The sequence below is a fragment of the Spirillospora sp. NPDC049024 genome (assembly GCF_040649235.1).
Classification (GTDB): Bacteria; Actinomycetota; Actinomycetes; order Streptosporangiales; family Streptosporangiaceae; genus Spirillospora.
Genome location: NZ_JBEZFD010000041.1, coordinates 1 through 43,606 on the forward strand (window position 1 = coordinate 1; position 43,606 = coordinate 43,606).

Sequence of the window (43,606 nt, forward strand, 5' to 3'; positions counted from 1 at the left end):
TGGTGGGAGGTCCCGTTGTGAGGTGTGCCCTTTGTGGAGGTGCGGCGGGTGCGGGAGTGGGTCGGCGCTGCCTGTCGCCGGTGAGCGGCCCTGCCTGTCGCCGGTGAGCGGCCCTGCCCGCTCGGCCCTGACGGTTGGTGGGAGGTCCCGTTGTGAGGTGTGCCCTTTGTGGAGGTGCGGCGGGTGCGGGAGTGGGTCGGCGCTGCCTGTCGCCGGTGAGCGGCCCTGCCCGCTCGGCCCTGACGGTTCGGGGGAGGCGCCCGTATGAGGTGCGCCATCTTTGGAGGCGTGGCGGGCCGGGGAGTAGGAGGCGCTACCTATCGCGGTGAGCAGCTTCACCTTCTCCGGCCGTGACTCGATCTTGTTTCGGTCAGAGGCGAGCGGCTGCCGGGTGGCCTTTGCGGGTGATCTGGGCATGGGGGACGGCAGCGTTGTTCGGAACATCCGTCCCGCGCCGTCCACCACTTGCCGTGTGCAGGTGTGGGGGTGCTAGCCGCGCCGGGGGATCGAGCGGCGCCGGGGAGGCGGCTTACGGGTGTCCTTCTGCCGGGCCAAGGTCTTCAGGAGGCGGTCGCGGGCTTCGGTGCGGGACATCGCCGGGAGGCGGGAGGGGAGGGCGGACGCCACCGCGGGAGGGGCCTGGACCGCGCCTTCGTCGTCGATCGTCGCCTGGTCGCCTGTCCACGGGCCGAGCAGGACCGCGAACACGGCGCCCGGGTGGCGCTTGAGGAGCGCCGCGATCCTGTCGGCCTCCTGGGCGCAGTCGGCGACCAGAAGGAGACGGCGCGCGTGCGTGACGCCGCTCCTTTCGCGGATGGCGAGTTCGGTCTCCAGATAGGCGAGTGCCGCGTCGAGGTTCCCCGGGATGAAGAGCCCGGCCGTGTCGTCGTCGAGGAGCTCGTCCTCGGACAGCCCGAAGAGGCTGATGGCGTCGGGTCGCGGGACGACGACGAGCGAGTCGTCGGCGTGCTCGTCGAGCGCCGTCAGCGCCAGCACCCGCGCGGTGGAGCCGGCGCCCGGGCCCGCAAGGCCCGTGGCCGCCGTGCCGAACGGGTCGAGCAGGGGGCGGTAGGTGACGCTCACCGCCTGCGGGTCCGGGATGTTGGGCGCTGGAAGGGGGGACACACCTGGATTGGCGGTGGTGTAGATGCGGTGCCGGAACGGATAGCACATCGCCGCGGCGGCGGGGAGCAGGAGACCGAGAAGCAGGACCGGCTGCAGCGAGGAGGGCCGTGAATCGACCTCGTCGGCCTGCTCGCGGGCCGTCACCGGTACCGGTGCCGGCACCGGCGACGGCGCTGGGGGAGGCACCGGTACCGGAGGAGGTGCCGGAGGACGGCGCACCTTGGCGCTCTTGGGTGGGCGGGGAGGCGGGGGCGCGCTTCTCGGACCGCCGGTCGCGGCCGGGCGGGGCGCTGGCTTCTCGGGTGGGCGCGGCGGGGGTGCCCTGTGCTCCTTCTTGGGCTTTCTGCTGTCGTATCGGTCGAGCCAGTGAGGAAAATCCCGACCGTGTCCCGGCCGTCCCCGGGGCTTGTCCGGCATCGACAGCCATGGCCCCTTGCACTTGTGCGAGGCGAACCGATCACCGATGCCTATGGCGTGACGACAGATCGGCGGTCTGGGCCCGTGCGGCTCAGGGTCGGTTACGGCGGCCGCTTCGGAGGGGGCCGCCGCGCCGATACTGATGGCGCCGGCCATGGCGGTGCACCCCAGGAACCCGCAGGTGCAGCGGAGCCATTCGCTGAAGGCGACGGCGAGTTTGGGATGTGCCAGGAAACGGTTCATCTTCGCCCCGGGGGATCGCGTCGGTCACCGTGTGAATGCCGATCGTAGCTACTTCGGCTACGGAGCGTTGCACATTGCCCACAGTCGGCTCCGTCGATCCCGCGCCGCCGTCGCCGTGACGGCCACGACTGATATGGACGTCATATCCCAGCTCATCCCGAAATGTCGGTGCCTGCCCCTCGCTGGGGCGGCCGGACCGCCGGAGGGTCGAATTCCCGCGGATTTCTTAGGGATACGCGACGGGGGAAGCGTTGATGAGACATCCGCGGGCGATGGCACTTGCATGATCAGCACATGATCGACCTCCGTGAGGAGTTCCCCGGCTGGCATGCCGGGGTGACGGCGCGGTGGCAAAACTGTCACTCGCTGTCACTGCGCCCCGACGCACAAAATCGCCCACGCGCCCGGTGCTCCTGACGCGAATCGGAAAGCCCCATTCGGCATGTCCCGGGCGAACAGGGATTGGGCAAGTCATCCGGTCACGTGGCCCCTCGGTGGGCGGGGACGTGCGAGCAGCCAGACCTGCATTGGCGTGGCTACGAAAGTCGTCGATACGGCCGAATCGGGTGAAGGTGGATATTTCTATCACACCTGCGTGCTCTCATTGAACCACCTCATGAGGAGGGTGCGGACTGTCGATCTCCTGGTCGGAAACGGCCGGTCCGGACCGTGCGATAGGGGGTGCGCTTGGGGCTGAAGGTGCAGGCGGTCGACGTCGATCAGCAGCGGAGAGTCGATTATGGGGCGCTCGGCGACAGTGCAGAAAGCGGGAGGTTTGCGACCTTGGCTCCCAATCGGCACAAGCAGCGTTCTTCGGTCAGGAGTGCCGTCCTCAACAGTCGAGGATATGGATTCGAGCAAGCAGTCAAGGCCTGATGTTCGCCCACGCGGGAAGCGGCCGGTTTCTCCGATAAAGGCGCTGGCCTTTGAGGAGGGGAGGAGCCTGCACCGTGGCGGGTGGTGCGGAGCGTGATTCCTGCCTTCGCAGTCGATGCAGTGAACACGATGTTTCTCGGTGTTCATCTCATGGAGCCGGACTAGAGCGACAAACCAGATCCGCGCCAAACTTGTGACGTGCCGAGTCCTGTTAGTCGAGGGCGAGGTAATGCGGACCAAGGCGCGAAGCGCTCAGGGACGTGCTCGTAGCGGCGGCGTGGACGGCGGCAGCCGTCCAACATGGCATCGCCCGTTCCGTCCCCTCAACGCTGCATCCCGCCCGTAGGGCCTCGGCCTTAAGCGAAGGTGACACGGAGAGTGATGCCAGGCCGAACGGTGAGGTTCCGACAAGCGACAGCTCTGCCACATCCCGGTTCCGGCGGCGGTGCGGGAGGCCTGCGGGCGCGCCGTCCGCTCCGCCGCATCCCGGTTTCGGCGGCGGTGCGGGAGGCCTGTGAGCGCGCCGTCCGCGTGCTCGGTCGAGGGCCGGACTGGGCGGTCAGTGGCCGCAGGACGGGCAAGGGGCGCGGATGCGACGGCGCCGCCGCCTCGCCAGGCGCCCGGCGATCTCGGCGTTGGACAGGCCGGCGCCGAGCAGCCGGCGAAGATCTTTCCGGTCCTTGCGTCGCGCGGCGGCATCGGCAGGTTGTGGGTCGTGGTTGGAGCAGCCCGCGCGGTGCTTTTCTCGCCATCATCGTCTGCTAGCGGCGTCCGGTCCGCTTAGGGCGCGCTCGATGGCGGGGGTCATCGTGTGGAACCAGCGCAGCTCGTTGGCCAGGAACTCCAGGGACCCGGCGGCATCGGCCGCGGAGAGCGGCCACGTGGCGATTTGCTCCACCCTGGTCAGGACGCTCCGTTGCAGGGCGGAGACCAAGGCGGCTGGGCGATAGGGCAAGCCGTAGGCGTCTACGAACAAGCGCAGCCGGGCCGGCAGGTCGGGGATCGGGTCGAATCCGGCCTCGCGCAGGCGACGGTCGGGTGCCAGCGGCACGAAGGCCCACGCGGCCGCGGCCAACTCGTCCACGGGATCGACCGGTCCTGCGCTGTCGAAGTCGATGAACGCCGCGGGCAGACCGTTGCGGTAGACCGTGTTCCAGGGGCCGAGGTCGCCATGGGAGATGATCTGGCCAGGGCGGGGTGGGCAGGGATGAAAGCGGTAGGTGGTACGACGCGGACGGAATCCGCGCGATGCCTCGTGCAGGTCGCGGATGAGCCGCCCGGCGCAGATGAGTGCCTGGTCGCTGCGAGCGTGCGCGGGTAGCCGGTGCCCGCGGCCCGGCTGCCAGGCGGGATCGACGGCCACCTCTCCGCCCAGATAGGTCAGTACCTCGCGGTCTCCCTCGACGCCGAGCACGCGGGGAGCACCTGCAAAGCCCACAACCTCCAAGTAACGGAGGTACTCGTGGACTGCCTCTGACCAGGGACCCAGCGGGCGTATCACTCGCTCGCCGCGACGCACGACACCCTGCGCCATCCGGCCACCGACGAGCGGCTCGTCCTCGTCATCCCTCACGTCGCCAGCATCCCAGCCCTCAATGGCGCCGCCCAGGCAATGCCCGCGGCCACTTTCCCCACGAGCAGCCGCGCTCAAGGGCGCTACCTCGCGGTCATGAGCCTGGCCGCCGAAGGCGCCGCTCGCAAACGCTGGATGCAGCGGTGGAAGGCGGCCCCCAACGCCTTCGAGAGCACCTTCGAAGTCGCCCGGCCGCCGCCCGCAACTAGATCGTGTTTCAAAGTCCCGGCCCACTTCGCTCGCCTGGCGGCCCACTTCGCTCGCCTGGCGGCCCACTTCGCTCGCCTGGCGGCTCGCTACGTGACCGGGCCTGGGCGAACGCGGCATCGCTTCGCGATCTGCCCGGTTCCGCTCGCCTCCGGCTTCGCTCCACCGGCCAGGTCACGCGTTCGCGCGCGTGGCCGAGGGCCACTTCGAGACAGGCCCCAGCCCCCTGCGAGATCGAGTGTCACCGTTAGCTGGACGGGCCCGGCCGGCGCTGTCCGCAACTAGAACCCGCAAGATCGAGTTACGTCAGCTTGCTGGGGCAGTGGCGTTGATCGTCGTCTGCAGCCAAGATCAACCAGGCTGTGGCAGGGGGCGCTCCGGCTGCACCTGCCGCTTCTCGGGCTGGTTCATCTAGCGGCGTGAGTCCCGATCACAGCGGCCGGTGAGAGCGGCTTAAGAGAGGTCTGCACCGCTTCGAGTTGGTTTGCCGTTACCTGGACAGGCTCGAGAGACCTGGTCGTCGAGTCGGTTTGTGGTCGGTGGCTGGTGCTGTTCTAGGGCAGGGGCTGATCGGGGCTGGTTGACGGGCGGGTTGGTTGGGCTACCGGGTGGGGGCGGCCTGGGGGGTTTGGGGCGGGGGCGTTCAGGCGGCTGTGGGGAGGGCGGGGGCTTGTTGGGAGTCGTGCATGCCCATGGGGAGGGTGTCGCCCCAGAGCCAGTCGTTGACCGTGCCTTCGAAGTGGGTGGGCGGGCCCACGGCGATGAGGCGGGAGGTCAGGGGGGAAAGGTGGACCTGGAAGGGCGAGGGCGCGGTCAGGGGGACGCGGCGGGTGGTGCCCCAGAAGTCGTTGAAGTCGGTCTGGGTCAGGTCGAGGGCGTCGGGGATCGTGCGGTCGCCGACGGCCGGGCCGGTGGCCAGCCATGACCAGTGGTCGGTCAGGAGGCGGCGGGCGGTGGTGCGCAGGACGTTGAGGGCGGCGAGGTCGTGCGGGCAGGCGACGTCGGTGATCTGGAGTTCGGGGAGGCCGAAGCGCCGCAGGCCGCGGGTGCGCAGCCGGACGCAGGCGCAGCCGTTGACGCCTTCGGGGTCCCTGCCCGGGTCGGCGGCCGTGCAGCGGCCGTTGGCGCGGAACGGCGGCAGGACGTCGCCCAGCCATCGGTCGGCCAGCACGAAACGTGTCCGCTCCTGGGGGGACGGCGTCAGGACGTGGCCCGTGACCAGGTCGGCGATGATTCCGCCGGTGGCCTCGGCGATGGCGTACGCGGCGGCGCGGGCCACCTGGACCGCCCTGGGCTGGTCGGTGATCGGGGCGAACGCGGTGACGGCGGCGAACTGCTCGGCGTCGTTGAAGGCTCGCGCGAGTCGCCGATCGTCCGGGCGGGACGGCCTGATGTGCCACGGGTCCCAGCGAAGACCGGGGAGGGCCTCGCGGGCGACCTGGAGTTGGGGTGTGCCGAGGCGCCCCGCGATGTGGGACTGGTAGGGGCCCTCCGCGCTCCTCAGAAGGGTCGCCGGGTCGCCGGGGATGCTCGTGGCGGCCACGGCGAACCTCGAGGTCGTGGTCGACGGGACCGGGAATGTGATCGTGGCCATGGGACTCCTCCTCGCCTGTCGGGACCTGGCCAGCATGCGCGACCGTCCCGCCGAGAAGCTGTAGAACGCCGTTCTGTGGATAACTCGGCATCGGTGGGTCCTGGAGCCCGGGGAAACGCCGGTGCGGTCGGGGCTTGGGGGCGCTCAGGCCAGGGAGACGCCAGCGAGAGGTGAAGCAACGGGGGCTTCGGAGGCGCATGGTTCCGGTCTTGGGGCTCCTGGAGGGGGTGATCCGGTGGAACGACCGAGCGAGGACGGTATCGGACACGTCTGTCTAGTTCCGACACGCCGTTCACCACGGAAAAGACCAGCTTCGGCCGAATTCGTGGTGATTCGCGCGGCATCGACGGAGCAATCGGGGGGAATGTGTACGTTGGGGAGATCAACACTGCTGTGAGCTGCGGGGACGGGCCCCGCCGCCCAGCCTTGGAATCAGGAGGTCCCCGTGGCTCGAACACTGTCGAGGGGCACCCGTGTCACCGGTGCCGAACGCACCAGGCTCGCCGCCGAGCTCGCTCCGCGGTACGCCGCCGGCGAGAGCATCCGCGATCTGGCCGCCGAGACCGGCCGGTCGTACGGATTCATCTACAACGTCCTGAAGGAGGCGGGCGTGCCGCTCCGTGGCCGGGGCGGCAACACCCGGCGCAAGAAGGACTGACCCGCTCCCGAGCACAGCGAGACAAGGAAGAAGCGAGCACATGGCCGGACGTCCCCCTCGCCCCCCGGGGGGACCCCGCGCGCTACGGACCTCGGAAGGCTCCGGTGACCTCGGAGCGCCCGTCCAGGCTGGCGAGGTCGGCGGCCGCCCGTCCGGCGAGCCAGCCCTCATAGTTGGAGACCGAACCCGCCCGCCCCTTGGCGAGGTTCGGGAACATCGTGTCGACGGCCTGGTCGACGGCCTGGTCGCGCGCCGCCAGCACGGGAAGCAGATCCTTCCCGCCGGCGTCCGCGGCCGCCCTGTCCGCCGCTCCTCGCAGCCGCTCCCCGATGCGAACGGCGTAGGCGTTGAGGAACGCATGGCGGAACGAACGCGTCCGTGACCGTCCCCGCGCGTCGCGCCTGGGACCCGCGTGCACCATGGCGGACGTGGCCTGCACCAGCAGGGACGTGAACAAGATCTCCACCGCGGCCAGATCGGCCGGGAACCCGAGGACGGTGGAGAGCCCCAGCTCCCGGTGCCACACCGCACGGCAGTGGTTGGCCTCGGCCACCACCGTCAGCAGGACCGCCTTGGGCGCCTCGTAAGGACTGTCGACCGCGATGCGCCGTCCGTCTGGACCGCTCAGGTCGCCTGTCTCCGCCGCGAGCAGCGCATGGTCGATGCTGTGCCGCGCCATCAACTCCTGGGCGCGCGCGCTGAGCGCCTCCGCCTCCTCAGGGAACTCGGTCGACTCGGCCTTGGCCAGAAGAGCCCGGACCCGACCGAGGATCCGCTGATCGACCTCTTCCGGCCTCCGGCGCCTCCGCTGACCGGATTCGCCGCCGGCCCTCGGCGTCCCCCTATGGGCCTTCCCCTCATCGGACGCGCCCGTGGCAGTTCCGTCCGACCCGGCTCCTGGCCCTCCCGTACTGGACGGCCCTGACTTGGACCTGCCTGCGCCCGTCCTATTGCCCCCGGATGCTCTTCCGGTGGGCGGGCTCGTATCCGAAGTGCTCGTGGGAGGCGGGGTGATGGGGGGAAGCTTTGGGAGGGTTTCCAGGAGGTGGATGACTTCCAGGGCGCACGTGACGTAATCCGCGCGTTCAATGCCTTCGCGGTGGCACCAGTGGGTCGAATGGGAGCCGTCCGGCCACCACACGTCGGCTCCAAGCGCCGCCAGTTGCTCCTCCCACCGCTCGTCGACGACACCGGTGGGGTAGGTGCGCCTCTCGTCGGCGATGACGTCCGTGCAGAGCCGCGCGTGCTGGGCCGTTTGCCGACGTGTCGTGAAGCGCACCAGGTCGGCGGGCTGCCACCCGCGCCGCCAGGCGGTGCTGACGCCGTGCAGCAGCCGGTCGGTGAGGCAGCGGTCGGCGGCGCCCGTCCAGTCCGGGCCGGCGGGGCCGCCGGTCAGTTCGGCCACGAGCCGCCGAAATGCGGCGCGGTCGCCGCGGGCGAGCGATCGCACCGCCTCCTCGGCGGCGAGGGCGGCCGAGGCATCAGTCGTCGTGCCGCACCGCCAGGTCTTCCGCAACGCCACTCCCGCCGTCCGACAGAACTCCGAAGGACGATCCTGCCATCTGGCAGCAGCGAGGCTCGGCGTCTTCCGGCCGGAATGAGCAAAGGCTCGCTCGGGGGCGCCGGGGCGCGGGGAATGGGCGCCTCTTTCCGAATCATGTTCGGTTCGGCGTGGCCGACTGTACCGAACCGGGGTTGGACAGCGGAAGGGTGGACCCTCGCCACATGCGGACATGACACTATGAGCGTGGACAACTTCGAATAGTGATCAATCCGATACCTTGGTTGATTGAAAGATCCATGAGATAGGCGCAAGCTGTCCCAGACGTCTGGAATGCCCCGCCCGTTCCTTCCGACAGACCGACCGACCGCCGACAGGACACGACTGATGTTCGAGATCTGGGAGACGAGTGAGCCCGCGCGGCTCATCAGTGATGCGGGGAGCCTGAAGGTGGCGCTCGAGAAGGTCGACACCATGTGCCGGCTCAGGCACGACCAGGCCGCGGCGCATGTGGGCGAGGCAGGCGAGGGCTACCACTTCGAGATAAGGGACCACGCCGGCAAGGCCCTGGCGCGGCTGAGCTACGTCCCGGACACCTCCCGCGCGTACCAGAGCGTCGTGGTCGAGGAGATGCGCGGCCAGGACGGCGCCGGCTAGCCCCGGCCTCTCGACTCTCCGACAGCCCCCGGCCATCGCCCGGGGGCTGTCGTCTGCACGGCTCCAGGCGGGTCTCGTCACTCCTCGACGGTGACGACGGTCTCCTTGGCGTCCGGTTCCATGAAGCGCAGCAACGCTTCCCCTTCGGTCCTCAGCCCGTCGACGGCCGCCTGGGGGAGGGCCTCGAACGGACGCATCCGGAGCGTGGCCACCTTGCGCTTGTACTCCGTCTCCCAGATGCCGCGCGCGAACCCGTCCCACAGGAACACGGCGCGAACGCGCAGGTTCTTGGTCGTGAGCATGGGGCGGTGGTCGTCGGCGATGACGCGCCTGCGGTCGGCGTGTGCGAGGACGAGGCTGTCGAACTCGGGCAGGAACCGCGCGGGGGCGGGGACGTCCTCGCCGGGGCGCGGCGCGTCCGGCAGGTCGAACAGTTCCCGGCCCTTGTCGTCGGTGAAGGTCAGCAGGCTCGGGCGAAGGCGCTCCAGGGCCTCGCCTGTCGTGGACAATCCCGACCACGTCTGCGCGTCGGCGGCGGACGCCGGACCATAGGCCGCCAGGTAGTGGAGCATCAGTTCGTCGACCGCGTTCACGGCGTCCGGCCCGGAGTCCAGCCAAGAGTCGGCCAGCGCGAAGCGCGACGTGCGCGGGAAGCCCCACCTGTCCTCGGTGGGCATCATGACCAGGGGCACGCAAAGGCGGACGGCATAGCCGAGGGCGCGTTCGTTCACTTCCGGGAACAACCGCTGCAACTCGGCGCGTATCTCGTTGAACGTGAGCGGCCCCGCCTCCAGGAGGGAGCGCGCCGCAGGGACGACCTTCTCCAGGTCGAGTCCCTTGGCGCGGTCGCCCAGCACCCGCAGGCCGCCGTCCAGCATCGGTTGCATCGATGTACGGAACGCCGTGTAGTCCGCGCTCGTCACCAGATGCAGGGTGGCGCGCATCATCGTGGCGCGCACCAGCGACCGGCCTTGCAAGGCGGAGTGCAGATCGGACGCCTGGAACCCTTCGACTCGCGTCCACAGCCCCAGGAACGGCGGCTTGGGCTCCTGTGCCTGCATCCCGCAGAGCCGTCCCACCGCCTCGGCGGCGGGGATCGGCTCCCGTGCGAGCAGCATCTGCCGCGCAAGCGTGGCCCGGTTGAGGGCCCTGGTGCTGAGGGTCTCTGTCATCCGTCCAGAATGCCGTTAATGGCGCTCCGCATGCAGCGCCGAAGGCCATACGCGGGCGAGGCATCCCTAGAGATAAGTGATCCGGGGCGCCTGCGATGGATTCGCAGCGACGCGCTCGGGCCGAGATTGGACGCCCGGGCGGCAGCCTTCCGAGAACTCGTGGCGGACATCACATCCATCCGCCCCTGGGGCACATGGATCTTGCTCGGAAGCAGGAACCGTCTCCGTGTCCGAGGGGGCACGCACCGTGCTGGTCCTCCGCGGCCCTTCTGGTGCGAGTGCGGGGCCGACCGCGCCTATCTGTGCTGGTCAAGCCACTGTGGATGCCTGGAAGGCGCGGCGTCGAGTGATCGGGAACGAGCGACGGGGGCGGGGGTTACGGGGGGAATTTTCTTGAAATGCACGTGCATCAGCCCTTGCACCTGCACGCCATCCCTAGCAGGATTGCCCCGGACCCCCGCACGTGAACTCCCCGGAGATCGCGATGACCGCACACTTGAGCGACAGTGACCGACAGGCGCTGCGGCTGGCCCAGGATCTCCGCGAGGAGATGCGGGCGGCCATACCGCAGCTGCCGGCTCCGCCCTCGGTATCCCCGTTCGTCGATCAGACCGGGATGCCGAGCGTCCTGCTGAAGATGGACGCCGACACCGCACGCGCCCTCATGGCCCTGCTCGCCGAGCGCCGCAGCGCGGCCGCGGCGGAGCAGCGCCGGGCGGACGGCTCGCACGTTCCACCGCCCGTCCCGCCACCCGTGGCCCAGGCCGTCCCGGCGGCGCAGGGCCCCATCGTGGCGGCCATGCCGTACGGGGAGCCCGTCTACGCGGACGCCTCTTACGCGGAGGCGCCCTTCGTCCCGCCCCAGGCGGGCCCCGCCGTGTTCACCGGCGGAACCGGCCCGACGCCGCTCGTGCCGTCGGTCTACCCGACGCACTGACGAGGACGTTCCACCCGCGCGGCCCACGGCCGTGCGGGTCCGCGGCCGCCCAGCGCGGCCCGATCCTGTGCGGCCCGTCGTACGCAGTCTGATCAGGTGCGGTCCGATCGCGTGCGGCCGGTCCTGCGCGATCTGATCACCGCGGTCCGGTCCACCGCGGTCCGCCCTCGTGCCGTTTGGTCAAGTGCGGCCGGTCCTGCGCGGTCCGATCGCCCGCGACCTGTTCCCAGGCGGTCGATCATGCGCGGTCTGATCACTGCGGCCTGGTCCCGTACGGTCCGATCTTGTGCGGTCTGCTCACCCGCGCCCTGGTCCCGGGCGGTCGATTCACGGGCGGCCTGGGCACACGCGGCCCGGTCCTAGGCCCTCTGTACACGCGGGGTCCGGAGCGTGTGCGGCGCCCTTCGTCCTGCGGTCACGCGTGCGTCGTGAGTGGTCCGGGCTCGCGACCGCTCATCTCCGGCGCCCCCGCGTTCCAGGCTGTCCACGCGCCGGAGCGGGAGCGGACGGCCGGGCCATGCGCCCCAAGGCCATCGGCTTAAAGATCCTTTTTGCCATGGGCGCGGTGCGGCCGACTGGCCCGCAGCCCCTATGGGAAAGGCGCTCCGGGCCAGTTCCGGCTTAAAAGATCTACCTTGCCAAAGGTAAAGAAATCCCCCGTTTGGCGACAGCACGGTAATGCCGTATATAGTCATCCCCAGGTCAGGGTCAAAGAACCGTTGACCCGGCCAATCGCATAACCGCCGCCTCCCGCCCGCCAGGCGGGATCCCTTCGCCGAACGCAGCCGTACCATGCAGCGGCCGCGCACCGTGCTGGGCCAGTGAGCCCCCGGTCGGCATCCTTCCCGCTTCACCGAAGCCCGTGTCACCCGCACGTCCGAACCCGGTCGTGCGCGGCTGAGCGCGAGCGCGGTCCGCCATGCCCGTGGACCGTTCCAAGCGGGCCCTTCTCGCGGCGGCGCCTCCCGAGTCTCGAGTCTCGGAGCCGCTCACCCCTGCCCGGAGACAGGCGCGTGACCTGCGCGCCTTCCCCGTGCCGAGCGGCAGCCCTGTACCCCGAACGAAGGATCTCCATGCAGCAGCGAGCGATCAACGTCATCCTGACCGGCGTCACCGGCACCGCCCTCGCGGGCATGATGGTGGCCGGTGTCGCCGCCGCGAGCGATGACTCCGCTCCCAAGAAGCAGTTCCTGCCGGAGCAGGCCGTGGCCGCGCAGGAGCAGCAGTCCCCCAAGAGCCTCGGTGACAAGGCCGGGCCCACCGAGCTCACCCTGCCGAAGGCCCCGAAGGTCGAGGCCAAGGCCGACTCCAAGACCGAGGTGAAGGCCGACTCCAAGGCCGCGCCCAAGGCCGCCAAGCCCGCGAAGAAGGGCCCGAAGGCCCTGCTCAGCGGCAAGACGACCGCGTCCTACTTCTGGGACGACGGCTCCGGCGTGAACGGCGACACCGGCGCCCCCGCCGGCGGCAAGCCGATGCAGAAGGGCCTGTTCGCCAGCCCGAGCTGGCCCATGCACACCAAGGTCAAGGTGTCCTACAAGGGCCGCACCGTCACCGGCTTCGTCGGCGACCGCGGGCCGGGCGAGCCGTCCCACCGCGGCGTCATGCTCGACCTCGACACCTACACCTTCCGGTACCTGCTGGACGGCAAGAAGCCCGCCAGCAAGTACAACGCCGGTACCGGCGAGGGCCACCTGAAGGGCGTCAAGTGGGAGGTCCTGTCCTGGGGCAAGGGCCCCGGGAAGAAGGGCATGCCCCAGCCTTTCGGCTCATGATCTGAGGCGGCGGACCATTCGTGAAATGGCTCACAGGGTGAATGTGAGCCCGCCCACGATGGGATCGCAAGGCCTCTCCAGACCCGGCGCAGGGCTGCCGGTGCATGGAAACGGGGATTCCCCGGTATCGAGAGATCGCCGGGGAATCCCCATTTCCAGCGTGCCCGCGTTCTCACGCGCCAGTTCGCGCGACAGCGCCAGCGCCGCGGTCCGCACGGCCGGTGCGAGCCGGTCGAGGTCCAGCCGGCACGCGTTGCCGGTGATGGAGATCACGGCGATCACCTGCCGCCGGTGGTCGAGGACGGGCGCCGCCACGGCGGAGACGTCGGCCTCCGGCTCCTCCCGGTTGACGGCGTAGCCGCGGTCGGCGGTGCGGGCCGGCTCCCGCTGCCGGAGCCCCGGCATCACGATCGTGTGCGGGGCGTAATGGACGAGCCCGCCCGCGAGCACCCGCTCCGGCGGCCCGAGCGTGTGGAACAGCTCGCTCAGCAGCCGGTGCGCCGTCGGCTTCGGCAGACCGGTGCGGGGGCCTCGCCATGGACGCCGGCTTCGCCGCCCCCGCCTAGGAGGTCAGGAGCGGGATGACGGGGGCGAACGCCTCCATGACGGTGTCCGAGACCTGGTAGTAGGTGAAGCCGAAGCGGTCGCGGCGGGCCAGCATCTGCTCGGCGACGTGCTCGGGCGGGCCCACGAACTGGGACGGCATGCCGAGGACCAGCTCGGCCGACGACGTGCCCCAGCCGCGCGTGACCGCTACCTTCGCGGCGGCGCGGCGGGGGTCGGGGCCGAACGCGGGCGTCACCATCATGCTCAGCTCGACGTCGCGCTCTCCCGCCGCCTCGCGGACCCAGTCGACCTTGCGGGCGATGGTGTCCGGGAGGCGCTCTGAGACCTCGTCGGAGATCGTCCCCTCGGGCAGGGCGCGGGGGAGGATCCCGACCGTGTCGGCGTACCGGCCGGCGATGCCGAGCATGCGCCGGCTGCCCGCGCCCACGACGAGGGGCGGGCGGCGCTCCGGGCGCGGGAACACCGTCAGGCCGTCGACCGCGTAGTGCTCTCCGGCGAACGTGGTCTTCTCGCCGCTCAGCAGGCCGCGCAGGATCCGCAGCGACTCCTCCAGCCGCCCGACCCGCGTCCCGGCCCGGTCGAACGGCATCCCGGCGGCCTCGTACTCCTCGCGCAGCCAGCCCGCGCCGACGCCCAGCTCGAAACGCCCGCCCGACAGGTGGTCGAGGGTGGCGGCCTCCTTGGCGAGCATCACCGGATGCCGGAAGTCGTTGGAGAGCACCATCGTGCCCAGCCGCAGCGTGGTCGTCGCGGACGCGGCGGAGGCCAGCGCCACCATGGGCGCGAGCTGCTCGCCGAACGGCTCGGCGACGAAGTGGTCCCGCAACGTCAGAACGTCGTAGCCCAGCTCCTCAGCGCGGCGGGACGTCTCGGCCAGTTCCGCGCCCGAGCGGATCGACTCGCCCACCACGCCGAAGCGGAAGTTCCTGTGCATGTCCCAAGCCTTGCCCGTGGCAGTGCGGCTTGGCTGGCGGGAATGCGACATGAGGCTTCGACCGGCGGAACGAGGCGAGCGGCTCGGTCGCCGTCCGTGCGGCGTAAGGGCGTCACCGACTGCCCCGTTCGCACCGGTCACTTCCAGGCTGCGACGGGCCGCGCGGTTTTGCAAGCAGGGGGCCGCCTACCCGCCGACACGCTGGGACAGGACCCGCCCCGGCCAGTCGCCCACGGTGAACGCGGCGTCCGTCTCGAACCCGTTGCTCCGGTAGTACTCCACCAGCCGCCCGTCGTCGCCGCCGTAGCAGTCGACGCGCAGCAGGCCGACGCCCTTCGCCCCGGCCTCGTCCCTCGCCTTGGCGATCAGGGCGCCGCCCACCCCGTGCCCGGCGAACGCGCGGTCGGTGACCAGGAGGGTGATGTACAGCTCCGGCTCCTCGACCGGGTCGACGTAGTGCGGGGGCCCGGACGCGACCGCCATGACGCCGGCGGGCCGGCCGCCGACCTCGGCCACCCAGATCTCGTCGTCGCGGGCGATACCGGTGATCCGCTCGACGCGGCGCGGATCCTCCGACCACGGCTCGCTGCCCCACTGCCCCGTGCGGCCGTTGGCGGCGAGCCACGCCACCGCCCCGTCCAGCATCGCCAACATCACCCGCGCGTCGCCTGGCCCGCCCTTACGGATCTCCATCGCACCTCCTCGTGCGAGGGAGATCCTGGCAGTTCCCGATCACCGGCGCGAGGGGCCTCAGGAGCCGATGAAGCCGCGGGCGCGGGCGAAGAGGCCGAGCGTGATCGAGTGGAGCAGGTCGCCGGTCTCCTTGGGGGCCTTGCCCGCGAACGCGCGGGCGTGCGTGCCCTCCAGGACGATGCCGAGCTTGAAGCAGGCCAGCACCGCGTACCAGGTGATGGACGACAGGTCGCGCCCGTCGACGGCGTCGGCCCGCTCGGCGTAGACCTCGACCAGCTCCTCGGCGGTGGGCAGCCCGCCGGCCGCGCCGAGGGGACCGGCCAGGGCGGCGCTCTGGTCGGCGCGGTCCGGCCAGGTGGCCAGCAGCCAGCCGAGGTCCAGCAGCGGGTCGCCGATCGTGCACATCTCCCAGTCGACGATCGCGGCGACCTCCGGGCCGTCGAAGGAGTACATGAGGTTGGCCAGGTGGTAGTCGCCGTGCATGATCCCCGGGCGCCACGCCTTGGGGCGGTGCTCCTCCAGCCACCGGGCGACGTCGTCCAGGCCGGGGATGTCCGGTCCTGGGTAGCCGTCCAGCGCGTCGTAGGAGTCGAGTTCGGACATCCAGCGGCCCACCTGCCGCTCCAGGAAGCCCTCCGGCTTGCCGAAGTCGCCGAGGCCGACCGCCTCGTGGTCGACCGCGCCCAGCGCCGCCAGCGCCCGCGCCGCGTTCAGGCCCATCTCGCGCCGGACGGACGCGTCCCGGGCGTGGAGCTCTGGCAGCGTGACCGAGGCGTTGAAGCCATTGACGGGCGTCATCAGGTAGAAGACCGCGCCGCCCATGACGGTCTCGTCAGGGCAGGCCGCGATGAGGCGCGGCGCGGGGACGTCTGTCCCGTCGAGCGCCCCCAGCACACGGGCCTCGCGCCGCAGGACCTCGTTCGTCTTCGCGCGCAGGTGGCCCGGCCCCCGCCTGAGCACGTAGTCGCGGCCGCCGCGCCGGAACCGGACCAGCGTGTTCTGGGTGCCCCCCGTCAGCCGCTCGACGTCCTCGAACGGGCCGCCCGGCAGGCCGCGGCCTTCCATCCACCCGGCCAGGACGTCGAAGTCCACGAGGGCGCGGTCGATCTGCTCAGGCTGCACGGCGGTCCCTTTCCGACGCTTGATGTACCGGAGAGTAACAGTCATGCACTTGCATTACTTACTGAGGTACACCGATTATCGGGGGACACGACCGAGGAGGCTCGCCATGGCTTGGGACTTCGAGACCGACCCCGCCTACCAGGAACTTCTCGACTGGGCGGACGCCTTCGTCCGGGACGAGGTCGAACCCCTCGACCTGGTGCTCGGCGACCCCTACGACAAGGCCGACCCCCGCTACAAGCGGCTCGTGCGGCCCCTCCAGGACCAGGTGCGCGAGAAGGGCCTGTGGGCGTGCCACCTGGGCCCCGAACTGGGCGGCCAGGGGTACGGGCAGGTGCGGCTCGCGCTGCTGAACGAGATCCTCGGCCGCTCCCGCTGGGCGCCGTCGGTGTTCGGCTGCCAGGCGCCCGACTCCGGCAACGCCGAGATCATCGCCCATTTCGGCACGCCCGAGCAGAAGGAGCGCTACCTGCGCCCCCTCCTGGACGGCGAGATCTCCTCCTCGTACTCGATGACCGAGCCGCACGGGGGAGCCGACCCGACCCTGTTCACCACGCGCGCCGTCCGCGACGGGGACGGCTGGGTCATCGACGGCGAGAAGTGGTTCTCCTCCAACGCCCGCCACGCGACCTTCCTGATCGTGATGGCGGTGACGAACCCCGACGTGTCCGCCTACGAGGGCATGTCGATGTTCATCGTGCCCGCCGACGCACCCGGCCTGGTCACCGTGCGGAACGTGGGCGTCGGCGGCGAGCGCGAGGGCTCCCACGGCTACCTGCGCTACGAGAGCGTCCGGGTGCCGGCCGAGAACCTCCTCGGCGACGAGGGCGGCGCGTTCGCCATCGCCCAGACCCGCCTCGGCGGCGGCCGCATCCACCACGCGATGCGGACGATCGCGCAGGTCCGCAAGGCGTTCGACATGATGTGCGAGCGCGCCGTCTCCCGGCAGACCCGGTTCGGGCCGCTCGCCAAGATGCAGATGACCCAGGAGAAGATCGCCGACAGCTGGATCGAGATCGAGCAGTTCCGGCTGCTCGTGCTGCGCACCGCCTGGCTGATCGACAAGCACCGCGACTACAGGAGGGTCCGCAAGGACATCGCCGCCGTGAAGGCCGCGATGCCGAAGGTGTACCACGACGTCGTCCAGCGCGCGATGCACCTGCACGGCGCGCTCGGCGTGTCGAACGAGATGCCGTTCGCCGCCATGATGATGGGGGCGGAGGCGATGGGCATCGCCGACGGCCCCACCGAGGTCCACAAGATCACCGTGGCCCGGCAGCTGCTGCGCGACGTCGAGCCCGTGGAGGGCCTGTGGCCGTCCGGCCACCTGCCCACCCGGCGGGCGGCGGCCCGCGAGCGCTTCGCCGAGGCCCTGGAGCATGCGCTCGGCAATGAGTGACACACGGGAACGACTGCTGGACGCCGCCGAGACCCTCTACGCCGCCCGCGGCGTGGACGCCGTCAGCCTCCGCGAGATCCTCCAGGAGGCCGGCGCGCGCAACGCCACGGCCGTCCAGTACCACTTCGGGGACCGCGCCGGGATCCTGCGCGCGATCTTCGCCCGGCACGCCCCCGAGGTCGAGGCCCGCCGGCACGCCCTGCTCGACGCCTACGAAGACGGCGAGCAGGGCGTCCGCCCCCTGGCGGCGGCCCTTGTCCGCCCCATGGCGGCCCGCCTGGCCGACGCGTCGGGCCGCGCCTACCTGCAGATCTGGGCGGACGTGCTGAACCGCCCGGACCCCCTCGTCCCCGTCGCGGTCCTGGACGACCCCCGCGACAGCCTCTGCCGCTGGCGGACCCTGGTGGAACCCTTGCTGGAAGAGGACGCGGCCCGGCTGCACCGCCGCTTCACCGCCATCCTGTACGCCGCGATCGAGCTGGCCCGCCGCGCCCGCTCCGGCCCCCGCACCGACGACCGCCTGTTCACCAGCTACCTCGTCGACGTCGTCGCCGCGATCCTCGGCGCGCCGGTCTCCCCGGAGACGCGCCGCCTCGCCGCCGAACGCGACGCCGCCCGCCGCTGACCGCCGAGGTCACATTCGTCCAAGACGGCCGGATCCGCTCCCCGCAGACTGGGCATCCCAGAAAAAGGGAGGACGACATGACCAGCGAGATACGCCGCACCTTCTACCCGCTCATCCGGGCGGCCGATCCGGCGAAGGCGCTCGAATGGCTGGAGAGGGCGTTCGGCTTCGAACCCGTCGACGTCCATAAGGACGACAACGGCGCCATCGTCCACGCCGAGATGCGCTACGACACCGGCCTCATCATGTTCGGGCCCACGGGCTCCGCCAAGGCGGCCGTCTACGTCGCCATCGACGACCCCGACGCCCACCACGACCGCGCCAAGGCGGCGGGAGCGGAGATCTTCCGCGAGCTCACCGACCAGGACTACGGCTCCCGCGACTACGCGGCCCGCGACCCCGACGGCAACGAGTGGTACTTCGGCACCTACCGTCCCTGACCCGGACCCGCGGCCGGACGGCGCGCCCTCCGGCCGCCGGATCTTCCGCACCGGACCACTGGGATGATGCGTCGATGGCCTTCCTGCTGATCGACCATCTGGTCAGCGTCCACGAGCCGGCCGGTCCCGAAGAGGCCGTCGGGCTCTTCGACGAGATCGTCCGGGAGATCCTGCCGACCGGCCGCTCCGGTCAGGCATTGTGGATCCGTCCGCGAGGCGAGGGCGAGGACATCTCGCCCAGGACTTTCTCCCACCGCTACGACGGCAACGGCGAGGGGCTCCGTGTCGAGATCGACGTCGATGCCGACCGGGCCGCCCTGACCTGGCTCCCGGACGACTCCATCGCCGTCGAACTGCCGCCGGGCGACCCGCTGCGGATCATGTGGTCGCTCGACGCGCCGCTGATCACCGTGCCCGGCGGCAGGGCGAGGACGAGCGCGGCGACGGCCCGCCGCGCGGTGCTCGAGTACCTCACCACCGGCCGGCGCCCCCGCACCGGCATCGCCCGGACCCCGCCGCCCCAGCCCGCGCCCGCCGCCGAGGACGGCGCTTCACGCCCTCGTGATCATCGTGACGGCGGACCCGCCCGCGGTCCGTCACCGGACGCGGACCGCCCCTCGCGGCTGGAATATTAATTGGGGGCTTCGCGAAGAATGCGGTGTTACGGTGCGGGGGCCGGCCGCGGGACTTCGGTGCGACTTCCGGAACTTGCCTCTTAAGCGATGCTTCGCTGCTCGCGCCCCCATTCCCCGGCCGGCGCCTTCGACCGACCGGGGGAGTGATGAGCGAGACGTTCGCCGACCTCGTCGCGTGCGAGGACGTGCTGATGTTCGTGAACGCGGCGATCACCTCCACGGGGCAGCGGGAGTTCCACCACGGTTCCGGGGAGCAGCGGCTCAGCCTGGAGTTCCTGCACGAGTACATGCTAGAGAACTACCGCGACATGTACGCGGCGGTGCTCGCGCTGGACGTCAACGACCACAACGCGGCGATCATCGTCCGCAACCTGCTGGTGCGCGCGGGCGACGTGGGGGTCGAGCGGCGGCGGGAGGAGGGGCGGCTGATCGCGCGGCGGCTGGAGCGGCTGCCTCCGCAGCGGGTGTACCGGCTGTTCCGCGACCTGCGGCGGCTCGGCGTGAACAACCGGCGGACGCGCGCCATCATCCGCGACTGGATGGCCGGGCGCCGCGACCCGGCGTTCGACTCCGTGAAGTACCGGACGGCGGTGAAGGACGCGGTGCGCCACGCGCATCTGCGGCTGCAGGGCGAGCAGCCGGTGTTCCTGTTCGCGCCCTCCGGCGTCAAGGCGTTCCGGACGCCCCTCTACGAGCAGTGGCGGCGGGCGCACTACGAGCAGGCCGCGATCTACGAGCTGCCGTACACGGTCGCGGAGGGGTTCGCCGCCAAGCACGGGATCCCGCGCGACGTCTTCCTGGAGCGGATCCAGCACAAGCTGACGCGGCTGGAGCGGCTGCGCCTCCAGGAGAGCGCGCGGGAGGCGAAGGTCGAGGCCGTGCGGGCCGACCTGGGGGAGATGCCGCTGACGAGGCTCGCGTCGTACGTGCTGGCCCTCCCGCTGGACGAGAGGGCCCGGCGCCGGGCCGAGCTGTCGCAGGCCCTGCGCACCGCCGCGCGGCGCGTCGCGGGGGCCGCGCGCGGCTCGTGGGGACGGGTCACGGCCGTGCTGGACGACAGCTACTCCTCGCTCGGCTCGGGGGAGAAGCGCAGGCGTCCGCTGGCGGTCGCGCTCGCCGCGCACTACCTGCTGGAGACGCTCGCCAAGGAGTACACGCCGCTGTGGACGTCGGGACGCACCGACGAGCTCCTGGCGTACCCGTCCGGTCCGACGCCGCTCGGCCACCGGATCATCGACGCTCTGGAGACCGGGCCCGAGCGGCTCCTCATCGTCTCCGACGGCTGGGACAACGCGCCGCCGGGGCTGGCCGCGGACGTCCTGCGCGTCTGGCGCACGCGCCTCGACCCCGGCCACCGGCGCGCCCCCGGCCAGCGGGTCATGATCGTGCACCTGAACCCGGTGTACGACGCCGACGACTTCGACGTGCGGCGGCTGGCGCCGGGCGTGCCGACCGCGGGCGTCCGGGACGCCGAGGACCTGCCGACGCTGGTCGAGCTGGCCCGGTTCGCCGAGGGGCGGGTCGGCCTGCCGAAGCTGCGCGCGCACCTCGCCGACCGGACCGCACGCTTCCTCGGGGAGCCCGCATGACGTTCACGCTGGACGGGCTGGAGACGAGGCCCGCGCAGGTGTGGGGCTCGATACGGCTCGTCCCCCTCGTCCGCGACGAGCCCGTGCCCCACCTGCGGCTGCACCGGAAGGCGTTCGAGGAGCCGGTGACGGTGGTGGACGTCGGCGACGCCGCCTACGTCTCGTTCGTACCCCACGCCTTCGTCGCGACCTGGAGCGACGGCGACCAGACGCAGGCGGCCTCGTACGGGACGCGCCTCCTGGAGCGCGACACCCGGGCCGCCCCGCCGCGCATGCCCGTGCGGTTCACGCGGCGGATGGCCAGGAAGGCGGGCAAGGACCGGCTCCGCTTCCTGCCGCTGCACCTGGCCGTCGAGGGCTACCTGGCGCTGCACTTCGGCGGCCCGGAGATCGCCTGGGAGGAGTGGTCGCGCAGGGCGGTCGCGCACGGCCTGTCGCCGCGCTGCGAGGAGACCTTCCTCGGACGGAGGGTCCGCGGCCTGGAGGACGCGCTGCGCATCTTCGAGATCCATCCCGGGCAGTGCGGCGTGCTGGTGTACGTCGCCGACGCCCTCGCGAGCGCGTTCGTCGTGCCGCACCCGGACGACTACCGGGCGCTGCACCCGACGCTGGTCGAGGACCTCTTCGGCGAGCTGGTCTACATGTACGGCCTGCTGGGCGCGCCCGCCGGGGACCTGTCCGCGCCGATCGACGCCGCGGGGGTCAGGACGCTGGGCGACCTGCGCGTCGCGGCGCAGATCCGCGAGGCGGAGTGGGCGGCCTTCCACGACGAGGTCATGGCCGGCGGGCTCTTCGACGCGGACGGCTCGCGGCAGGCGGTGCAGTCGATGCACGGGTTCGAGCTGACGCGGTTCCTGCCCTCGTTCGCGCTGGGCAGGGAGAACCACATCGGCGAGGTCATCACCGGCGGGGACGGCCGCGTCGCCTACCTCAAGACGTTCCGGCTCTCGGAGGCGCAGGTCAGGCGCGGGTACCTGCTCAAGCGGCTGGCCGAGCACGACTGGCGGCTGGGCGCCGCCGCGGCCGCGCTCGGCGCCGACAGGGCGGGCCTCGCGCTGCGCCTCGAACGGGCCGGGTTCGGCCACCTGCTGCGGCAGGACGTCCTCGACCAATTCAGGGCGCAGCGCCGCGCTACCTGAGACCCGCGAACAGGTCGTCCTCCTGGGCAGGAGCCTCGATCCGGTTGTAGTGGCGGATGAACGACTCCGACGAGAACGCCGCCTTCTGCATCTCTTCGGGCATCTTCAGCAGGAAGATGTTCTCGCCCTGGCTGGCGTGCGCCAGCAGCGCGTCGCGCTTGGCCTCGAAGTGGGCGGAGACGTCCAGGGTGCTGGTGATCAGCTCGTCGGGGGTGCCGAAGTCCTCGGGCGGTTCGAAGCCGAGGTCGACGCCCGCGGCCTGGACGGCCTCGAACATCTGCTTGATGCCCGACCGCGGAATGGCCGTGTAGTAGAGCTTGTCGGGAATGCCGGTCTGCTCGGCGGCGGCGAGGGCGATCCGGTGGGCCTGGATGTGGTCGGGGTGCCCGTAGCCGCCGTTCTCGTCGTAGGTGACGACCACCTGCGGCCGGTAGCGCTCCATCAGCGCGGCGAGCCGCCCGGCGGACTGCTCCAGCGGGATGTTCGCGAACGCCGCCGGGTCGCTGTTGGTGGACCAGCCGTCCATTCCGGAGTCGCGGTAGCCCAGCAGCTCCAGGTGGCCGATGTCGAGCAGGGAGGCCGACTCGCGGAGCTCGGCGAGGCGGCGCCGGGCCACCTCCTCGGCGTCGTGGCCGGGCTCGCCCGGCTTCACGCCGCCGGAGTCGTCACCCTGCTCGCCGTTGGTGCAGGTGACCAAAACCGTGCGAATGCCCTCGGCGGCACTGCGGGCCAGCAGGCCGCCTGTGCCCAGCACCTCGTCGTCGGGGTGGGCGTGGACGGCCATGAGTGTCAGTTCTCGGGTCAATGGGGGCTCCTCAGCAGATTCGGCCGCCCACTCTACGTCCCGGGTGTGACAAACGATCAGGTCTGCGAGGTCGACTCGGCTCCCGACAGGTCGGCGACCGTCAACGGGTGCGCGGGCGCGTCGAACGGGAACACCGAGGACGCCTCAAGGCCGTCCACCATGAGCAGTTCGCCGGGGTCGAGGAGCCGCCAGCCGGGGTCGTCGTCCAGGCGCTCGCTGGCGAGGACGCAGGTGGGCGTCGGCTCCCGGTGCGCGGCCACCTTCATCCGGCCCTGCTCGCGGCCCTCGCCGAGGTGGCGCTCCTCGCCCGGCTCGGTCAGCTCGGGCGTGATCACCCACAGCTCGTGGGTGTCCGGGTAGCGCAGCGCCCACAGCCGCCCCGACTCGGCCAGCAGGATGTTCAGTGCGAAGATCGGCAACTCGGCGGCGATGCGCCGGACGGCCGCGATCAGCCCGGTCGCGGTGTCGCCGCGGCGCCGGATCTCCGCCGTGATGTAGGCGAACACGGTCTCGGAGTCGGTCTGCCCCCGGATCGGCGCCCGGTCCACGTCCGTGAGCCACGAGTCGAGGACGTCGATGCCCCGGACCACCCCGTTGTGGGCGAACAGCCGGTCGTCCATGACGAAGGGGTGGGAGTTGTGGACGTCGGGAGCGCCCGTCGACGCGTAGCGGACATGGGAGATGAAGGTGTGCGACACGACGTGCCGGGCCTCGGCGTTGAAGTCGGCGTCCCGGAACGCGGCGACGGGCGCGCGGTCGCGGACGGGCTCCTCGCCGAGCGAGAACCAGCCGAGGCCCGTCCCGTCGGGCATGCGGCGGCTCTGCGCGCGCAGGCTGTCCGGGGCGTCCAGCAGCCAGAAGGTGGCGCGGACGCGGGGTCCTCCCGTGGTCATCCCGAACAGGCGGCACATGCAGGGACGATGCCCGCATGGCGGCGGCCTAAGACCGGGCACGGTAAAAGGCCTTCGACGGGCGGCCCCGGATGCCGTACGGTCCGTATATGGGGTCGCCGGTGGTTCTCCTGGACGTCGACGGGGTGCTCAACCCGTTCGAGCGGCCGCACCGCGGCTTCCAGCGGCACGAGTGCTCCCCGAACGGGATGACGTTCAAGCTGTGGCTCTACCCGGGGCACGGCGCGGCGCTTCTCGACCTGGCCGAGTCCACAGGTGCCGAGCTGGCCTGGGCGAGCTACTGGTGCGACAACGCCAACGAGTGGATCGCCCCCCGCATCGGGCTCCCGGAACTGCCGTTCGTGCCGATCCCGCGGTTCCCCGGTATCACGGAGGGGCGCACGCTGGGCGCCTGGAAGGCCCGCCACGTGGCCGCGTGGGCGGAGGGCCGGCCGTTCGTCTGGTTCGAGGACGAGCCTGACGCCACCGAGTGCATCGCCGGGGAGCCGGACGTCGCCGACCACCTGCTCGTGGAGGTCGATCCGCTGACCGGCCTGACCGACGACCACATCGAGGTCGCCGCCGGCTGGCTGCGCGCCCGCACCGGCTGAGCGCCCCGGGCACCGAGGTTCCATACGTCCAAGACGCCCTTTCCGCGGGCCTCCTACCGTCGGAGGCGAGGAAGGGAGCCGACCATGCCGAGATCACCGCTGATGGAGCCGGCCTTCGGGTTCATGAACGCGCAGATCGTCCACGTCGCCGCCGAACTGGGGGTGGCGGACGCCTTCACCGACGACCGGCCGAGGTCGAGCGCCGAGCTGGCGGAGGCGACCGGCACCCACGCGCCGTCCCTGTACCGGCTGCTGCGCGGCCTCGCCGGCCTCGGCGCCGTGGAGCAGAAGGAGCCGGACCTGTTCGCGCTCACCGAGGAAGGGCGGCGGCTGCGCGCGGACGCCCCCGACTCGATCCGCTCGCTGATCAGGCTGTTCTGCGGCCCGGACGTGTGGCGGACGTGGGGCGACATGGCCGAGACGGTGCGCACGGGGGAGTACGCCTGGGAGCGGGTGACCGGCAGGACGCCGTTCGAGTTCTTCGCCTCGGACGCCGAGATGTCGGAGACCTTCAACCGGGCGATGGCCGAGCACACCCGCGACGTCGCGCCGGCGGTCATCGGGGCGCACGACTTCGGCCGCTACGGGACGGTCGCCGACCTCGGCGGCGGGGACGGCACGCTGCTCGCCGCGATCCTGCGCGCGCATCCCGGCCTTCACGGCGTCCTGTTCGACCTGCCCGCCGGGCTGGCCGACGCCTCCGGCCCCCTCGCCGACGTCGCGGACCGGGCCGAGATCGTGCCCGGCGACTTCTTCGAGGCCGTCCCCAAGGGCGCCGACGCCTACGTGCTCAAGAGCGTCATCCACGACTGGCCCGACGAGAAGGCCGCCGCGATCCTGCGGAACTGCCGCGCCGCGATGGGCCCGGCCGCCAGGGTGCTGCTTCTGGAACAGGTGATGCCGGAGATGGTCGCGCCGGAGTCGGCGGGCATCGTCCGCAACGACCTCAACATGCTCGTCGCGACCGGCGGCCGCGAGCGAACCGAGGCCGAGTTCCGGGAACTGCTGGACGGCGCGGGCCTCAGGGTCGTCTCGCAGACCGGACCGCTCTCGGAGACGGCCTATCACGTCATCGAGGCAGGAATCGCGGACTGACTTATGTCAGGGCCCGCTTACGGCGCCGCCGGGCGGCCGGGCAGGATGGGACCGCCGCAAGCAGCCCTGACGAAGGAGTGCCCCGTGAGTTCTCTGGACGGCCGTACGGCCCTGGTCACCGGTGGAAGCCGGGGAATCGGCCGGGCCATCGCCCTGGCCCTGGCCGCCGACGGCGCCCGGGTCGCCGTCGCCTACCGGCGCGACGACGAGGCCGCGCGCAAGACGGTCGCCGACATCGAGGCCGCCGGGGTGCGGGGCCACGCGTTCCGCGCCTCGGTCGACGACCTCGACCAGTGCCGTTCGCTGGCCGCGCGGGTGGAGGCGGAGCTGGGCGAGCTGGACATCCTCGTCCACAGCGCCGGGATCGCCAGCCGCGGCAACAGCGTCGCCGACACCGACCCCGCCGAGCTGGAGCGGGTCATGCGCGTCCACGCGTTCGGCCCGCACCACCTCAGCCAGGCGCTGATCCCGCTGATGCGGCGCGCCGAGCGCAGCGACCTGGTCTTCGTGTCGAGCGTCGCCACGGACCTGATGCCGGCGTTCGGCGGCCCCTACGCCATGGGCAAGGCGGCGATGGAGGCCCTCGCCCAGGTGATCGCCAAGGAGGAGCGCGGCAACGGCATGCACGTCAACGTCGTCGCCCCCGGCCTGGTGGACACCGAGATGGGGCGCAGGCTGGTCCGGGCCACGGCCGGCATCGAGGACATCCGGCAACAGGACGCCGCGTCCCCCTACGGGCACGTGTGCACGCCCGAAGAGGTCGCCGACGTGGTCCGGTTCCTCGTCTCGGACGCCGCGTCCTACGTCACCGGGCAGCGCGTCGTCGTGGACGGCGGGACGTTCTGACGCTCAGTGGCGCGTCCAGTCGGGCTGGACGAGGTCGGCGACCCTGACCTGCCGCCCGAGCAGCACCACCTCGCGGAACTGCCACAGCATCGCGCCGGTCGGGGCGTGGACGCGCCACTCCGGGCCCAGCCACATCTGCAGCAGGTGCCCGCCGTCCGGCTGCGGGACCCACCGCGGGGTGTCGTCGGCGGCGAGCTTGCGCAGCGTCGTGTGGTGGACCGAGTGGACCTCGTCCGGGCACGGCGCGAGCGGGCCCGGGTCGTCCAGCGCCACCACGACCGGCGTGATCGCGAAGCCGGACGCGGCGGGGAAGTCGTCGAGCCTGCCGAGGACGTCGCCCGGGCCCGCGGTCAGGCCGATCTCCTCGCGCAGCTCGCGCAGCGCCGCCTGCTCGAGGGTCTCGCCGTCCTCCAGGCGGCCGCCCGGCAGCGCCCACTGCCCCGCGTTGCGTCCCCGGTAGGCGCGCCTGATGACGATCAGCGACGGTGCGCCCTCGTGCTCGACGGCGCACAGCACGACCCCGGCGCGGCGCAGGCCGGGCGCGTCGGGGACGGTCGTGTGCTCGAACGAGCCGAGCCGTTCGGCGGCGAGGACACGGAACGCGGCGAGGTCGTCGAAGGGGTCGGGGGAGGGGACGCTCATGCGTCGATCCTGCCAGGCCCCGCCTCCGGCGCATGCGGGCCCGCCTCCGGAGCGGGCCGCCCCGCCTCTCGCGCGTACCGGCCGGGCGAGGTCCCGACGGCGGCGGTGAAGTCGCGGGTGAAGTGCGCCTGGTCGGCGTAGCCCAGCTCGGCCGCCAGCTCCGCCCAGTCGACCCCCGTCCCGGACGCCGCCCGCTCCGCGGCCTCCTGCATCCGGAACCGCCGGATCACCCACTTCGGGCCGATGCCCACGTACTCGTGGAACAGGCGCTGAAGGCTGCGCGGGCTCAGCCCGACGTCCTCGGCGAGATCGTCCACCCGCGCCAGGCCCGGCCAGGCCGCGATCCGCTCGACGACCGCGGCGGCCTTCGCGGCGGACGCGTCGGGCTCGGGGCCCCGGCCGGTCAGGAACGCCGCGAGGCGCTCGACCGCCTCGTGGTCGTCCGCGGTGGAGAAGATCTCCTCGGCGAGAGCGAGGCCCTCCTCGCCGAAGACCTCGTCCACTCCCGCGAACCGGCCCGTCAGCGTGGACACCGGCGCGTCCATGAACGGCCTGAACCCGCCCGGCCGGAAGGCGGCCCCCACCACGCGCCCCTCGCCGTGGATCTCCTCGACGAAGTCGTCGCGCACCACCCCGGCGATCCGGGCCCGTGTCGTCCCGCCGGTCAGGTAGCTGGTGAACGTCACGTGGACGGATGGGCGCGTGAGGATCCGCTGGCGGTGCGGGGGCCGTCCGCGCAGGTCCCAGCGCAGCAGCCAGAAGTTCGCGAGGAACGGGGCCAGCGCGGCGGGCGGTTCGCGCCGCTCGATCGAGAAGCGCTCCAGGCCCGTCCGGGCGTGCAGGATGCCCCGCGTCCCCCCGGGTAGGGATCGTTCCACCGGCTCAGGCTAGACGGTGTCGCGTTTCTTCAAGACGGCCGCCGCGGGCCCGTTCTAGCGTTTCCCATGTGTTCGAACGGATGAGCGAGGAAGAGACCATGGATATCCGGAGCCAGATGATGCCCGCGGCGGAGGCCGCGGCGCGGATCGTCCTGGAGACCCCGGAGGGGGAACTGGACGCGCCCACTCCCTGCCCGGACTGGGACGTGCGGGCCCTCCTCAACCATCTGATCCTGTGGAACGCGAGGGGCGAGACGGCCGCGCGCAGGCTGCCGCCCGCCGGGCCGGGGGAGGACCACGACTTCACCGCCGAGCCCGGCTGGGCCGAGCGCTTCGCCGAGCAGGCCCGAAGGACGGCCGAGGCATGGCAGGACCCGGGCGCGTGGGAGGGCAACACGAGCCTGACCGGCAGCAAGGAGGGCATGCCCGCCGGGTTCATCGCGGGGATCGTGTTCGGCGAGTGCGTCCTGCACGGGTGGGATCTCGCCGTCGCCATCGGCCGCGAGCCCTCCTTCCCCGCCCCGGTCGTGGAGGCCGCCTGGGAGCAGCTCGTCTCCACGGCCGAGATCAGCCGCAAGTACGGCGCGCTCGGCCCCGAGGTCCCCGTGCCCGAGGACGCGCCGCTCCTCGACCGCGTCATCGGGCTGTCCGGCCGCGACCCGCACTGGAAGCCCTGAACAAACCCGGCGCGAGCGGGGTCCCGCGCGCTCTACGCTGGTAGGCATGTCTTCGACCTCTTCGATCCGCGTACGTTTCGCCCCGTCACCGACCGGCATGTTCCATGTCGGCGGCGCCCGCTCGGCGCTGTTCAACTGGGCGATGGCCGCGCAGTCGGGCGGGACGCTCGTGCTGCGGATCGAGGACACCGACGCCTCCCGCAACAGTCCCGAATGGACCGAGGGCATCATCCGCGCCCTGGCGTGGCTCGGGATGGACGGCGGGCAGTACGAGGGCCCCTACTTCCAGTCCGCCAACGCCGACAAGCACGCCGAGGCGGTCCACAGGCTGAAGGAGGCCGGGCGCGCCTACTACTGCGACTGCTCCCGCGAGGCGCTGGTCGCCCGCCGCGGCGGCGACCAGCACAAGGGCTACGACGGCTTCTGCCGCGACCGCGGCCTGGAGCCCGGCCCGGGGCGGGCCCTGCGCTTCCGCACCCCGGACGAGGGCCAGACCACCGTCGTCGACCTGCTGCGCGGCAAGCCCGTCTTCGACAACGCCCTCCTCGAGGACTTCGTCATCGCCCGCGCCGACGGCTCCGTCATGTTCCTGCTGGCCAACGCGGTCGACGACATCAGCCAGGGCATCACCCACGTGGTGCGCGGCGAGGAGCACCTGTCCAACGCGCCCAAGCAGCAGCTGCTGTGGGAGGCGCTCGGCGCGGAGCCGCCCGTGTGGGCGCACGTGCCCGTCATCGTGAACGAGAAGCGGCAGAAGCTCTCCAAGCGCCGCGACAAGGTCGCCCTGGAGGACTACCGCGCCGAGGGCTACCTCGCCGAGGCCATGCGCAACTACCTGATGCTCCTCGGCTGGGCCCCCTCCGACGACCGCGAGATCGTCCCGTGGGACGTGATGGTCGAGGAGTTCCGGATCGAGGACGTCAACACCTCGCCCGCGTTCTTCGACGTCAAGAAGCTCCGCGCGATCAACGGCGAGTACATCCGGGCGCTGCCCGTCGAGAAGTTCATCGCCGAGTGCCTGCCGTTCCTGCAGGAGGCGCCGTTCGACGTGGACGTCGCGGTGTTCGCCGAGCTGGCGCCGCTCGCGCAGACCCGCGTCGCGCTGCTGTCGGAGATCGTCCAGATGATCGACTTCGCGTTCCTGGACGAGCCGCCGATCGACGAGCAGTCCTGGAACAAGGCGATGAAGGAGCCCGCCGCCGCGATCCTCGCCGCCGCCGAGGCCGCCTACCAGGACGCGCCGTGGAACGCCGCCGAGCTGAAGGACCGGCTGGAGCGGATCGGCGCCGAGCACGGGCTCAAGCTCGGCAAGACCCAGGCGCCCGTCCGCGTCGCCGTCACCGGCCGCACCGTGGGGCTTCCGCTGTTCGAGTCGCTGGAGATCCTCGGCCGCGACCGCACCCTCGCCCGCATCGCCGCCGCCCGCGCCAAGCTGGAGGCCGGCGCCTAGGCCCTTTCGGCTGGATCGAGCACCGGCAGCGGGCAGGTGGCCTGCTGCCGGGTTCCGAACCGCGGATATGTCCGCGACAGAAGGGCTCTGACGCTGCCTCTCCGCTGGAACACGCCGGCCGTGGTCCACGGAAGTGACTCATCCAGCTCACGAAGATCGAGGTGTCACTCCGCGAGGCCCTCCACGGGCTCCTGCCCGTCGACGGCCTCCCGGAGCGAGACGATCCTGCGGCTGAGCTCCTCGTACTCGTCGCGCAGCGCGGCCGGGAGGTGCTTGCCGAGCACCTCGGCCTGCTCCTCCACCGAGGCCAGGCGCTCGCCCACGGACCGGTCGGCGGAGGGCTCCTGCGGCGTCCCGGCGGGCCGCGCCTTCAGCAGGGCCGTCTGGTCCCTCAGGAGGGCGGCCTGCTCGCGCAGCAGCGCCGTCTGGTCGCGGAGCTGCTTGTTCTTGTTGTGCAGCTCCACGAACACCGAGACCTTGGCCCGCAGCACCCACGGGTCGAACGGCTTGGAGATGAAGTCGACCGCGCCCGCCGCATAGCCCCGGAAGGCGTAGTCGGGGTCGCTGTTCACCGCGGTGAGGAAGATGATCGGCAGGTCGCGGGTCTTCTTGCGGCGCTTGATGTCGCGGGCCGTCTCGAACCCGTCCATGCCCGGCATGACGACGTCCAGCAGGATGACCGCGTACTCCTCGGTGAGCAGGGCCTTCAGCGCGTCCTCGCCGGACCGCGCCCGGACCAGGTCCTGATCGAGCGAGCTGAGGATGGCCTCCAGCGCGATCAGGTTCTCCTCGCGGTCGTCCACGAGCAGGATCTTGGCCTTGTCGTCCACGCGCGTCTCTCCGATCACGGTCCCCGCCTGACGCCGCACCTCCACGGCGATCCCTGCTGCCCCGGCTCCTCTCCTCAGCGGACGATGGAGGGCTGCAGCCAGTTCCTCATGACATCAAGGAGATGGTCCACGTCCACGGGCTTCGGCACATAGTCCGACGCGCCCGAGGCGAGACTCTTCTCCCGGTCCTCCTTCATCACCTTGGCCGTGATGACGATGATCGGCAACTCGGCGAACTGCGGCATCTCCCTGATCGCGGCCGTGGTGGCGTAGCCGTCCAGGCCCGGCATCATGATGTCCATCAGCACGACCGCCACGTCGGGGTTGCGGTGCAGGACGTCGATCCCGGCCTGCCCGTCCTCGGCGTAGAGGACCTCCATGCCGTAGCCCTCAAGGACGCTGGTGAGCGCGAACACGTTCCGCACGTCGTCGTCCACGATCAGGACCTTGCGCCCCGACAGGACCGTGTCGAGGAAGTCGGTGGGGGGCTCCTGCAGCAGCCCGTTGAGCGCCTGCTCGGGCTTGCCGGGGCGCTCGGCGCCCGGCGGGCGCTGCTCCACCGGCAGCGGGCCCTCCCCGGTCGCGCCCGCGACGCCGTTCCCGGGCGCGGCGCCGGAGCCCAGGGCGGGCGCGGCCTCCGCCCCCGCGACCGCCTCGTCCGGCAGCGCCGGGCGGCGCCGGTCGTCGCGGTCGTCGTACTGGGCGGGCAGGTAGAGCGTGAACACGCTGCCGCGGCCCGGCTGGCTCTCGGCGTGGATCTCCCCGCCCAGCAGCCGCGCGATGTTGCGGCTGATCGACAGGCCGAGCCCGGTGCCGCCGTAGCGGCGGCTCGTGGTCCCGTCGGCCTGCTGGAACGGCTCGAAGATCTCCTGCAGCTTGTCGGCGCTCACCCCGATCCCGGTGTCGATCACTCGGAACGCGATCACGTCGGGGGTGTTCCACAGCGCGGGCAGCGTGAAGTCGATGTCGCCGGCCCGCTCGATCAGCAGCCGCACCTCGCCCTCGGCGGTGAACTTCACCGCGTTCGACAGCAGGTTCCGCAGCACCTGCTGCAGCCGCTGCTCGTCGGTGTTCAGCGCGGCCGGGACGTCGGGCGCGACCTCCACCCCGAAGTGCAGGCCCTTGTCGACCGACAGCGGCCGGAACGTGGCGTCCACGTAGTCGACCAGCGCCGACACCGACAGCCGCTGCGGGTGCGCCTCCATCTTCCCGGCCTCGACCTTCGCCAGGTCCAGGATGTCGTTGATCAGCTCCAGCAGGTCGGTGCCGGACTCGTGGATCGTCCGGGCGAACTCCACCTGCTTGTCGGTGAGGTTGCCGTCCTGGTTCTCCGACAGCAGCTTGGCCAGCACCAGCAGGCTGTTCAGCGGCGTGCGCAGCTCGTGCGACATGTTCGCCAGGAACTCCGACTTGTACCGCGAGGAGATCGCCAGCTGCTCGGCGCGCTCCTCCAGCGTCCGCCTGGCCTGCTCGATCTGGAAGTTCTGGATCTCGATCGCGCGGTTCTGCTGGGCCAGCAGCGCCGCCTTCTCCTCCAGCTCGGTGTTGGAGTGCCGCAGCTCGCCCTGCTGGCGCTGCAGCTCGTCCGACCGCTCCTGCAGCTCCTGCGCGAGCCGCTGCGACTCGCCGAGCAGCGCCTCGGTGCGGGTGTTGGCCCGGATCGCGTTGAGCGTGACCCCGATCGTCTCGATCAGCTGGCTGAAGAACGCCAGGTGGACGTCGGTGAACCGGCCGAACGAGGCCAGCTCGATCGCGCCGAGCACCTCGTCCTCGAACACGATCGGCAGCACGATGATGTTGACCGGGGACGCCTCGCCGAGCCCCGACCCGATCTTGACGTAGTCGGCGGGGGCGTCGGCGATCAGCAGCGGACGGCGCTCCTGGGCCGCCTGCCCGACGAGGCCCTCGCCCAGCCCGAACCGGACGGCGCCACCGCGGTGCCGCCGCGTCCCGTACCCGGCGATCAGCGCGAGCTCGGTCTCCTCGCCCCCGCTCTCGGCCAGGTAGAACGCGCCGTACTGGGCGCTCGCGGTCGGCGTCAGCTCGCGCATGATCAGGTCGGCGACCTGCTGGAGGTCCCGGTGGCCCTGCATGAGCCCGCCGATGCGCGCCAGGTTGGTCTTGAGCCAGTCCTGCTCCTCGTTGGCGCGGGTCGTCTCGCGCAGCGTCGCGACCATCAGGTTGACGTTGTCGCTCAGCTCGGCGACCTCGCCGCGCGCCTCCACGGTGATCGTCCGGGTCAGGTCGCCGGTGGCGACCGCGCTCGCGACCTCGCCGATCGCGCGGACCTGGGTGGTCAGGTTGCCGGCCAGCTCGTTGACGCTCTCGGTGAGCCGCTTCCAGGTGCCCGAGACGCCCTCGACCTCGGCCTGGCCGCCGAGGCGGCCCTCGATGCCGACCTCCCGCGCCACGCGGGTGACCTCGGACGCGAACGACGACAGCGTGTCGACCATGGTGTTCAGCGTGGTCTTCAGCTCGAGGATCTCGCCCTGGGCGTCCACGTCGATGCGCCGCGTCAGGTCGCCGTGCGCGACCGCGGTCGCGACCTGGGCGATGTTGCGGACCTGGTAGGTCAGGTTGGACGCCATGCCGTTGACGTTGTCGGTCAGGTCCTTCCACATGCCGCCCGCGCCCGGCACCCGGGCCTGGCCGCCGAGGCGTCCCTCGGTGCCGACCTCGCGGGCGACGCGGCTGACCTCGTCGGCGAACGCCGAGAGGGTGTCGACCATGGTGTTCAGGGTGGTCTTCAGCTGGAGGATCTCGCCCTGCGCGTCGACCTCGATCTTGCGGGTCAGGTCGCCCTGCGCCACCGCCGTGGTGACCTGGGCGATCCCGCGCACCTGGTTGGTGAGGTTGTTCGCCATCGAGTTGACGTTGTCGGTCAGGTCGAGCCAGACCCCGCCCGCGCCGGGCACGATCGCCTGGCCCCCGAGCCGCCCCTCGGTGCCGACCTCGCGGGCGACGCGGGTGACCTCGGACGCGAACGCCGACAGGGTGTCGACCATCGCGTTCACGGTGTCCTTGAGCTCCAGGATCTCGCCCTGCGCGTCGACCGTGATCTTCTTGCCGAGGTCGCCCTCGGCGACGGCGGTGGTGACCTGGGCGATGTTGCGGACCTGGTAGGTCAGGTTGGACGCCATGCCGTTGACGTTGTTGGTCAGGTCCTTCCACACGCCGCTCACGCCGGGGACCCGGGCCTGGCCGCCGAGGCGTCCCTCGGTGCCGACCTCGCGGGCGACGCGGGTGACCTCGTCGGCGAACGCCGAGAGGGTGTCGACCATGGTGTTCACGGTGTTCTTGAGCTGCAGGATCTCGCCCTGCGCGTCGACCGTGATCTTCTTGCCGAGGTCGCCCTCGGCGACGGCGGTGGTGACCTGGGCGATGTTGCGGACCTGGTAGGTCAGGTTGTTCGCCATCGCGTTGACGTTGTCGGTCAGGTTCTTCCAGACGCCGCTGACGCCCGGCACGTTCGCCTGGCCCCCCAGCTGCCCCTCGGTGCCGACCTCGCGGGCCACGCGGGTGACCTCGCCGGCGAACGCCGACAGCTGGTCGACCATCGTGTTAACGGTGAGCTTCAGCTCCTGCAGCTCGCCGGTCGCCTCGACCGTGACCTTGCGGGTCAGGTCGCCGCGCGCCACCGCCGTGGTGACCTCCGCGATGTCGCGGACCTGCGAGGTCAGCCGCGACGCCATCACGTTCACCGACGCGGTCACGTCCCGCCAGCGGCCGGTCATGCCGCGCGCCGGCGCCTGCCCGCCGAGCCGCCCCTCGGTGCCGACCTCGCGGGCGAACTGGGTGACCTCCCAGGTGAACTGGTCGAGCAGCTCGACCATGCCGTTGACCGACTTGGCCATGCGCAGCAGCTCCCCGCGCATCGGTCGGCCGCGAACCCGCAGCTCCACCCGCTGGCTCAGGTCCCCGGCGGCGACCGCCTCCACCACCTGGCTCATCCCGGTGGCGAGGTCGGTGAGCTTGTCGATGATCGCGTTGGCGTCCTCCACCGCGCCGGCCCACGTGCCCCGCAGCGTCCCCGGCGTCAGGCGCCCCCGCAGCTGCCCCTCCCGGCCGATCTCCTTCCGGACGCGGCTGAGCCCGGAGGCCAGCTCCATGCCGTTGTCCCGGATCTCCTCCAGGATGGCCGCGGCCTCCGCCACAGCGCCCTCACCCGACACGTCCAGCTCGGCCTTCGCTTTGCCGTCCCGCACGGCGACCAGCGCCTTCAGGAGCGGTTCGAGGTCCGCGTCGCTGTAACGCGGGGTGGTGTCGCGGTACCCGCCGCCGGGGCGGGCACGTGACGCGGTACGCGGCATGCTCTTCATCCTCCTGGCCCGCGATCGATCGGGTATCCGGATACCACGGACTCCGGCTGCTCTGGGGGCCTCATCGGCCGCACCTGTACTCTACGTCGCCGTGCGGCGGCGGGCTCCGTTCCGCGGGCTTCCGGCGGCCGGGCGGGATCGGCCGCCGGTCCGCTCTCGTAGCCTTCGTGTTACGGTCTGTCGTGTTGTGGCGGGGGGTGGTGAAGGCCCAGGCCGGACCCGCTTCCCGGGCGGGTTCAGGCCTCCCGGTGCCGGGCGGCCGACCAGTCTGCCACGATAGCCAGGCCCGGGTGGAGAAGCTTCGAACGAGGGACGACAGTTGGATCGGCAGACGGCGACGGCCACCTTCCCGTCCGCCGCGGCGGCGGTGGCGGACGCGCGCCGGTTCGTCCGCAAGGTGCTCGCCGACTGGGGCATGGACGAGGTGGCCGACGACGCCGTCCTGGCGACGAGCGAGCTCGCCACCAACGCGATCGCCTACGCGGGCACCTCGTTCGAGGTCTCCTGCCGCCTCGTGGGCCGGGACGTCGAGATCGAGGTCCGCGACCGCCATCCCACCCGGGGCATCGAGATGCCGGGCGTCACCGCCTCCAGCGGGCGCGGGCTCCCGTCGATCGCCCGCCTCGCCGCCTCCTGGGGCGTCTCCTACGACCGCCGCACCAAGGGCGTCTGGTTCCGGCTGACCCGGCCGGGCGCCGCCGAGGCCGCCGCGGCGCCCGAGGGCGCGGCCGCCGGCGGTCCGGAGGCCGGCTTCACCGCCGACATCGCCGCGAACGGCTCCGCGCAGGGCGAGCGCGCCGCCCGTGAGCGCGGCGCTCCCGGCGCGGTCGAGCCGGTGCGGGACGGAGCCGCCGCCCAGGTCCGCGAGGGCAGGCTGGCAGGCGGCGCGAGCGAGGTCCCCGTGGCCGGCGACCGGCTCCTGCGCTCCCCGGCCGCCGTGGAGGCCATGGAGGACGGCGTCGCCACCGTCCGGGAGGTCCTCGGCGCCGAGGGCGCCGCCGTCCTGCTGACCGAGCGCGACGGGCGCCTGATCATAGGGTCGGCCGCCGGCACGGCCGCGGAGATGCCGCTCGGCGAGCTGTCGGTCGCCTCCCTCACCCCCGCCGCCCGCGCCGGCTCCGCCTGGGTCGCCGCGGACGCCTCCGATCCGACCGCCGCCGCGCTGCGGGCCTCCTCGCTGGCCGCCGCCCCGCTGGAGTCGCAGGGCCGCCTGACGGGCCTCATCGTGGCCGTCTCGTCCCTGTCCGGCCGCTTCGACCAGTCCGACGGCGCCCGGCTCGGCCGGCTCGCCGACGAGATGTCGCTCTCCCTGGAGAAGGCCAGGGTGGGTGAGTTGGAACGCTCCTGGCGCGGCTGGCTCAGCTTCGTCGCCGAGGCGAGCGACCTGCTCGCCGGCACCCTCGACCAGGAGCGCACGATGGCCCTGGTCGCCCAGCTCGTCGTGCCGCGCCTGGCCACCTGGTGCGCCGTCTACACCGTCACCGAGGCCGAGCCCGACCGGCTCGCCTACGTGTGGCACGCCGACGAGGACCGCGCCGACGGCCTCCGCGAGCTGCTCGAGCACGCGGGCGCGGCCCCGCCCACCGACGCCTCCGGGCCGTGGAACGGGCTCGCCACCGCGCCCGAGGAGGTCCGGGCCGCCGTGGGCGGCACCGCCAACGACCAGGTCTACGCCTTCCCGCTGATCGCCCGCGGCCGGCGCATCGGCACCATCGTGATCGGCCGCCCGGCCGGCGACCGCTTCCCGCGCAGCGCGATCGAGCTGGCCGAGGAGCTGAGCCGCCGCGCGGCCCTCGCCGTCGACAACGCGCGCCTGTTCTCCGCCCAGACCGCCATGAGCAGCGCGCTGCAGCGCAGCCTGCTGCCGCCCGGCATCCCGGAGATCCCCGGCCTGGAGGTGGCGGTGGTCTACGAGCCGGCGGGGGAGGGCAGCGAGGTCGGCGGCGACTTCTACGACGTCTTCGAGAGCGGCCGCCGGCCCGGCGGACCGGCCCCCGCGTCCCGCTGGCGGTTCGCCATCGGCGACGTGTGCGGCACCGGCCCCGAGGCCGCCGCCGTCACCGGCCTCGCCCGGCACGCGCTGCGCATCCTCGCCGCCGAGGACATGACCGTCCCGGCCGTCCTGACCCGGCTCAACCGGCTCATCCTCGGCGAGGGCGAGCGCGGCCGGCTGCTCACCCTGCTGCACGGCGAGATCACGGCCCGGCGGCGCCGCGACGGCGTGACGATCAAACTGACGAGCGCGGGGCACCCGCCCCCGCTGGTGCTCGACCCTGAGGGCGGCGTGCGCGAGGTCGCCTCGCCCCAGCCACTGCTGGGCGTCTTCGACGGCGTGGAGTTCCACACCGACACCGTCGAGCTGCGCCGCGGAGAGGTCCTGCTCTGCGTGACCGACGGCGTCACCGAGCGGCGCTCCGGCAGCCGGCTCCTGGGCGACGGACACGGCCTGGAGAAGCTGCTGGCCGGCTGCACCGGGCTGAGCGCGGGCGCCGTGGCGGCCCGCATCCAGCGCGCGGTACGCGACTTCGGCCCGGAGCCGTCGAACGACGACGTTGCCCTCATCGTTCTGCGGGCGTCATGATGGAGACCAACAATCGGTAAGGTGGGGTGGCGTGGGGCTTGCCTTGCACACGACACGACAGGAAGGCCGTGCGACGATCGCCGCGCGCGGCTCTATAGACCTGCACTCCTCCGACGAGCTGCGCGCTCGGCTGACCGAGCTCGTGGACGCGGGCGAGCGGTCGGTCGTCGTCGACCTCGCGGCGGTCGACTTCTGTGACTCCTCCGGCCTGAACGTCCTCGTCCGCGCGTACAAGCACGCGCGCGCGCAGAACGCCACGCTCACCGTCACCGGGGCCTACGGCCGCGTCGAGAACGTGCTGCGCACCACCGGGCTCGACCGCTTCCTCATCGAGGGCCCGGCGGAGGAGGCTTCGGCCGATGGGCGGTGAAGGGACACGATGAAGAACGGCGAGCGGGCGGAGTGACCGACCCGATGACCGAGACCACGTTGCGTGCGGCGCCCCAGACCGAGGCGGTCGAGTACGCGAGGCGACTCGCGGCCCGCACGATGCGCACCTGGGCGCTGATGGACCGCGAGGAACTCGTCACGGCGATCGTGGCCGAGCTCGTGGCCAACGCCGTCCGGCACGCCGGGACGGCGCTGGAGCTGCGGCTGCTGCGCGGCAGCGGGCGCGTCCGCGTCGAGGTCCGCGACCGCGCGGCCCAGCTGCCCCGCCTGACCGTCCCCGGCCCCCTGGACGAGTCGCACCGCGGCCTGTTCATCGTCGACCGCTTCGCCGACTCCTGGGGCGCCGACCCGGTGACCGGCGGAAAGGTCGTCTGGGCCGAGGTCGGCATCTGAGACGCCGTCCCAGCCGGAACGCGCCCTCTCGCATGATCACCTGTGGGAGCGCGCCCACCGGACGTGTCCGGTGGGCGCGCCGATCAGACCGGGCGGGTGGGGCGGTCAGACGGACTTGCGATACAGCTCCGCGACCATGAAGGCCAGGTCCAGCGACTGGCCCCGGTTGAGCCGCGGATCGCAGGCCGTCTCGTAGCGCTGGTGGAGGTCGGTCTCGGCGAGCCCCTGGCCGCCGCCGACGCACTCGGTCACGTCGTCGCCGGTGAACTCGATGTGGATGCCGCCCGGGTGCGTGCCGAGCGCCCGGTGGACCTCGAAGAACCCGGCGACCTCGTCGAGGACGTCGTCCAGCCGCCGGGTCTTGTGCCCGCTCGGCGCCTCGAACGTGTTGCCGTGCATGGGGTCGCAGATCCACGCGACCGGGGCCCCGCTCTGGTTCACCTTCTCGATCAGAGGCGGCAGCGCCTCGCGGATGCGGCCCGCCCCCATCCGGGTGATGAAGGTGAGCCGGCCCGGCTCGCCGTCGGGGTTCAGCCGCTTGATCAGGGCCAGCGCGTCGTCGGCCGAGGTCGTCGGGCCGAGCTTCACCCCGATCGGGTTGCGGATGTGGCGGAGGAACTCCACGTGCGCGCCGTCCAGCTGCCGGGTCCGCTCGCCGATCCACAGGAAGTGCGCGGACACGTCGTAGGGCAGGCCGCTCAGGTGGTCGATGCGGGTCAGCGCGCGCTCGTACTCCAGGAGCAGCGCCTCGTGGCTGGAGTAGAACTCCACCCCGTGGAACTCGTCGGGGTTGACCCCGCACGCCTTCATGAACGTCAGCGCCCGGTCGATCTCGCCCGCCAGCTGCTCGTAGCGGCGGCCCGCCGGGCTCTGCGCGACGAAGTCCTGGTTCCAGGCGTGCACCTGGCGCAGGTCGGCGTAGCCGCCCTTGGTGAACGCCCGGCACAGGTTCAGCGTCACCGCCGAGCAGTGGTACGCCTTGAGCAGGCGGTTCGGGTCGTTGCGCCGCGAGGCGGCGTCGAAGCCGAACCCGTTCACCGCGTCGCCCCGGTAGGCGGGGAGCTCCAGGCCGCCGCGCACCTCCACGGGCTTGGAGCGCGGCTTGGCGTACTGGCCCGCCATCCGGCCGATCTTCACGACGGGGACGCTCGCCGCGTAGGTGAGGACGACCGCCATCTGGAGCAGCGTCTTCAGCTTGTTCTTCACCGCGTCGGCGTTCAACCCCTCGAACGTCTCGGCGCAGTCGCCGCCCTGCAGGACGAACGCCTCACCGCGGGCTACGTCGGCGAGTTGAGCCTTCAACTGGTCGCATTCGCCGGCGAAGACGAGCGGCGGCTGCGCCGCCAGCTCGGCGGCCACCGCGCCTACCTCGGCCGGGTCGTCCCAATCGGGCTGCTGGAGGGCGGGGAGGGCGCGCCACGCGTCGAGGTCCCCGATGACGGCGGAAGTGCTCACCCTGAAAGGCTATGGCACCGCCCGCGCTCCGCGGACGGGAAGCCTCGCACGGCCCCCCGGCGAACGCGACCGGGCGGCCCCGTTCGGGGCCGCCCGGTCAAGGTCACGCGGCGGGGGTGGACGTCGTCAGGCCGCGCGGGTTCCGGCGGCGGCCGGTTCGGGCGCGTTGCCGGGGCCGCCGGCCAGCGTCCGGCGGCCGCTGAGGTCCGTCTCGGTCGCCAGCTGGCGAAGCCGCCGCAGCGAACGGTCGGTGATCTGGCGGACCCGGTTGTGGCTCAGGCCGTACCGGGCGCCGATCTGCGCGTACGACAGCGGCTGGCCGTTGTCCATCCCGAACCGGGCCCGCAGGATCGCGGACTCGCGCTCGGGAAGCCGGTCGAGCAGCCGGCCGAGGCCCTCGATGTCGTCCAGCGCGAGGATCTCGGTCTCCGGGGTGACGGCGTCCGGGTCCTCCAGCAGGTCGCCCATCGGCGTCTCGCCGGCGTCGTCGACGGTCGCGTCCAGGCTCGCCGGATCGCGCCGCCAGCGCAGCAGTTCGTCGACGTGCTCGGCCTCGGCGCCGAGGCTGCCCGCGAGCTCCTCGCGGGTCGGCTCCCTGCCGAGCTCGCGGCCGAGCTGGCGCTCCGCGCGCCGCAGCCGCGACAGCTCTTCCTCCACATGGACGGGCAGCCGGATCGTGCGGGCGGTGTGGCTGAGCCCGCGGCCGATCGCCTGCCGGATCCACCAGGTCGCGTACGTGGAGAACTTGAAGCCGCGGCGGTAGTCGAACTTCTCCACCGCGCGCATAAGCCCCAGGTTCCCCTCCTGGATGAGGTCTATGAGGGGCAACGAGTCGGTCGGGTACTTCCGGGCGATCGAGACCACCAGCCGCAGGTTGGCCTCGACGAAGCGCTGCTTCGCGCGCAACCCCGCCGCGGCCAGCTCCTCCAGCTCCTCGCGGGACGCGCCCTCGGGCACCCTTCCCTCTTCGAGCAGCTGTTCGGCGTACAGGCCCCCTTCGATCGCCTTGGCCAGATCGACCTCCGCCTGCGCGTCGAGCAGGGGAGTACGGCCGATCCGGTCGAGGTACGCCCCGACTAGATCCTTGTCGGGGACTTCGACCCTGTCGCCCTTGGTACGGGTTCCAGCCATCCTGACCCTTCTCCGGTGCGATCTCCCTAGGAGGAGAACGCTAATTACCGCTCTGTGATTCCCGGGTGGGGAATACTGCGAGGCTGTAAGCCGCTCTACGTCGTGATACCCCGACTGAGGAGAAACCGACATGGCGACGGTCACACTGACCGCTGAGAACTTCGACGAGGTGGCTCAGGCCGACGGCATCGTGCTCGTCGACTTCTGGGCCGAGTGGTGCGGGCCGTGCAAGAGGTTCGCTCCCGTGTTCGAGCGGTCGGCGGGCAAGCACGAGGACATCGTCTTCGGCAAGGTGGACACCGACGCCGAGCCCGAGCTGTCGGAGCGGTTCGGGATCAGGTCCATCCCCACGCTGATGGCGATCCGCGACGGCATGATCGTCTTCGCGGAGCCGGGCGCGCTGCCCGAGTCGGTGCTGGAGAACGTGATCGAGCAGGTCCGCGGCCTGGACATGGAGGACGTCCGCAAGCGGGCGAAGGCCTGACCCGCGCCCGCCAGGTTGCGGGTACGAGGCGCGCAGCGGGCGCCCGGGCGGCGTGAGGGCAAAGAAGCGGACGGCGCCGCCCGCCGGCCGGGGCGCATGGTCGATGATGGACGGATGCTCGCCGATGTCGTCCGATACCTGGTGTGCCCCGTGTGCGGAGCCGGCCTCGAACTGGTCGACCGCGGACTGCGCTGTCCGGCCGGGCACGCCTTCGACATCGCGCGACAGGGATACGCGAACCTGCTGCCGGGCAACGCCCGCCCGGGGACGGCCGACACGCCCGAGATGGTCCGCGCGAGGGACGAGTTCCTGACGGCGGGCCACTTCACCGCCCTCGCGGACCGGCTCGCCTGGAACGTCTCGCGCGCCGACCCGGCTTTCGTCCTGGACGCGGGCGCGGGGACCGGGCACTACCTGAGCCGCGTCCTCGACCGGGCGCCCAAGGCCGTCGGCCTCGCGCTGGACATCTCCAAGCACGCGGCCCGCCGCGCCGCCAAGGCGCATCCGCGCTGCGGGGCCGTCGTCGCGGACCTCTGGCGCCCGTTCCCGATCCGCGACGGCGCCGCCGACACCGTCGTCAACGTCTTCGCCCCGCGCAACGCCGCCGAGTTCCACCGCGTGCTCCGCGACGACGGGCTGCTGTTCACGGTGACGCCCTCACCCCGGCATCTCGGCACCCTCGTGGAAGCGCTCGGCCTCCTCTCGATCGACAAGCACAAGACCGAGCGCATGGACGCCGCGCTCGCCGGCTACTTCAAGCTGGACTCGCGCCAGGATCTCGAAACCGAGGCCGTCCTGACGCAAGGCGAGGTGATCACGCTCGTCGGGATGGGACCGAGCGCGCACCACGTCCCGGAGGAGCAGCTCAGGGAGCGGCTGGAGCGGCTGCCCGACCCGCTGCCCGTGCCGCTCTCGTTCGTCCTGTCCACCTACCGGCGGCTCGAGTAGGAGCGTCGGCGGGCTGAGCGATCTCCAGCAGTACCTGAGGGGTCTCGCCCGGCTCCGTCACCTCCTCGACGCCCGGCACGTCGACCGCCTCATAGCGGAACGACGTGGAGAGCGAGCGGGACGCGGCGCTCAGCAGGAGCCGCTGCAGAGCCTGGCCCGCGCGCAGCCACTCGGCGGGGGAGTCCCCGCGGGTGGTCAGCACCGCGCGCTGCCCTGCCGAATCGCAGGCCGCGGGAAGTCGGCGAAGCGTCGCTCCTTCGAGCCGAGCGTCCCCGCCCAACTCGTCGATGACCGGGAGAGGCGGGCAGGTGCCTGCGGCGGGACGGTCGGAGCGGAACGGCCGGAGCGTGGCCGCGTAGAGAAGCCGTTCCTCCCGGGACACGCGGTGGCGGCCGGCCAGACGCACGGACGCGAGGACGGAAGGACGTCCCGGGTCCGGGAGCAGCCGCACCACGGCCTCGTGACCGAGCTGGGCGGCGGCGAGGCGCAGGTTCACCAGAGCGGCGCCGCTGCTGAGGTGCAGGCTCCGCCCCGCGGGATCGTGCCTCGGCCGAAACCTGCCGGGGTCCGCGTGCACCTCGATCAGGCCGGAGACGACCTTGAACCGCCAGGCGTGCACGTCGTGGACCGTCGGCCCCATCGTCGCGGCGACCACCAGACGCTCCGCCGACGTGCGGGCGGTGAAGGACACGTTCACGAGATCTCCTCCTGGCCTCGGTCAAGGGTCGCGCCGGGAGCCGCCGCCCGTCCCGCGCGACGGCCTGCCGCGGGTGGGTGGTCAGGGCACGGTACCCCACTGTGACCGGAAGCACGTAGTACGGGAATGACGAGGTCAGCGCACTTGATGCTGTGCTCGCGTGACAAAGATCCGCGGGTCGCGGCCGCCGCGATTTGACGGTCCCGGCAGGGCGTCTTAATGTCTCTCTCGCCCCAAGGGGAAGCGGACGCCGGAAGGCGGCCGGCCCTGGGGAGCCAAGCCGCCGAAAATGGTTCGAGCACCGCTCGGGCTGTTGTAGGATGGCTGGACAGCCTGATACGGGATGCAGGACGCCGCGAGGTGGCCGGCCCGCAGGGCGCCTCCTACGGAACGATCTTTCCAGGTCTCTTCGGCCTGGGGATGTGTCGTCGCGTGGGGGACGGGCACACTTCCGAGTCGTCAAAAAGGTCTTCGCGGATCGGCTTGACAGCGGAGATGGGTCTGGTAAGTTAGTAGGGTTGCCCCGGAGCCGGGGTCCGCGGGAGCGGGGTTCGGCGCGGTGGGTGTCCGTTTCTTGAGAACTCAACAGCGTGTTAAAAGCCAGTGCCT

Annotated in this window: 38 protein-coding genes; 20 read left to right on the forward strand and 18 right to left on the reverse strand. The window is 71.8% G+C overall.

All coding sequences use genetic code 11. From position 1 onward, the window contains the following. Positions 1 to 489: 489 nt before the first annotated feature. The 3 genes from AB0C21_RS41675 to AB0C21_RS41685 form a co-directional block, all read right to left on the reverse strand. A complete protein-coding gene (locus tag AB0C21_RS41675) occupies positions 490 to 1,287 on the reverse strand; it encodes a hypothetical protein (RefSeq protein ID WP_500211886.1) in 798 nt (265 codons plus the stop codon). Positions 1,288 to 3,412: 2,125 nt separating this feature from the next. Continuing rightward, complete coding sequence (locus tag AB0C21_RS41680) at positions 3,413 to 4,075, reverse strand: phosphotransferase (RefSeq protein ID WP_500211887.1); 663 nt, start codon at positions 4,073 to 4,075, stop codon at positions 3,413 to 3,415. Between the two features lie 1,009 nt (positions 4,076 to 5,084). Further along, a complete protein-coding gene (locus tag AB0C21_RS41685; RefSeq protein WP_500211889.1) occupies positions 5,085 to 6,035 on the reverse strand; it encodes a hypothetical protein in 951 nt (316 codons plus the stop codon). Between the two features lie 445 nt (positions 6,036 to 6,480). Between AB0C21_RS41685 and AB0C21_RS41690 the strand changes: the two genes are divergently transcribed. Further along, positions 6,481 to 6,693: a helix-turn-helix domain-containing protein gene (locus tag AB0C21_RS41690; RefSeq protein ID WP_021594883.1), complete on the forward strand. Its 213-nt coding sequence runs from the start codon at positions 6,481 to 6,483 to the stop codon at positions 6,691 to 6,693. 82 nt (positions 6,694 to 6,775) lie between these two features. On the opposite strand, the gene AB0C21_RS41695 is transcribed toward AB0C21_RS41690, so the two are convergent. Further along, positions 6,776 to 8,209 (reverse strand): DUF2786 domain-containing protein, encoded by a 1,434-nt coding sequence (locus AB0C21_RS41695; RefSeq protein ID WP_500211891.1) that lies wholly within the window; start codon positions 8,207 to 8,209, stop codon positions 6,776 to 6,778. Positions 8,210 to 8,581: 372 nt separating this feature from the next. On the opposite strand from AB0C21_RS41695, the gene AB0C21_RS41700 reads away from it, so the two are divergent. Further along, the gene (locus tag AB0C21_RS41700) at positions 8,582 to 8,851 is read left to right on the forward strand and encodes a hypothetical protein (protein WP_500211893.1); all 270 of its coding nucleotides are present in this window, start codon (positions 8,582 to 8,584) and stop codon (positions 8,849 to 8,851) included. Between the two features lie 77 nt (positions 8,852 to 8,928). Here AB0C21_RS41700 and AB0C21_RS41705 read toward each other — a convergent pair whose 3' ends face one another. Then, positions 8,929 to 10,023: a winged helix DNA-binding domain-containing protein gene (locus AB0C21_RS41705; protein ID WP_500211895.1), complete on the reverse strand. Its 1,095-nt coding sequence runs from the start codon at positions 10,021 to 10,023 to the stop codon at positions 8,929 to 8,931. Between the two features lie 484 nt (positions 10,024 to 10,507). Between AB0C21_RS41705 and AB0C21_RS41710 the strand changes: the two genes are divergently transcribed. Together AB0C21_RS41710 and AB0C21_RS41715 are read left to right on the forward strand one after the other, a co-directional pair. Next, positions 10,508 to 10,960, forward strand: coding sequence for a hypothetical protein (locus AB0C21_RS41710; protein ID WP_500211897.1), 453 nt, complete (start codon positions 10,508 to 10,510; stop codon positions 10,958 to 10,960). A gap of 1,073 nt (positions 10,961 to 12,033) precedes the next feature. Next, positions 12,034 to 12,732, forward strand: a complete 699-nt coding sequence (locus tag AB0C21_RS41715; RefSeq protein ID WP_500211899.1) for an RlpA-like double-psi beta-barrel domain-containing protein — start codon at positions 12,034 to 12,036, stop codon at positions 12,730 to 12,732. A 30-nt stretch (positions 12,733 to 12,762) separates the two neighbouring features. On the opposite strand, the gene AB0C21_RS41720 is transcribed toward AB0C21_RS41715, so the two are convergent. The 4 genes from AB0C21_RS41720 to AB0C21_RS41735 form a co-directional block, all read right to left on the reverse strand. Continuing rightward, complete coding sequence (locus AB0C21_RS41720; RefSeq protein ID WP_500211901.1) at positions 12,763 to 13,182, reverse strand: IclR family transcriptional regulator domain-containing protein; 420 nt, start codon at positions 13,180 to 13,182, stop codon at positions 12,763 to 12,765. 112 nt (positions 13,183 to 13,294) lie between these two features. Then, positions 13,295 to 14,233, reverse strand: a complete 939-nt coding sequence (locus tag AB0C21_RS41725; protein ID WP_500211902.1) for a TIGR03621 family F420-dependent LLM class oxidoreductase — start codon at positions 14,231 to 14,233, stop codon at positions 13,295 to 13,297. A 186-nt stretch (positions 14,234 to 14,419) separates the two neighbouring features. Then, the gene (locus AB0C21_RS41730) at positions 14,420 to 14,926 is read right to left on the reverse strand and encodes a GNAT family N-acetyltransferase (RefSeq protein WP_500211903.1); all 507 of its coding nucleotides are present in this window, start codon (positions 14,924 to 14,926) and stop codon (positions 14,420 to 14,422) included. A 57-nt stretch (positions 14,927 to 14,983) separates the two neighbouring features. Further along, positions 14,984 to 16,048: a phosphotransferase family protein gene (locus AB0C21_RS41735; protein ID WP_500211904.1), complete on the reverse strand. Its 1,065-nt coding sequence runs from the start codon at positions 16,046 to 16,048 to the stop codon at positions 14,984 to 14,986. A gap of 106 nt (positions 16,049 to 16,154) precedes the next feature. Here AB0C21_RS41735 and AB0C21_RS41740 point away from each other — a divergent pair, with 106 nt between their 5' ends. The 6 genes from AB0C21_RS41740 (at position 16,155) to AB0C21_RS41765 (ending at position 21,875) form a co-directional block, all read left to right on the forward strand. Continuing rightward, positions 16,155 to 17,447, forward strand: coding sequence for an acyl-CoA dehydrogenase family protein (locus AB0C21_RS41740; RefSeq protein WP_500211906.1), 1,293 nt, complete (start codon positions 16,155 to 16,157; stop codon positions 17,445 to 17,447). After that, complete coding sequence (locus AB0C21_RS41745; protein WP_353821077.1) at positions 17,440 to 18,072, forward strand: TetR/AcrR family transcriptional regulator; 633 nt, start codon at positions 17,440 to 17,442, stop codon at positions 18,070 to 18,072. Before AB0C21_RS41740 ends, AB0C21_RS41745 begins: the two co-directional genes overlap by 8 nt. A 77-nt stretch (positions 18,073 to 18,149) precedes the next feature. Continuing rightward, the gene (locus AB0C21_RS41750) at positions 18,150 to 18,512 is read left to right on the forward strand and encodes a VOC family protein (protein WP_500211907.1); all 363 of its coding nucleotides are present in this window, start codon (positions 18,150 to 18,152) and stop codon (positions 18,510 to 18,512) included. A 74-nt stretch (positions 18,513 to 18,586) separates the two neighbouring features. Beyond that, the gene (locus AB0C21_RS41755; RefSeq protein WP_500211909.1) at positions 18,587 to 19,147 is read left to right on the forward strand and encodes a hypothetical protein; all 561 of its coding nucleotides are present in this window, start codon (positions 18,587 to 18,589) and stop codon (positions 19,145 to 19,147) included. Positions 19,148 to 19,293: 146 nt separating this feature from the next. Beyond that, the gene (locus AB0C21_RS41760) at positions 19,294 to 20,736 is read left to right on the forward strand and encodes a hypothetical protein (RefSeq protein WP_500211911.1); all 1,443 of its coding nucleotides are present in this window, start codon (positions 19,294 to 19,296) and stop codon (positions 20,734 to 20,736) included. Next, entirely contained in the window at positions 20,733 to 21,875 is a 1,143-nt protein-coding gene (locus tag AB0C21_RS41765; RefSeq protein ID WP_500211912.1) for an ARPP-2 domain-containing protein, read from the forward strand. The genes AB0C21_RS41760 and AB0C21_RS41765 overlap by 4 nt, the downstream gene beginning before the upstream one ends. Here the strand turns inward: AB0C21_RS41765 and AB0C21_RS41770 are convergent. Together AB0C21_RS41770 and AB0C21_RS41775 are read right to left on the reverse strand one after the other, a co-directional pair. After that, positions 21,868 to 22,680, reverse strand: coding sequence for a PIG-L family deacetylase (locus AB0C21_RS41770; protein WP_500211913.1), 813 nt, complete (start codon positions 22,678 to 22,680; stop codon positions 21,868 to 21,870). The genes AB0C21_RS41765 and AB0C21_RS41770 overlap by 8 nt on opposite strands. A gap of 56 nt (positions 22,681 to 22,736) precedes the next feature. After that, entirely contained in the window at positions 22,737 to 23,591 is an 855-nt protein-coding gene (locus AB0C21_RS41775; protein WP_500211914.1) for a class II glutamine amidotransferase, read from the reverse strand. An 89-nt stretch (positions 23,592 to 23,680) separates the two neighbouring features. Between AB0C21_RS41775 and AB0C21_RS41780 the strand changes: the two genes are divergently transcribed. The 3 genes from AB0C21_RS41780 to AB0C21_RS41790 all read left to right on the forward strand — a co-directional run bounded on the left by AB0C21_RS41780 (position 23,681) and on the right by AB0C21_RS41790 (position 26,122). Beyond that, positions 23,681 to 24,181, forward strand: coding sequence for an HAD domain-containing protein (locus AB0C21_RS41780; protein ID WP_149264515.1), 501 nt, complete (start codon positions 23,681 to 23,683; stop codon positions 24,179 to 24,181). 84 nt (positions 24,182 to 24,265) lie between these two features. Then, positions 24,266 to 25,276, forward strand: a complete 1,011-nt coding sequence (locus AB0C21_RS41785) for a methyltransferase (protein WP_500211916.1) — start codon at positions 24,266 to 24,268, stop codon at positions 25,274 to 25,276. An 84-nt stretch (positions 25,277 to 25,360) separates the two neighbouring features. Further along, positions 25,361 to 26,122, forward strand: coding sequence for an SDR family NAD(P)-dependent oxidoreductase (locus tag AB0C21_RS41790; RefSeq protein ID WP_149264517.1), 762 nt, complete (start codon positions 25,361 to 25,363; stop codon positions 26,120 to 26,122). A 3-nt stretch (positions 26,123 to 26,125) separates the two neighbouring features. On the opposite strand, the gene AB0C21_RS41795 is transcribed toward AB0C21_RS41790, so the two are convergent. Both AB0C21_RS41795 and AB0C21_RS41800 read right to left on the reverse strand, forming a co-directional pair. Next, positions 26,126 to 26,764, reverse strand: a complete 639-nt coding sequence (locus tag AB0C21_RS41795; protein ID WP_500211918.1) for an NUDIX hydrolase — start codon at positions 26,762 to 26,764, stop codon at positions 26,126 to 26,128. Next, on the reverse strand, positions 26,761 to 27,642 hold the full coding sequence (locus AB0C21_RS41800; RefSeq protein ID WP_500211919.1) for a helix-turn-helix domain-containing protein: 882 nt from the start codon (positions 27,640 to 27,642) through the stop codon (positions 26,761 to 26,763). The genes AB0C21_RS41795 and AB0C21_RS41800 overlap by 4 nt, the downstream gene beginning before the upstream one ends. A 98-nt stretch (positions 27,643 to 27,740) precedes the next feature. On the opposite strand from AB0C21_RS41800, the gene AB0C21_RS41805 reads away from it, so the two are divergent. Together AB0C21_RS41805 and gltX are read left to right on the forward strand one after the other, a co-directional pair. Then, positions 27,741 to 28,319 carry a TIGR03086 family metal-binding protein gene (locus AB0C21_RS41805; RefSeq protein WP_500211920.1) on the forward strand — a complete coding sequence of 193 codons (579 nt, stop codon included), beginning with the start codon at positions 27,741 to 27,743 and terminating at the stop codon, positions 28,317 to 28,319. A 46-nt stretch (positions 28,320 to 28,365) separates the two neighbouring features. Beyond that, on the forward strand, positions 28,366 to 29,769 hold the full coding sequence (gltX, locus tag AB0C21_RS41810) for a glutamate--tRNA ligase (RefSeq protein ID WP_500211922.1): 1,404 nt from the start codon (positions 28,366 to 28,368) through the stop codon (positions 29,767 to 29,769). A 164-nt stretch (positions 29,770 to 29,933) separates the two neighbouring features. On the opposite strand, the gene AB0C21_RS41815 is transcribed toward gltX, so the two are convergent. Both AB0C21_RS41815 and AB0C21_RS41820 read right to left on the reverse strand, forming a co-directional pair. Then, entirely contained in the window at positions 29,934 to 30,599 is a 666-nt protein-coding gene (locus AB0C21_RS41815) for a response regulator (protein WP_149264542.1), read from the reverse strand. Positions 30,600 to 30,673: 74 nt separating this feature from the next. Beyond that, the gene (locus tag AB0C21_RS41820; protein ID WP_500211923.1) at positions 30,674 to 34,909 is read right to left on the reverse strand and encodes a hybrid sensor histidine kinase/response regulator; all 4,236 of its coding nucleotides are present in this window, start codon (positions 34,907 to 34,909) and stop codon (positions 30,674 to 30,676) included. Positions 34,910 to 35,237: 328 nt separating this feature from the next. Between AB0C21_RS41820 and AB0C21_RS41825 the strand changes: the two genes are divergently transcribed. The 3 genes from AB0C21_RS41825 to AB0C21_RS41835 are packed head-to-tail and all read left to right on the forward strand — an operon-like array spanning position 35,238 to position 38,282. Next, positions 35,238 to 37,499, forward strand: coding sequence for a SpoIIE family protein phosphatase (locus tag AB0C21_RS41825; protein ID WP_500211924.1), 2,262 nt, complete (start codon positions 35,238 to 35,240; stop codon positions 37,497 to 37,499). Positions 37,500 to 37,530: 31 nt separating this feature from the next. Then, complete coding sequence (locus AB0C21_RS41830) at positions 37,531 to 37,869, forward strand: STAS domain-containing protein (protein ID WP_149264524.1); 339 nt, start codon at positions 37,531 to 37,533, stop codon at positions 37,867 to 37,869. Positions 37,870 to 37,913: 44 nt separating this feature from the next. Next, the gene (locus AB0C21_RS41835) at positions 37,914 to 38,282 is read left to right on the forward strand and encodes an ATP-binding protein (RefSeq protein WP_235037400.1); all 369 of its coding nucleotides are present in this window, start codon (positions 37,914 to 37,916) and stop codon (positions 38,280 to 38,282) included. A 105-nt stretch (positions 38,283 to 38,387) separates the two neighbouring features. On the opposite strand, the gene AB0C21_RS41840 is transcribed toward AB0C21_RS41835, so the two are convergent. Next, complete coding sequence (locus AB0C21_RS41840; RefSeq protein WP_500211926.1) at positions 38,388 to 39,737, reverse strand: class II 3-deoxy-7-phosphoheptulonate synthase; 1,350 nt, start codon at positions 39,735 to 39,737, stop codon at positions 38,388 to 38,390. A 126-nt stretch (positions 39,738 to 39,863) separates the two neighbouring features. Then, on the reverse strand, positions 39,864 to 40,868 hold the full coding sequence (locus AB0C21_RS41845) for a sigma-70 family RNA polymerase sigma factor (protein WP_235037401.1): 1,005 nt from the start codon (positions 40,866 to 40,868) through the stop codon (positions 39,864 to 39,866). Between the two features lie 130 nt (positions 40,869 to 40,998). On the opposite strand from AB0C21_RS41845, the gene trxA reads away from it, so the two are divergent. Both trxA and AB0C21_RS41855 read left to right on the forward strand, forming a co-directional pair. Beyond that, a complete protein-coding gene (gene trxA / locus AB0C21_RS41850; RefSeq protein ID WP_353822157.1) occupies positions 40,999 to 41,352 on the forward strand; it encodes a thioredoxin in 354 nt (117 codons plus the stop codon). A 114-nt stretch (positions 41,353 to 41,466) separates the two neighbouring features. Continuing rightward, positions 41,467 to 42,300, forward strand: a complete 834-nt coding sequence (locus AB0C21_RS41855) for a putative RNA methyltransferase (protein ID WP_500211927.1) — start codon at positions 41,467 to 41,469, stop codon at positions 42,298 to 42,300. Here the strand turns inward: AB0C21_RS41855 and AB0C21_RS41860 are convergent. Beyond that, positions 42,218 to 42,997 (reverse strand): hypothetical protein, encoded by a 780-nt coding sequence (locus AB0C21_RS41860; RefSeq protein WP_500211928.1) that lies wholly within the window; start codon positions 42,995 to 42,997, stop codon positions 42,218 to 42,220. The genes AB0C21_RS41855 and AB0C21_RS41860 overlap by 83 nt on opposite strands. Between the last annotated feature and the right edge of the window lie 609 nt (positions 42,998 to 43,606).

Bases quoted from the DNA above. Each gene is read 5' to 3' on its own strand.
- AB0C21_RS41780 (WP_149264515.1), top strand. From the start codon at position 23,681: ATGGGGTCGCCGGTGGTTCTCCTGGACGTCGACGGGGTGCTCAACCCG.
- AB0C21_RS41730 (WP_500211903.1), bottom strand. From the start codon at position 14,926: ATGGAGATCCGTAAGGGCGGGCCAGGCGACGCGCGGGTGATGTTGGCG.
- AB0C21_RS41820 (WP_500211923.1), bottom strand. From the start codon at position 34,909: ATGCCGCGTACCGCGTCACGTGCCCGCCCCGGCGGCGGGTACCGCGAC.
- AB0C21_RS41700 (WP_500211893.1), top strand. From the start codon at position 8,582: ATGTTCGAGATCTGGGAGACGAGTGAGCCCGCGCGGCTCATCAGTGAT.
- AB0C21_RS41805 (WP_500211920.1), top strand. From the start codon at position 27,741: ATGGATATCCGGAGCCAGATGATGCCCGCGGCGGAGGCCGCGGCGCGG.
- AB0C21_RS41835 (WP_235037400.1), top strand. From the start codon at position 37,914: ATGACCGAGACCACGTTGCGTGCGGCGCCCCAGACCGAGGCGGTCGAG.
- AB0C21_RS41715 (WP_500211899.1), top strand. From the start codon at position 12,034: ATGCAGCAGCGAGCGATCAACGTCATCCTGACCGGCGTCACCGGCACC.
- trxA (WP_353822157.1), top strand. From the start codon at position 40,999: ATGGCGACGGTCACACTGACCGCTGAGAACTTCGACGAGGTGGCTCAG.
- AB0C21_RS41765 (WP_500211912.1), top strand. From the start codon at position 20,733: ATGACGTTCACGCTGGACGGGCTGGAGACGAGGCCCGCGCAGGTGTGG.
- AB0C21_RS41710 (WP_500211897.1), top strand. From the start codon at position 10,508: ATGACCGCACACTTGAGCGACAGTGACCGACAGGCGCTGCGGCTGGCC.
- gltX (WP_500211922.1), top strand. From the start codon at position 28,366: ATGTCTTCGACCTCTTCGATCCGCGTACGTTTCGCCCCGTCACCGACC.
- AB0C21_RS41740 (WP_500211906.1), top strand. From the start codon at position 16,155: ATGGCTTGGGACTTCGAGACCGACCCCGCCTACCAGGAACTTCTCGAC.
- AB0C21_RS41855 (WP_500211927.1), top strand. From the start codon at position 41,467: ATGCTCGCCGATGTCGTCCGATACCTGGTGTGCCCCGTGTGCGGAGCC.
- AB0C21_RS41685 (WP_500211889.1), bottom strand. From the start codon at position 6,035: ATGGCCACGATCACATTCCCGGTCCCGTCGACCACGACCTCGAGGTTC.
- AB0C21_RS41760 (WP_500211911.1), top strand. From the start codon at position 19,294: ATGAGCGAGACGTTCGCCGACCTCGTCGCGTGCGAGGACGTGCTGATG.
- AB0C21_RS41750 (WP_500211907.1), top strand. From the start codon at position 18,150: ATGACCAGCGAGATACGCCGCACCTTCTACCCGCTCATCCGGGCGGCC.
- AB0C21_RS41725 (WP_500211902.1), bottom strand. From the start codon at position 14,233: ATGCACAGGAACTTCCGCTTCGGCGTGGTGGGCGAGTCGATCCGCTCG.
- AB0C21_RS41845 (WP_235037401.1), bottom strand. From the start codon at position 40,868: ATGGCTGGAACCCGTACCAAGGGCGACAGGGTCGAAGTCCCCGACAAG.
- AB0C21_RS41745 (WP_353821077.1), top strand. From the start codon at position 17,440: ATGAGTGACACACGGGAACGACTGCTGGACGCCGCCGAGACCCTCTAC.
- AB0C21_RS41705 (WP_500211895.1), bottom strand. From the start codon at position 10,023: ATGACAGAGACCCTCAGCACCAGGGCCCTCAACCGGGCCACGCTTGCG.
- AB0C21_RS41785 (WP_500211916.1), top strand. From the start codon at position 24,266: ATGCCGAGATCACCGCTGATGGAGCCGGCCTTCGGGTTCATGAACGCG.
- AB0C21_RS41775 (WP_500211914.1), bottom strand. From the start codon at position 23,591: ATGTGCCGCCTGTTCGGGATGACCACGGGAGGACCCCGCGTCCGCGCC.
- AB0C21_RS41795 (WP_500211918.1), bottom strand. From the start codon at position 26,764: ATGAGCGTCCCCTCCCCCGACCCCTTCGACGACCTCGCCGCGTTCCGT.
- AB0C21_RS41755 (WP_500211909.1), top strand. From the start codon at position 18,587: ATGGCCTTCCTGCTGATCGACCATCTGGTCAGCGTCCACGAGCCGGCC.